This is a genomic window from Photobacterium sp. DNB22_13_2, assembly GCF_052873915.1.
Window position 1 is genome coordinate 1 of the sequence record NZ_JBNNXU010000007.1, and the last position, 57179, is coordinate 57179.

A 57179-nucleotide genomic window follows, 5' to 3' on the forward strand; every position below is an offset into this window, starting at 1 on the left:
TTCCTTCATGTTGGGTGGGCGACTTGTGCCATTCTATGGGTGATCATTAGGTTGCGAAAAGGCGCTTATACTCCAAAACGTTATGCTGGTTTAGAAGCGTTAGCGGTTTATTGGCATATGATTGATCTCATGTGGATTTTAATATTCCCACTTTTATATGTTTTAAGGTAGGTGAGTTTTGAAATGGCTAGGTAAGCTTGATTATTATTGGCTTATATTAATCTCAGTCACTTTGTTCAATACATTTTTAGGTGAGAAGTTGAGTTCTGTTCAACTGTTAAGTGTACTGGTTGCATTCACTGTAATGTATAAAGGCTTAATCGTGATAGATCATTTTATGGAGCTTAAATACGCACATAAATATTTACGGTTTTTAATGCGTCTATATGTTTGTCTCTTTCCCTCATTGATTATTGTGATTGCATTTCTATAACTCAGGTGCTTCTACCGATTTACAAATCGCATCTAAATCTTACTAAAGAGGTTGGGAAAATCAAAAGAGGTGTCTGTAATCTTACTCTCGCGGTTGATATTTGATCGCAATCTTTCATTTTGTAAATCATCACGCTGTTAACTTGTCGAGTTGTTACTCAGTGGGCTTCGTCTTGTTTTATGTGATGTATGTCGCATTTGGCATGATTTTATGGATTGCCATGCGTGGCTGTCTTGCGATCAAGATCACACCAGCAAACGTTTGCCTGTGTGTTTTTTAATCGTTCTTGTGTTGTGTGATTGTTGGCGGTTAACGTTTGTGCAGCATGCAAAGGTTTACAATTAACGACTCATTTATCAAATTTACCGAATTTACATTTTGAAACTCTCTCGGTGATTTTCGAGTTTTTATTCTATTGCTAGGGCGTATATTTGCTCGCGTTTCCATTTTCTATTTTTATTTTTAATTTTGTTGATTGCCTATATATGACTAAGAATACTATTAAGGTTGCTGCGCTAAGTGCAGCAATTGTTACCGCCCTAGCAGGATGTAACAGCAGTAGCAGTGATGAAAAAACACAACCATCACGTCCATCAATCGCTGAATGTAAAACCTACGAACCAACACAGTCAGTGATCGTTAAAGGTGATAATGAGAACCTTAACTTCCAAACGATTACTATCGGTGCAACAGGTGATATGCATGGACGTATCTTTGCGTATGACTACGCATTGGATGACGTCGATGTGAATGCGGGCTTTACCAAGATTGCCACGTTGCTGAACGAAGAGCGTGCTGCCAACGACAATTTCTTGATGATTGACCTAGGTGATACCGTTCAGGGTAACTCTGCTGAGTTGTTTAATGACCTACCAGTTCACCCTGTCGTTGAAACCATGAACTTCATGGATTACGACGTATGGGTTCCGGGTAACCACGAGTTCGATTTTGAGCGTGCTTTCCTAGAGCGTAGCCTTGAAGGCTTTAACGGTTCAGTAATTTCTTCAAACATCATTTGGGATAAAAACTCAGCCGACTGTAAAACAAACGGTGAAGAAGTTCCTTTCCTTCGTGGTTACCAGATTTTTGACTATAACGGCGCAAAAGTTGCGGTTATCGGTCTAACACCTTCTTACGTAAAGATCTGGAACGCTTCAAACCCAGAAAACTTCCGTAACCTAGACTTCAAAGAAGAATTTGAATCACTAGAAAACACCGTTGATCAAGTGATTGCACAGTACCAACCAGATGTGGTTATCGGTGCTCTTCACCATGGTCGTAGCGAATCGCACGCCCGTGGTGTGAACGAGATTGCTTCTAAGATGGCTGATAAGTTCGATGTGATCTTCATGGGGCACGAACATGCTCGCTTCATCGAGCAAATCGATCTTGGCGCACCTTTCGAAAACGGAATGGACGACATTTCTGTTTCGGGTGATAAAGCGAACCAAGTAGAAGATAAGGCGAAATCTGGCACTTATAACTGGCGTAACCGTGACTCAAAAGTGAAAGTTATCGAGCCGGGCAACTGGGGCTGGGCGTTGGCGAAAGCTGAAGTCGATCTTGTAAAAGACCAAGATGGCAACTGGAAGATCTTTGATACAACACTGTCTAACCGTACGGTTGCTGATGTTGAAGAAGATGCAGCTCTGAAGAACGAAATGCGTCACATCCATGATGAATCTGTAGAAGATGCCAACATCGAAATTGGTGTCGTTCGCGGTAACTTTACTAACACTGAAGGTGGTTTTGCTGATGAAGCGGTACTTGAAGAGCAAGTACTAAATAGCGAAGGCCAGCGCCTGTACTCTACAATCCACAGTGCAAAACTGTCAGACATGCCTTTGACTGATCTGATTAATCAGATCCAGATCATGAACGTAGAATCGAAAGGTAGTGAGGCGATTGGGGAGCAAATCAAGGTTGACGTTTCAGCGGCTGCTCTTTTCTCTGATGCATCAAACTTGTTTGATGGTGAAACCTACCGTAAGAAAGACAGCTCAAACCTGTACATGTACGACAACCAACTGGTTGCGGTAAGCATCAAAGGTAAGAAGCTGAAAGAGTATATGGAGTGGGCTTACAGCTACTTTAATACTTACAAACCTGGTGATATTACGGTGTCATTTGACCCAACAGTTGCTTCGTTTAACTACGATATCTTTGATGGTGACATTGAGTACGTGGTTGACTTGAGCAAACGTGGCCGTGAAGAAGAAGAAGATGGTACTGTGATCTTCATTGGGGACCGTATCCAAAACATCACTATCCGTGGTGTAGAGTTAGAAGATGACGGTGATTATGTATTAGCAATCAATGATTATCGCTTTGGTTCGCCAATGAAAGAAAAAGGTTGGGTGACCGATGAAGATGTCATTTGGGAATCTTCTGCTGAGCAGGTTTATGCTATTCGTGACATGCTGACGGAATATGTTGCTGATCATAAAGTGCTTGATCGCTTTGAGTTCGAAAATGTTAACTGGTACATCAAGCAGTACGGTCAGTCTGATGAGAGTGGTTTTGTTGCCCGTAAAGGTGAAATTCTTGCTTCACGTGCTGACGAGGGTACAGAGCTATGGCAGAAACTGCAAAACAAAGAAATCTGTGTGATGCGTTCCGGTCCAGGTGCTCGTGATTCTATCAATGTGTCGGTAAATGTTGGTGATGCTGACACTTGGTTCGCTAACCCGAATTACTCTGAGAGTGCGTCAATTGAGGCTCTGTATGAAGGTTGTACTTACAGCAACCAGCCTAAGCCTGAGTAATTGAAATTATCTAAATAAAATAAGGAAGGCGCTTCGGCGCCTTCTTGTTTTGGAAAATTATGATGTTAAAACGATTATTATTTCCTTTTGTGGTCTTCCTTATTTCGACGGCCATTTTGTGGTACTCGCCATCGGTGAGTGAATCATTTCGGCCGAAAGCGTACAGCAACCAGGAATTTGTCCGTGCGAGTGTGATCGACGTTTTAGCTGAGAGTACTCAGTCAGATCCTTTAGTGCCTTCAGTTAAGACAGGACGTCAACGCTTATTGGTGGAATTACGCGAAGGGGACGACAAGGGCAAGCAGGTCGAAGTCGAGAACCAACTTAGTCGCTTACATAATGTGTATGTCACCGAGGGTGATAACTTCATTTTGCTGATCCGTGAGCAAGGCGAACGTACAATTTATTGGCCTTACAACCATGACCGCTCTTCTGCGGTGTACTGGATGGTCGGGATCATTGTATTACTGACAGTGCTCTTTGCTGGATTTCAAGGCGTGAACTCGGTCATTTCTTTATACTTTACCGGTGCGCTGTTAATTGGCGTGTTGGTTCCTGCGCTGTTTGCTGGCTGGAACCCGATCATTGTCACCATCGGGTTGATGGCGGTGAAGATTGTGGTCAATTTCCTATTGGTTGCCGGCTGGAATAAGAAGTCACTGGTTTCTATGCTTGGGACACTGGCGGGTGTGGTGATGGCGGGTTTGATGGCACAGTTTTTCGGTGAGATGGCTCAGCTTAATGGGCTATATCTTGAGAAGGGTGAAGATATCCTTTATCTCGGTGGTGAGGCTCAGGTACAGGTGCGCTGGCTGCTGTTTGTCGCCATCATGATCTCGGCGCTCGGTGCCGTCATGGATGTGGCGATCTCAATGGCGTCTTCATACCATGAGCTTCGTGAAATATCGCCGGAGCAATCTGAAAAAGATCGCTTGTTGGCGACGATTCGAATCGGCCGCGATATTTTGGGTACCATGACCAATACGCTGGTATTGGCATTCGCAGGTAGCGCCCTCACCACCATCATGATGGTGTGGGGATTCCAAATGCCACTGATGCAATTTATGAACATTCCGGCGCTGTCGTTGGCGATGATCCATGGCTTAGCGGGTAGTATCGGATTAATCATGACGGTGCCACTAACAGTGTTGATTGCCAGTGCGGTGTACCAGCGAAATGCCGACAAAACTGAATCTGAAACGGCCATCACTTCAACATCGGAACCGGTTAAAGAGTAAGCTCGGTACGTCGGTATTCCGGTACTAGGCCAGAAAGCGATATTGATATTAAAGCCACGATGCGCACTTAAGGCATCGTGGCTTTTTATTGGTGCTAAGTTTATTGTGAATGGTACTAAACCATAAAGCCCAAGTTCATATTACCGAGGCCGAAGTTAGTGGATGTGGTTGGGAAGATGGTTTGTAATCCACCGTCACTGATACCAAACCAGCCCGCCAATGTAGCGGCCATTTGCTCATGGGAAAGGGTAGGGATAAGACGCCCCCTGCCGTTGTCATCCGGGCTGCCGACACTAAAATCGGGATATGCGCCATAGCAGCCGCTTAATACGCCGCCACCAATGACTAGTTGGTTACTGCCCCAGCCGTGATCGGTACCATCATTGGCATTATTGTGCATGATGCGGCCGAAGTCCGACATAGTAAAGCTAGTGACATTGGATTGCAGTGACCCAAGCGCCAGCGTGAACTCAGTTAAAGCGGTATCGAGTTGGCTATATAGCGACTGGTGGCGTGGAACCTGGTTCTTGTGGGTGTCATAGCCCCCTTGGTTGACGATAAAGACCTGCCGCCCGACACTGCCTGACGCGACAGAGGCATCAATGATTCGCTTAACTGCTGATAGCTGTGCTCCAAGCGAGCTGTTTCGGCTAATGGCCGGATCAAGTTCGGTGGAATCAATCAATGAGCGGAAGTTGTTATAAGGAGCCAAAAAGTCCCCGTGCTGTTTAAGGTATTGTTGGTGGAATGGTGAGAGATAGACCTCATCGACCATCTCGTTATATTCAGCCTCCAGTGTTCCTGAAGTGCTAAATGCGTTAACGGCTGATACTGAGCCTTGGGTATTGGTGCGAAGGTCGCTGACATTCATTCCGCTTAACCAGCTGTTGCCCCCTAGTGAGACTAGTTCAGGGATCGCGCCACCTTGGGCGAGAAGATCCATCAACAAGCCCCCCCAGCCATAAGCAGCATAAGCGTTGGAGTGCCAAGTGCTCTCCCAGGCATACTGTTGCTTGGAATGGTTGAACAAACCGGTCGGATAAGGCGCACTTGAGCCTGCTGGACCGACTAGAGTGCCGATATTAATGAGTCCTGCGGCTAAGCCATCTTGAAATAACGATTGGATCCCTGGCATGTTGGGGTGAAGGCCAATGGGGACACCGTTGTTGTCGGTTTTGCCTGTCATCAGTAGATTGGCTTTGTCTATGGCTATATTGGGGCGGCGTGCCGCATATTTGCTATAGAGGTCATCATCACCCGCCATCACCATATTGAATGAGTCATTGCCTCCTCTCAAGAAGACGCAAACCAAAGCTTTATAATCTTCAGCGGCATAGGCTTTGTTTGACAGCGAAAATGCAAGTGGCATTGTCGTCGCCCCTGTCATCAGGGCGCTGTGTTGTAAAAATCGACGTCGCGATAATTTCATCATCATTACTCCTGAATCTGGAATTCGGGTGACATGGCAGCCATCCAGAACACTTTGTACATATTGTCATGGTTGCTTTTAGGCATAGCGTCGTAAACATCCCCTAGACGTTGTTCCAGCTGTGGGGTGAGCGTGCCGTCAAACAAGGTATCAGCGAGTAAGGCGAGGAAGCTTGTTCGATCATCTGTGGTCCAAAGCCCGGTGAAGGCGGAATAATCGAGAATCAATTTGTCATCAGCCAACCCTGCCATGTCTCCGGTCAGCGTGGTGTCGTCTTTGAGCTTACGGAAAATCAGGTTGGACATATGGGGAATTTCAGCTGAGGTATATAGAGCAAACTCTGGGCCGATGAGCCCATTATCTTCCAGTGGGCCACTAGGGGTATAGCTAGCTGGGAAGAAGTTAAAGACCGAAGGGGCTGCCAGTGCACCCTGAGAGAAGCGGTGGCCTTCAGGTGAATATTGCGCATCGTAGCCGTAGCCCAATGATGTATCTCGGTGATGAGGGTAGTTGTCACCCATTTGGCTGTTAAATGCGCGGTAAAGCGCTGTCATGGTGACAATCGGCTCACGTGCTTTCGATACCGTTATTGGATTCGACTCGTACGGCTGAGGGTCGGTCAGTATGGCTTTGATAACAGCAGCAAGATCGCCTTGCGTATTATTGAATGTGCGAGCGACCCTTTCGACATAGTGCTTATCAGGATTAGAGGTAACGAGTTGCTTAATAAGGTGGGTACTGACAAACACTGCTGTTTCGCGTTTAGCAACAAGGATATCAAGCAACCTTTCTAGCTCTTCGTCTGCGGTTTCATTGCCTGGGAAGTTGCGGCCAAGTATGCGCTTGGGGTTAATGTCATGGTTACTGGCTGTAACCACCATCGGGCTGAGTAAGCCGTTGTCTTCATCCCAGCCGGTGAATAGCCTCGCCAATTCTTGGACATCGACTTCGGTATAGGCGGGAATAGGCTGATTGGTTTCTTTGTCTTTCTTGATTACGCCTTTATAGCTTACCTTCCATTCGCCCAGAGCAAATAATTGCAGTAATTCTCGGGCATAGTTTTCATCCGGAAATTGATTATTGTCGGGATCGGGCGGCAGGTTTCCTGCCATGGTCAAAAAACGTCCCATGGCGGGTGAGTAGGTCACATCACGGATCAAGTCTTTGTAATTGCCGAAGGCGTGTTCAACCAAAATATCGTAGTAGATTGCTAAGCCTTTAGCTCGATCATCACCGGATAGCCCCGCATCGTTTTGTGATACCACGACCATTTGGCTCAATGCAAAAGCGACGCGTTGGCGAAGTTGATCTTCACTGTTAAGAGCAATACCCCACCAAGCATTACTGCGATAGTTTCGGTGCTCCTGGCTGCTGCCGTTGTGATCTGCCCTGATCGACTGGATCCGTAGATACTCATCTAAATGATAAGAAGGTGCTGTAGCGATTTGCGCTTCAACCCATTGCTCGGCAGTGAGGCCAGTGGCTGTACTGATGTCGGTTTGTGTTGGACCAAACGTACCGCGCTCAAGTAAGCGAGAGGCATTGTGAAAATCTAATACTTGCGGGATGTCTAGTCGTTCAAAACGAAGGCTATAGTCAGCGGATTCTGCCCAGAGGTTATTCTCAGTTTGTGATTTGCTAGGGAGTACTGTGCCGTCTGTTTGTAATTGACCAACAAGCACCTCAGTACTGTTGTCATTGATGCATTGACCAATGTGATAAGGCCATTGTGCTTTGCGATTGTGGCTGCGCTTTGAAATTTGGCATTCAAAGGTTTCTGTAGAGGTGTTATTTTTTAATACGGTAACTTTGACAGTGTATGGAAAATAAGTGTAATTAATGGCTTTTTGAACGCTACCATTATCTATCAAATCAACGGCGTATGCATTAGATGCAATAATTTGAAAGAGCAGTACTACGATAGCCTTTTTCAAAAAACAAAGGTTTTTGAAAAACATCGTGTTGACTCCGAATATTGTTAATTAGAGATGTTGTTTAATTAATTTGTTTAAGTGTTAGCAAGTAGCTTATTTACATTAATTTCTTCTATTATTCACCTTGGTGTGTGTTTTATTTAACAAATAAATAGTAGCAAAAAAACACACCCTGTATATAAAATAGGATAATTAATTATCCTTTGAAATAATTCACTTGTTAAATTTGTGAGCTTAAGCCAAGGATGGTTTGAAATTGATATAAATATAATTTAGTTATTTGAATCAATAAGGGTAGCTTACGATTTATACTGGTGGTATTTTGACGGCCTGCTGTTTTTCTGTCATGGCAAACCCATCAAGGAGACTGTGTCGGAGAGTGTTTAAAATGTTTCATTCGATATAGCTCTTCGTCGGAGCAATTTATCGCCTCGCGTAAATTCCGTCTGTCGCTATTTGTTGCAATACCGTAGCTGTATGAAATGTTGAGTGCAGATAAGGTAGCGTCAATGCTTTTAAGGAATGCTTTGGCACGATATGGCTGGAGAATAGCAATAAACTCATCGCCCCCAAAGCGGATGATCATTTCCTTTGGCAAGGTATATTGTTTTAACCCTTGGCTAAATAACAGAAGCACACTGTCGCCAAATTTATGTCCATGTTCATCATTGAGTTGTTTGAAGTTATCGAGATCAAAAAAAATCAGGTCAAATTTTTTGAGTGAAATGCTTCCAAGCGCCTTTCTATTAAACACACCTGTCAGTTCATCAACACTCTGGCCACACTCGTATTTAGTGATGATGTGTTTTATGGCGAGGGCTAGGAAGCCAATACCAATCAGAATACATCCGTCATCAAGAAAGATAGCTATAGGAGAAGGAAGTGCATTGACGGCTTTTTTCAATGGGGCAAATTGTTCGATCATGTGATAGATATTTTCGGTACCGATAAATATCATTCCGAGAAGTGCTTTTTTTTCTTTTTTGAAAACAGGATAAGCACACACCGAGATGGAAACAATGGAAAGTAAGATCAAGTACTCGATTGCAAATTCAACCTTGGAATAGAAAAATGACTCATCAATGTTCATGATAAGTATGAGAAAAACCAACCCTGTGCAGACAACTGTCGATACGGCCTTAACCATTGAAAACCACCTTTTCCTTCATATAGTTAATATGCCTCTTAGTGCATTTATACTCCATGAGCATTGGTTTTGCTTGATGGGTGTCAAAAAAATGACAATTAGTAAAGTGTTGGAGTGAGTCGATTTATCAAGGCGTTAAAAGGGTCACTGTATGTCATCACGTTGGGGAATGTTTCTTGAAAAAGAAGTCAATGAAAGTCCTGACTTTCAATGGCTGTGATTTTCCTTTATACAGCAGGTGGATAGGTTTCGATTCAGGGCGGTACTCCGCAAGGCATTCTTGGAGTGAACCTTGTTCAATCTCGTTTTCTAGCAGTAAGGCCGGTTGCAAAATAATACCTGCATGGTGGAGGGCCGCGGTTTTGAGGACATCACCGCTGTTGCTGCTTAGCCTTGATTGTTGACGGCTGAAATAGTGCGATTCTTGCTCACGTTGCTGGGGCTGAATATCTCCGTAGTCAAACCCTAAGCAATGATGGTTGCTTAGCTCTTTGATATGTTGGGGAGCACCGAAATGCTCAAAGTAAAACGGTGAGGCACAAAACAACAGTTGGTAATTGCCCACATGTCTGGCAATAAGGCTGGAATCTTCTAACTCACCAATGCGGAAAACTAAGTCAAAGTGGTCGTGCAGCGGATCGATACGGTTATTATCGAGGATAAGTTCTACGTTGATATGGGGATGCTGCTGGAGAAATTGAGCAACAAGCGGAGCCACAACGGTATTGCCATAAGTGACCGGGGCATTGACCCTGATGGTTCCCATTGGTGTGTTGGTTAGGGTTTGTAGGTTCTCCTCGGCTTCCTTGATGTCATCAAGGATCCGCTGGCATTCGCGAAAATAGATCTCGCCTGCTTCAGTGAGTGATTGCCGGCGGGTGGTGCGGTTGAGAAGTCGAGTACCGAGATCTTGTTCTAAGGCTTTGATGTGCTTGCCGACCATGGTTGATGTGACGTTGAAGTGAGCCGCCGCTTTCGCCAAACTTCCTCGTTCTACGACATCGACAAACACCTGCATGCTTTTCAGTTTATCCATATTACAAACTATAAGTTGATAAATAGCGGAATAGATCGTTATTTATCAATCTATGGATGTCAATTAAATTGGCAATATATTGTGTTGTTACGAGTGAATAAGATGTTTGAGCAAGGGCTATTTATCACGGCAGAACTCCGTGTAAAGGATGAGGTTTCACTTGACGAGGCAAAAGCGGCGGTAGCGCAGTTTTGCCATGAAATGAACAGTGAGCAGGGCTGTTCTTTAGCGGTAGCTATGCAAGATAATAGCGATCCGCGCCGGTTTATCTTCTGGGAGCGGTATGATGATCAATCCGCTTTCGACGCGCATTTTAACGCCAAGCACACCCAAGATTTTATTGCGCTAGGCTATACCCAGCTAGAGCAGGCATTCGAAACACACTTGATGGAAGCGGAGGCAGGTCGATGAGCCACATGAAGCAGTGGGGAATTCTAGGTACCAGCTTTATTTCTGGTGTGATGGCTGAAGCTATCCGCCAAGAAGGTCAGAGCCGCATATATGCGGTTGCAGGACGCAGCCCAGAGCCTCGTAAAGCGTTGGCGGCCCAGTATGACATTCCAATGCAATATGATAACTACGATGCGCTAATTGCTGATCCCAAGGTCGATATTATTTATATCGCATTGCCTAATCATCTTCATCATGAGTATGTGATTAAAGCGGCACAAGCTGGTAAAGCGATTCTGTGTGAGAAATCCTTGTCGGTCGATATGGACAAAACCGAGGCGGCGCTAGCAGCCGTTGACCGGTATGAGGTATTTTTTGCCGAAGGGTTGATGTATTTGAACCATCCGTTTACCGCCAAAATACTTGATGTGATCAAGGCGGGTAAGATTGGTGATTTACGCTCGATTCAAGGGCAATATACAGCAGCTATTTCTCAGTTCGTGAATCCTGAAAGCAAAGGGGCATTATATAACCTGGGGTGTTACCCGGCGTCATTGCTGCACCTGATTGTGCAGCAGAGTTTCGGCAACGATGTGGTTAATAATTACACTCTATCTGCGATGGGTCGTCGGGGTCATGATGGCAATATTTGCGAGACGCAAGCTAACTTCCGGTTCGACAATGGTGTTATGGCGCAGCTACATACTGCTGAAGATTACGGCTTGCATGCAGAATTTACCGTATTGGGCTCTACTGGTAGTTTGCAGGTAACAACGAACCCTTGGTTACCTGCAACACAAAATCAACTGACTATTACTCAATACGAACAACAGCCAGAAGTGGTTGAAGTCACAGCTGACGGTGACGGTTTCTTGTACCAGGTTAGGGCGGTATTAAATGCATTGGAGGACCGTGATTCTGAGTTGGCTCGCCCAGCAGCAAGACCGGAAGATTCAAGGCAGATCATGAAATTACTAACAGACTGGGAAGACGCCGTAACTGCTTAAGGCATCTATTGCCCTGGTTGAGTAAGTTTATTTCCCAGGTGAATGCCTTTGTGTTGGGTATTTAGCCTGAGAATACAAAATCATACATTGTATGTGCGCATTTCGACAGAAATTTCACCAAGGTAATTGTACGCTGTTTGGAATTTTGTATTCATTTATCTGTGTGGTTATTCTGTGCGTCCCTTTATCAATCAATTCGACTACTTTCGTCGTCTCCCCCAATTAGCCAATACGGTGTATCCCAATAGCAAAGGGCTCAGGAAGATAAAGAAAACTGTGCGCTTTTGTCTTTGGGGTATGGTGAATGGCGATGCTGTGAAGGCTATGTCGGAGGTTTTTGCACACCCTGAACTGAAGCCTGTTCTACAGAAGAACCCAAAAATATTTGAAAAGCCTCTTAAACCGTATCTTTGTGTGAACTGGTCACGTAAAGAGAAAATTGCACGTCTGCGTGAGCATTATCTTTTTCTAAAAAACACCTTCGGTTCGCACACGCAATCTGTTCTGTCGCGACACGGTGTCACTATCTTTCAATTCACTGATAACCAAGGCGATGCTTATAAGGTACAACTCTGTCAAGGAATGAGTCGTGAAGGAGCGCTAGGGCTTTACTTGGTTGACAGCAATAACCGTAATATCTATTCGCTGACTTGCCACATTGCAACCGGTGAGAAAAAGACGTTGTATATTGGTGCATTGCAGGGGCCTAAAGAGAATATAGAAGATCGCAACCAGATCATCAAAACCTTGACGCGTTCGCTACATGGTCTGCGTACTAAAGCATTGATGGCGGAGTTGGTGTTGATTGTCGCTAATGCACTCGGCATGGAAGAGGTACGTGGGGTCTCGAATAAAGGCCATGTGTATCAGGCACTGCGTTATGTTGGCTCGAAGCGAAAAGCGGTAAGCTTTGACTACGACGACTTGTGGCAAGAGTACGGTGCAACGAAAGAGAGTGACTACTTCTATCAATTGCCATTGCAACCTCTACGCAAAGACCCATCAAGTCTGAAGAAAACCAAACGTCGCTTATATACGAAACGTTATCAATGGCTGGATGATATCAGTCTGGAGATTCAGAGTAATATCCACTCAATGATTAAAAAAAACATTTAGTCGGAAGATCAGTACCTAGCTAGTATCGTAACCGTTGAGCTTTTTGCTTTAGCAAGTGTTGTTGCCGAGAGGATATTCATTTAACGTGGTTGTTCAAAAGAATGTCAAAGGGAGCGGGCAATGACACTACGGGTTTACGGCGATATTCAATCTGGCAACTGCTATAAAGTGAAGCTGTTACTTTCATTGTTAGGGGTTGAACATGAGTGGCAGCATATCGACATTCTTGCTGGTGACTCGAAAACGCCTGAATTCCTGCACATTAATCCCAATGGAAAAATACCAACGGTAGAGTTCGGTGATGGTCGCTGTTTGGCCGAATCAAACGCGATTCTTGGCTATTTTGCGGAAGGTACTATTCTTATCCCCCAAGATACGTTTCTGAAAGCCAAGGTGATGGAGTGGCTGTTCTTCGAACAGTACAGCCATCCTAAATGGCTAGGGTACTCCCTGCGAAGCAGCAGGGAGGGGAATAGGCAAAGATGCGCAGCATCTTAATGCGGCCTATCCTGTTGCTCGATGTATTGTTTGATCACCGTTAATGGCGCACCTCCGCACGTTCCTGCGAAATAGCTACGACTCCAAAGAACGTTTTTACTAAATGCGCCAGCCACATCATTAAACTCTCTGCGTATCCTACGTGAGCTAGTTGCTTTGAGTGAATTAACTAACTTTGCGACACTTGGTGTCTTCGGTGATGTTGAAATTAACAGGTGAACGTGGTCTGACTCACCGTTGAACTCCTTCAACTCTGCATCAAATGCCAGACACAACTCTTTGAATGTAGCTTCTAAACTTTGCAGGTGTAATTCACCAAAGACCTTGCGCCTATATTTGGTGATAAACACGATATGCAAGTGCATTGAATAGCAACTGTGTCGCCCTTTGTTTACATTGCACACTGATATTGACCTTACTCACTTAAGTTCATATTATATAGGTATTATACGCAAGCACACCGATTTGTCATGTTGATACGCAAAGCCTACAAATTCAGATTAGAGCCTACTGCCGATCAGGTAGCTAGGCTTGCTGTGCTTTGCGGTCATGCTCGGTTTGTGTGGAATCAAGGCTTGCGTCACTGCTTAGACAAGCTGGATGCTGGCGAAAAGATCCCAAGCGCCTTTGAGCTTAATAAGCTAGTGACCCAGTGGAAAAAGCAAGAAGATCTAGCGTGGCTCAAGGAAGCCTACACCGATAACTTGCAGCAAAAGCTAAAAGACTTACATGGTGCGTGGATGCGTTGCTTTGATAAATCTCTGGCGGCTGAAAAACCTCGGTTTAAGAAGAAAGGCAAGAACCAAGACTCGATCCGATTCGTCAACTTCAACAAGTATTGCCTGCTTGAAGGCAATCGTGTGAAGTTGCCTAGTAAGCTAGGTTGGGTGAAGTTCCGTAAGTCTCAAGAAGTGCAAGGAGCAATTAAAAACTGCACAGTGAGCTTTAAGTCGGGGTACTGGTATATATCCTTTCAGGTTGAGCAAGAAATAGCTGAGCCAAAGCATATTTCCACATCTGCCGTGGGTGTTGATGTTGGCATATCAAAGTTTGTTGCGCTATCTGACGGTTCACACCTAAAGCCGCTTAACGCTTTTCGTAAACATGAGAAGCGTCTTGCTACGGAGCAGCGCAAGTTAGCTCGCAAGGTCAAATTCTCTGCCAATTGGCAAAAACAAAAGGCGAAAATTCAGAAGCTGCACACTCGTATCGCCAACTGCCGCAAGGACTACCTACACAAATCATCTTCCGAGATCAGCAAGAATCACGCAATGATAGCGATAGAGGATTTACGGGTATCAAATATGTCCAAGTCAGCGAAAGGTAATTCAGAGGAGCACGGCAAGAACGTCAAGGCCAAATCAGGACTCAATAAGTCAATCCTAGATCAGGGTTGGTATGAGTTTAGGCGACAACTTGAGTATAAGCAGCAATGGAATGGAGGCATCGTTATAGCTGTCCCAGCGCAATACACAAGCCAAACATGCCCTTGCTGTTGTCATGTGTCGAAAGATAACCGCCAAACTCAAGCGCACTTTGAATGTGTTGAGTGTGGTTACACCAACAACGCAGATATTGTTGGTGCATTAAATATATTAGAGCGGGGACACCGCTTGTTAGCCTGTGAAGTGAGTGGTGCAACAATGCCGCCAGCAGCAGGAACTAGTCACTAAAGCAATTTAGTGTGCACCCAGTAACAGGGAATCCCCCGCCGAAATAAGCGAAGCTAGGCGGGGGAGGATGTCAAGAGCCCTATATTGCTGTTGCAAGATTTATACAGAAATATCTTGGCTTACCTGAAGCGCGAAAAGATGAGTATTTCGCTTTGCTGGAAGGTGGCCATAAAGCCCTGCAAATGATGGATAAACAATTGTCAAAGTCACCGTATTTGGTCGGCACATCTTTAAGCATCGCTGACATTTCATTGTATGCTTACACCCATGTTGCCCATGAAGGGGGTTTTTCGTTGCAACAATATCCACATATTCAAATTTGGGTAGATAAATTAAAAGCTCATCCTCGTTATGTCGGTATGTTGTCATAATTGGTGGGTAATATAGGCCCCTGTTTTCTATTTAGTGGAATTGATGTGGGGAAGCATGGAAGTCATTCTGGCAACGACGAACGAAGAAATCATTGAAATTGCGCCTATCATGCAGCAACTTCGGCCAAGATACACATTGGAGAAGCTAAGTGATTTGCTGAACAAGCAGCGCAAAGCCGGTTATCAGCTTGTCTATGTTAAAGAAAACCACAAAATCTTGTGTGTCGCTGGTTTTGTCACGGGGCACAAGTTAGGGTGGGGAGCTTATTTGTACATTGATGACTTAGTGACTGATGAAGTTCAGCGCTCAACCGGAGCCGGTCAGTATTTAATTGAGTGGTTTAAAGACTACGCCCACATCAACCAGATAGAGCAGATCCACCTTGATTCTGGTGTACACCGCTATGGCGCGCATAAATTCTATTTAAAAGAAGATTTTGTTATTGCCAGTCATCACTTTGTCTGTCAGTGCTGATTGTTTGCTGAAAGTTGTCGACTGTGCCTGATGGTTAGGAGCCACTTTGGCACAGTCGAGAGTAAGTTGATGCATCAGTGGCAGTAACTTGGCTCGGGAGTCTCTTCCATAAGAGATGCTTGCATGATTTCTTCAATCAGCAGCAAAGAGGCGGACTTCTGATCCTCTTGGCATTTAAAATCAATCGATAGCACTTCGAGTAAGTCCTTCAATAAAAAGCTCATGTGAGATGCGTTCTTGCTATCACTCACATAAGGTTCAAGATCGAGGATCAGTTTTTCGACATCGTTGGCGATTGAGGTTGTTGCATCGTTTTTCCATTGTGCTCCCTTCACTTTGAGAACATCATTAATTGAATTGTATGTATTCATTGCTTCTGCGCCCTTGGTAAAGCTGCTAATAATAGAAATAACTACTTTGTTGAGTCGCCCCAAGTGCCTTCAAGGTACGGCCTTCAAGCTACCTGGGTATACCTTGAGGCGTGTCTATTTTTCTGACTTTATACCTCAGAGGATTCTATTCCTTACTGACTGTATGGATTTTAATCTGCGCCAACGAGAAAAACCAGTGGGTATAACCTTCTTTTGCTATTGGTATAACAATTCTTATTCAATGTTAAAAGGGAGTTTAGAAAAGAGTGATTACTTTTCATTGGCTTAGTTGTTAATCAGTAAGAGTTTTGGAGGAATATTGTCTGCTAATTTGAGTACGCTGTTAATTCACATCGAGGCAATAAAAAAACCGAGGCGAACTGCCTTGGTTTTTGTTTTGACCGTCGTGATTTCTCCGCTGATACTCAGTATGCGTAGCTTAAACTGAGGATATGCAATCGTTGATCGTCAACCTTTCCGGTGAATCCATTGGAGTAACTGACATCATGCTCGCCTAGATCACGGAACTCGTAGGCAAGGCCAACCCGGTGGCCATTTGAGCGTGTCTTCTCCGCACCGAGGCCGACAGCCCAGTTTTTGCCGACGGCAAGTTCAGGTGAAACCACCGAGCTTTTTTGTAATGTTGAGTCGTAGCGAACCCCTGCTTGGTACTCCCAATTGTCTTGGGAATAGCTGACAGCGGTTCCCACGCTGTAGACATCTTTAAGATCGCCATCTTGGTCAAAGTCAGACCAAAATTCCACACCAGTCATGGCTTTGACTGCCAACTGGTCATTAATTTGATGATGAATACCCAGATCCAACCTTGAAGGCCAGGTGACATCATTGGCAAGTGTGGTTTTTATATCGCCTGATTTGAGTTCAATATTTTCATCGGTATGGTCTACCCGGTGTTTGTAGTTGGCTGCGAGGTAGGTATTGTCGGTGAGATCATACATACCCGATAGAATGAAGCTGGCTGCGGTCGAGTTGGCTTCACCTTCAATTTTTATATCGCCAAAAGATGCATCGACAGACGTCATCAAGTGCTGTACGACGACAGCACCGCCGAGTGAGAGACGGTTGTTAACTTGGTATCCTGCAGCAAGGTGAATGTTTACCGCTTCCTGGGCCATGGTGTCATAAAGATTGAAGCCGGACAGGCCGTTGGTGTAATCCATACCCAAGCCGCCATCGGCATGCAGCGAGGCACCTAATACCCATTGTTCGTTAACTCGCTTAGCATAGGCGAGACTAGGGGCTAGGGTCTTGTTTTCACCTGAAGCATGAAGCTCTCTACCCGTTGAGCCATGACCGTTATGCTCTGAGTAGGCGTCGATATATTGTAGGCCAAGAGAAAAACTCGAATCTTTAATGGCGGTTAAACCCGCAGGGCTGGTTATTGCCGCACTGGCATCATTTCGGTTGGTTGGGTTGGCGACACCAGCTGAAGAGACACTATCAAATGTGGCAACTTCATGGAGTAAAATTCCACCGGCCATCACGCCAGAAGAAAAGAGAGAAGTTAAAAGTAAAGCTAGAGCATGTTTTTTCATAATAAAGCTCGATATAGAGAAGTGCCGTTTATTAAGTGAAATAAACGGGTTCTAAATATGAAAAATGCGGCCTAAAGGCAACGTTTAAAAGAATGATTAAATTTGGTAGTTGAACTCAATACGGTGATCACCATCTTTGAGGTCGGTGTATTCAGTCCAGTTGGCGAAATAACGTACGTTAAAGCGCGGATTAAATTGATATGAAGCGGCAAACTCATGCGCGAGGATATTGGAGTTTCCTTCACCATACGCATTATTTTTATAGGGGTCAGAGCCAGATAGGGTGGTCATCCACATTGGGTTGTAGTTCAACCAGATGTTGTCATTGATGGTGAACTTACCGTATGTACCCACTACGGCAAAGGTGCCCGGTACTGAGTAACCACTTGTCTCGGTGAATACACTATTATTGCCAAATGCTGCGCCAACTCCACCAAGTGGGAAAAATTGCACCGGGCCAAATGCCGGAAGGGCTTGGATGAAACTGTATGAGACAGAACCGGCTTCCGTGTTGAAGTCATAGTTCACATCTACCTGTCGGCCTCGACCGTTGGTTAGATCGACCCCGAAGTTACGAAAACGAATGCTATCTATACTGTCATTAGCACTATCTCGCCAGCCTAGCGTGTCACCCATAGCACCTTTCAGTTCAAGTACGTTCATGCCTGCGGTGGTCGGGCTACCGGTGTCATAGGTCTGGCCAAACTTTAGATTCAGGCCTTTATCGGTATATCCGGCTCCGACTTGGGTAAACACCGCAAGGGGATCAGACATGTCTTGTATTTCGTCATTATTATTAGCACTGGCTGTAAAGCTAACTGCAGAAATTATAGCTGCAGTAATAATATATTTTTTCATAATAATTTTCTTTTTAGAGCGGCAATGAATTAGGTGAAATTTACCATCGCGACAAATGCAGTTATGCACTGCCAGTGCATACGCCATTGCAATTACAGCTGTATTTGTAATCAATTGTGTATTTTGAGAGGTAAATAAAAAGTCATTGAATTCATACAACCAGAGTGAACTGGGTAAGGATGTACTTGATTACTTTATTGTTATGTGAGGTTTTAATCCTGTAACTTGAGCTCAGCTGGGGAGATTTTATAACTGTTGTTTATGAAAGATATAAATGGTTAGCGATGTAATACGCTTGTTATTTGAATTAGACTATTTCGGGTATTCAGGGTAAACATTCTTTCCATTATGGAGGCTTTGATGGACACCCTCCATTGTTTGATAAATAAATACAACATTGATGGTGAACTGGCCCAACAGCTTCTGGATACAGGGAAAGTAAGGAAAATTTATAAAGGGAGTTACCTGTACTATCAAGATCAGAGGGCTGGCTATATTGCCATTCCTTTAAGTGGTGTTTTCGGTATATTCCCGACAAATAAAGAGAATAACTGTCTATTCTATAATTTGATAACTCCCGGCATCATGCTTAATGAAGTCCAATATTTTCTTGGTGGTGAGAGCCATACTGATGTTAAAGCAGTGACGGATTCAGTGGTCGTTATCCTACCATTCCATGCTGTTAGCGAACTTATGGAAGTGAACACTAATTTTTCTAAAATGCTGAATGTGGCACTGGCAAAAAAACAGCGATTTTCGCATACATTGTTTCACCTCAGAGGTGAGAAGGATGCTCAATATAAAATAGAGAAAGCCCTATTAGCAATTAGTGAAGTGACAGATGGAGGCATGATTCCTATTAACATAATGGCATTGGCATCTCTTTTAAATATGTCTCGTAATACAGTTGGTAAAGAAATTAAAGGCTTGATTAAAAAAGGAATACTGCATAAAGAGGGGATTGGTTATCGCTTTTCCCAAGTGTTCTGGAAAGTTGCATAAATAGCAGGCTGTTGCTCTTTCTTTCAACAGGATTCAACAAAAAATCAGCAGCGACTTGCTACACTGACTCCTTATACTTCCGGTGAGACAAGGAATCCAGATGAAAAGCCAAAAGTTTGCAACCCGAGTCATTCATAGTGGTGAGCAAACGGTCCAGCAGACCAACCCTATTTTTCCCGCAATAACGACTGCCAGTACCTTTGTTCAGTCTAATATTGGTGAGTTCGGCGACTTCAATTACTCACGTTGTGATAACCCGACACGGAGTGCCTATGAAAGTGCGCTGGCAGAACTGGAAGGTGGTGTGTATGCCACGGCCACTGCATCGGGGATGTCGGCGACAGCATTGGCACTCGAACTTTTTCCTGCGGATTCCCATGCGATAGTGATGTTGAGTGTATACGGTGGCACCCATCGCTTGTTTGAAACCTTGCGCAGCCGAACCTCAGGCATGTCGTTTAGTTATGTCGATCTCAATGATTTGGCTGCGGTCGAAGCCTGCATGCAATCGAATACCCAGTTTATCTGGATTGAAACGCCAACTAATCCACTGCTTGAGCTGGTGGACATTGAAGCAATTTGCCAAATGGCCAAGCAGCGTGATCTGATTTCGATTGTCGACAACACCTTCTCTACTGCGTGGAATCAACAACCACTCGCGCTAGGGGCGGATATTGTGATGCTCTCTACTAGCAAATATATTGGCGGGCACTCGGATCTGATTGGCGGGGCGCTGATCACTGCCGATGAAACACTGGCACAGCAACTTGATCGCTGCAAAACCACGGTCGGGGCGATTGCCTCACCGTTTGATTCCTACTTGGCGTTGCGGGGCTTGAAAACCTTGGATATCCGGATGGAAAGGCAATGCAGCAATGCCCTCAAGGTCGCGAAGTGGCTGGAGCAACAACCGACGATTGAGCAGGTTTACTATCCTGGCCTTGAAACCCACCCTCAGCACGCGTTATGCCAAAAGCAGATGCGCACTGGCGGTGCGGTGGTATCGGTACGTTTGAAAGGCGATGAGGAGGCCGTGAAACAGTTTGTCGGCAAGCTGCAGTATTTCATGTTGGCGGAGTCACTAGGTGGGGTAGAGAGCATGATCAACCATGCAGCTACGATGTCTCATGCCGGTGTACCAGAAGCCGAGCGTGAAAAAATGGGTATCTATTATCAAACCTTGCGTTTGTCAGTGGGTATCGAGGATGCCGATGATCTGATCGCAGATTTACAGCAAGCTTTGTGTAGCTAGCGGGTACTATTGTTACTTGCGACGATTCATTTCCAGAATAATCCCTTCCAGCTGATCTAGATGGAAGGGGGATTTCTCAATGGTTAATCTCTATCTCAACATACTGCTGTGTATTTCCCTGCCTTTTGACGTTAGGGCATAGACTCGGCCTTCACTCTTTATCACCAATCCACTATTGACCAAATGGCGAAGGTGGAAATTAAACTTAGTGTGATCTTCTATTCCGACCAAGCGACAGAGATCCATGAACTTTAACTGCTGGTGAAGGCTAAGCTGTTGCATGACTGCGCGACGGATAGGGTTGGCGAGCGCAGAGAATACCTGATCGTTAGTCCGCTCTTCGATAGGCGATTTGGGCGAACGCTGGGCATGGACCCGCTTGAGTGTGACCGACAGAGCTGCAAGGTTGAATGGCTTGGTCAGGAACTCATCAGCCCCTTTTTTCATCGCATCCACTGCGACATCGACTGTGGCAAATGCCGTGGTGATGATAATGCCGATATGCGGTTGCTGGCGTCGTACCGTTGTCATGGCCTCGATACCTGTAAGTCCACTCATGACCACATCAAACAGGGCTAAATCAAAATGTTGCTCGCTGGCAAGTTCCAATGCTTTTTCGGCACTTTCACAAGCGCTGACATCGAATCCTTCGAGGGTTAACGCTTCTACTAATACTTCACGCAAGTTGTCGTCATCTTCGGCCAGTAGCAGGGATAAATTCAAAATTGCTCCTTAGGTAGCTCTATTTCAACACACAAGCCGTTACCGGTATTTTTAAATGATAATTGACCTTGGTGTTGGCTGGTGATCTGTTTGCAAATTGAAAGCCCCAAACCGGTGCCTTTCCCGGCTGGCTTGGTGGTATAAAAAGGTTTTGTTGCTGACGCGATGACATTATTACTCATGCCCGGTCCATTGTCTGTTACCCGGATCAGGACATGTTCACCTAACTGATTAGCGTTGATGGCGATAATGCCACCGTTACTACTGGCATCAATGGCATTGTTTAGTAAGTTAATAAACAACTCCTGAACTTGAGTATGATCACCTTCAAGGCAAAGCTTTTCAGGCACACTCATCGCCACCGAAAAGTGAGCCAGTCGGTGTGACATCATATCCAGCGTATCATTTACTAAGTCGGCAAGGTGGATATTGGTATAAGTTGGCTTACGCTGGTGGGCATAATTGAGTACTTCATGGCTGATGTTGGCTGCTTTCTCCATCCCGTTCCGAATTCGGTTGAGTTGGCGGTGGGCATTTTCGTTATCTTCAGGAAGTTGGCGCTCTAGCAGATCGCAGCAGACAATAGCACTACTTAACGGTGTTTTGATTTCGTGGGCAATGGCTGAAGTGAGTTCGCCGAGCTCCTTGAACTTATCGTGTTGTAGTGATTGCTGAAGCTGGGCTTTTATTTGACGGTGACGCTCTAAATCGAAGACGACTAAAGCCCGCCATAGGGTTATTGAAATTGCAATCGCGCACAGGGTGCGAACTATGGGTACCCAAATTCCGTATGATGTTAATAACAAACCAGCTGCGATCCCATAAATAATAACGGCAAAACCGGTAAGCTGGAACCAAGAGCCTGAACTTGGCTGATTATTATTAAGTTGTTGACCATAAATAAATAAACAATAGCCCGATAGCAACCCGGTACCAAAACCAAACACCCATCTTATTTGGTTTGCACTATTATATAAAAAAGTACTAGTAGGTAATGAGTGATAGTTGTTAATTAAAAATAAAGAAAATATAACAAGAGTGGCAATAATGACTCTTTTTGCATGATTCTTATAATTCCATTGTACAACGTCTAACATTTTCCAAGCAAATGCACCTAATGCAATGAAAGATATCCAAAGTTTGACAACTTTAAATGCTTCTATTTGAATGACTTTGCTTAGTGTATTTTCATTAAGTATGAGGTAAAGCTCGGACCACTCGTGCAAGCCATGGATGAAACCAAATAAGGCCAAGGTAGGGAGAGCCGTCGCTATTTGCAAACGGCTAAGCTTTAAGTTTCTGAATGTTATTGAAAATCCGATGGCAAAGAAAGCTAAGCCATATATGAGGTAGATGATAAATACAGATAAATTTTCCATTCGCTAATCTTAAGCGAGATGATGGTTTCAATCAATGATGTACCTATCAGATGGTATATCCAGTTACAAAAATGTGGGTGATAAAGAAATCTGTGAATTTTTCTTCACAGAATATTTAGGCAATGATAAATCTTTTTTATTTTTGTCTTTGTAAAAGAGAAAGTAATAAAAGTGAAATATTATAAATTTAATCTCCACACCACAAGTTTGAATATGATAATTCTTAAAAAGATATTGCCAGTAGGGCTTTGAATGAACGACCTTGCGGGCGCTGGGGATTCCTCCTTAGCCCTGCACTTAATTCGGTATCAATTTATTTCGAAAAGTCATTCGTAACCTCACAATATAATCGGAGATAAGATTGTGAAACTAATCAAAACCGCTTTGGTTTCTTCTGCACTGGTGGCAGCGTCATTTAGTGCTGCGGCAAATACAACGATCAATGGTGCAGGTGCCACGTTCCCTCACCCAATCTATGCAAAATGGGCTGAGGAATACAGTGCTGAAACCGGCGTGCAGATTAACTATCAGGCTATCGGTTCAGGCGGTGGTATCCGTCAAATCACGGCCAAAACCGTCGACTTCGGTGCAACGGATGCGCCTTTGACTATCGATCAGCTTAATGATGAAGCCATGCTTCAGTTTCCTATGGTAATGGGCGCTATTGTTCCTGTTATTAACGTACCGGGTATCGACCCGGGTGAGCTTAAGCTTACTGGTGAAGTATTGGCTGATATCTACATGGGCAAGATTAAGCAGTGGAACGACGAACAGATCGTTGCGTTAAACGAAGGTATCAACCTGCCAAGCCAAGCGATTTATGTTGTTCACCGTTCTGATGGTTCCGGTACGACGTTCAACTTCACCGATTACCTGTCTCTCGTAAGCAAGGAATGGGCTGAGAACATCGGCGCAAACTCTGATATTACTTGGCCGCGTGAAGCAACTACTATCGGTGGTAATGGTAATGCAGGTGTTGCTAACTTCGTAAGCCGTACCCGCGGTGCAATCGGTTATGTTGAGTATGCGTTCGCGAAGCAGAACAACATGGCTCACACCCAGATGGCAAGTGCAGATGGCAAGTTCCTCCAGCCTACTATGGACACCTTCCAAGCTGCTGCAGCGAACGCTGACTGGGAAAATGCACCAGGCTTTCGTTTACTTCTTAACAACCAGCCAGGTGCAGAATCTTGGCCGATGACGGCTGCCACTTTCATCCTGATGCATAAAGATCAGGTAGATGCTGAAAAAGCACAGGCTATTGTTGATTTCTTTCAGTGGAGCTACGAGAACGGTGGCGAAATGGCTGAAGGCTTGGATTACATCCCAATGCCTGAGTCTGTAGTGGAAATGGTAAACAGCGAATGGTCACAGGGCTTTACGTCTAACGGTGCGCCTTTCATCAAGTAATTTTATTCCACCAATTTTTCCGCTGTCCATTTCGGTGGGCAGCGGCTGTACTTATTATGTTAATGACTATAGTTAAGCCAAAACTGGATGGAGATTCACTCTTCAACCGAATTAGCCTGTTCAGTGCGGCAATAATATTTTTTACCTTGGTAGGCATCGTACTTTCTCTGATTGACGGTGGCTGGAAGGCGTTTTCTGAATTTGGCCCAGGCTTTGTGTTCCGCAATGTTTGGGATCCAGTAAATAGTGACTTCGGTGCGGCAGCAGCGGTTTACGGTACCTTGGTCACGTCGTTGATTGCAGTGACTATCGCGATCCCCGTCGCTATTGGTACGGCAATTTTCCTTGCTGAGCTAGCGCCACGCGGGATTGCATTACCGGTTAGCAAGGCAATCGAATTGCTCGCCGCAGTGCCGAGTATTATTTACGGTATGTGGGGGTTGTTCGTCTTTGCGCCGTGGTTCTCTGAAGGGTTTCAAATGTGGGCAACGACGCATTTGGTCGGGCTGCCACTGATTGGACCGTGGTTTGATGGGCCGCCGATAGGTATTGGCTTACTGACTGCCGGGATTATTTTATCGTTCATGATCTTGCCGATTGTGACGGCACTGACGCGCGATGCGTTGCAGTCAATTCCGAATGTATTGCGTGAAGCGGCTTATGGTGTGGGTGCGACTCCCTATGAAGTGATCACCCGGGTATTGCTGCCAAAAATTAAAAGTGCAGTGGTCAGTGCCGGTATCTTGGGGCTTGGGCGCGCGCTTGGTGAAACCATGGCCGTGGCATTTGTGATCGGTGGGGCCAATCGTATCGAAACGTCTTTGTTTATGCCGGCGAGCTCGATTTCATCTACCATCGCCCAGCAGTTCAACGAGGCGACTAACCCTATGCATATTTCATCATTGATTGGTCTAGGTCTGGTGTTGTTCGCCATTACGCTGGTGGTCATGGGAACTGCGCGTTACCTAATGAGGGCGTCGAAATGAGAAAGCTAAAAAACCTATTGTTTAAGCTATTTTGTATTGCTTCTTCTATGCTCGGGATCGTCGTTCTGGCCAGTATTTTGTACACCTTGGTGTCAAAAGGCATTTCAGGTCTGAATATGGCGGTATTTACCGAGTTGACGCCGGGGCCTGGTAGTCAAGGTGGCTTGAAAAATGCCATTTACGGTAGCTTGGTTTTGACCGCTCTGGGTATCCTTATTGCTGCGCCCTTGGGCGTATTGGCAGGAACTTGGTTGTCAGAAGCTGAGAAAGGCAACAAGTTGGCTGAAACCCTGCGTTTCTTGAATGGTATGCTGGTGAGTGCGCCTTCAATCCTTATCGGTCTGTTTGTTTACGGCCTTATTGTTGTGCCGGCGGGTTCATACTCTGGCTGGGCTGGGGCAATTGCCTTAGCAATCTTGGCATTGCCAGTCATCGTATCTTCAACCGAAGAGATGCTACGTCTAGTGCCGCCAACGCTAAAAGAAGCGGGTAGTGGTTTGGGGGTGCCAAAATGGCGTGTGATCACTCAGCTTGGCTACCGTGCTGCGGGGCCGGGTATTGTAACCGCGATCCTATTGTCGATTGCCCGTATCTCAGGTGAAACCGCGCCCCTGCTGTTTACTGCACTTAACAGTAATTTCATGACGACAGATCTTAGTAAGCCAATGGCAAACCTGCCTGTCACTATTTACCAGTATGCGATGAGCCCATTCGCCTCATGGCAGGAGCTAGCTTGGGCTGGCGCTTTGCTCATCACCGGTTTTATTTTATTGGTCAACATTACCGCGACCGCATTACCAAAATTGATTAAAGCGAGAAGAGCATGACAGCGACAGCGATTAACACCATGACAGCACCAGTTTGTGACAAGGCTGCCAGTGCGGATGTAGCGCTGAAACATCGAATGGATGTGCGTGATCTTAGCTTCTTTTATAACGGCACGGGTGAGGCGGCCCTCAAAAGCGTCAATCTACCGATTTTTAACAACCGTGTGACTGCGCTGATCGGTCCGTCGGGTTGTGGTAAATCAACCCTACTGCGTACCATGAACCGTATTTATGATCTATACGGCTTACAGCGGGCGGAAGGTGAGATCTTGCTTGATGGTGAAGACATTCTGGGTAATGTGGATCTCAATGAACTGCGCTCAAAAGTCGGCATGGTTTTTCAAAAGCCAACTCCGTTTCCGATGTCTATTTATGACAACATGAAGTTTGGCTTGAAAATGAAAGGAAGCCTAAGCAAAGAGGAAATCGATACCCGTATCGAGAAGGCTCTGCGTCGTGCCCATTTGTGGGAAGAGGTGAAAGGCAAGATGCACGCTGATGCAAGCGGTTTGTCTGGCGGCCAGCAGCAGCGATTGTGTATTGCTCGTACCATCGCACTGCAACCGGAAGTGATTCTGATGGATGAACCGACTTCGGCGCTTGACCCAATTGCAACAGCAGCGATTGAGGAGCTGATCACCGAACTTCGTGAGAAATACACTATTGTGATCGTTACCCACAACATGCAACAGGCGATGCGTATCTCCGACTACACCGGTTTCATGTATCTAGGTGAGTTGACGGAGTTTGGAAAGACAGACCAAATATTCAACGCACCGAAGGAAGACCGTACCCGTTGCTATATCTCTGGTGATTTCGGTTAAACACAAATAATAAGTCAGCCTTTAAAAGATAAGCCCCAGTCGCGACTGTTTATGCAGTGATAAAGCGACTGGGGCTTTTTATTTTCGAAATAAAACACCCATTCAAATGTGAATTAACCAATAAGCTAGGGTTAAATATCTCGTTGGTGGTTATTTGTGTTTACATTCCTCAAAAAGTCCATTTAATTCTCTTTCTTGCCCCGATTTGATTCAAATTTTAATCGCTCATCACTGTTATGGGGCAAGTGTTGTTTTTTTGCACCAGTATGTGCTCAAGGTATTTTTCTAATCTTAATAACTCAAATTATCATAATAAATTTAATTTATAAAAATCAGCAACTTAATTTTGTTTGTGTTCGGCTGGTCGTTTTGGCACCGATTTTGATTGGGTGTTTATGAATGTTTATTACAACGGAGATGTTAAGTATGACCACGAAGTCCAAACTGAATCTAGCCACGCTTGGCCTGAGTTTATCGCTACTTTCAGCTGTTGCATCGGCCGAAGAGACGATCAAGGTCGGGGTGCTTCACTCACTGTCAGGTACCATGGCGATCAGTGAAACCACGCTGAAAGATACTGTATTGATGCTGGTTGATGAGCAAAATAAAAAAGGTGGTCTGTTAGGCAAGAAACTGGAAGCCGTTGTTGTCGACCCGGCCTCTAACTGGCCGTTATTTGCTGAAAAAGCCCGTGAGCTAATCGAAAAGGAAAAAGTGGATGTAGTCTTTGGTGGTTGGACGTCGGTTTCGCGAAAATCAATGCTGCCGGTATTTGAAGAGCTCAATAGTATTTTGTTCTACCCGGTGCAGTACGAAGGTGAAGAGTCATCGAAAAACGTCTTTTATACTGGTGCCGCACCTAACCAACAGGCTATCCCTGCCGTTGAGTACTTGATGGATGAGCTGGAAGTAGAGCGTTGGGTGCTGGCGGGAACTGATTATGTTTACCCCCGTACCACCAACAAGATCCTCGAATCTTACCTAAAAGCTCAGGGTGTCGCCGATGAAGACATCATGATCAGCTACACCCCGTTTGGCCACTCTGATTGGCAGTCAATTGTGTCTGATATCAAGAAGTTTGGTTCTGCGGGTAAGAAAACCGCCGTGGTCTCCACCATTAACGGTGATGCGAACGTTCCCTTTTATAAAGAGCTAGGTGCCCAAGGTGTCTCCTCTGAAGATATCCCTGTTGTCGCGTTTTCTGTGGGTGAAGAAGAACTATCAGGTATGGATACCTCTCCGCTTGTTGGCCACTTGGCAGCATGGAACTACTTCATGAGTGTCGATACCGATCAGAATGAAGAGTTCATTGATGGTTGGCAGTCGTTCATCAAAAGTGACAAGCGTGTGACTAACGACCCAATGGAAGCTCACTACATCGGCTTTAACATGTGGGTACAGGCGGTAAATAATGCCGGTACCACCGAGCCTGAAGCGGTACAGGATGCCCTTATCGGGATTGCAGTACCAAACCTCTCAGGTGGCTACTCAACCATGCTGCCAAATCACCATATCACTAAGCCAGTGTTGATCGGCGAAATCCAAGATGATGGCCAGTTCGATGTGGTGTGGGAAACCACGGGTCTGGTAGCGGGAGATGCATGGTCTAAGTACCTACCTGAATCAGCCAAGCTATATTCCAGCTGGTCAAAGCCTTTCTCTTGCGGGGCCTTCAATACAGAAACCAAGAAGTGTTCAGGTGCTAATTAACGCATTGTTTTAGGAGATTTAGCCTCTTATTGATGGCGCTTCAGGTTTAGGCTGAAGCGCTATTTTCGGTGGGTATTTCATTTACCCGCGTTGGAAGTTGTTTATTGCCAGTAAGGACACAAGAAATGACACCTTTAATGAAGTTTGTTAAAGCGCTCATTGTTCTCTTGTTGTGTACTCCCATGGCGTTTGCTTCGGTCAGTTCGACAGATGAATTTGATCAGGTATTGATTGGGAAAAATAACAAAGATAAGGAAATCGCCATTGAGTGGCTAGTCGATAACCAGCCTGCTGAAACAGCAAAGCCTATTCTTCGGGCTTGGTTGGAAGGCAACCTATTCTATTTCAAGAACAAGAAGAGTGAAGATTATCAGCAGCTCTTTATCATCGCAGGAAAAAACGGAAAGCAAGCCGATAGCATTTGGGATTCAACGCAATTGGTTGTTTCGAGTTCGCGCGACTTTGCCAAGGTACGGGTGAATAATAAGTTGCGCAGCATTATTCGGATGCAACTGGCCTCTTTGGGGCTGACTTCGCCTGATGCGGCAATCCGTTTACAAGCAGTAGATGGGTTGCTTGGCCAAACTGATGATGAAATCATTAAAAGACTTGCTGCACAGTTGAACGTTGAGTCGGATACCAAGATACAGGAGAGGCTGCAATTAGCGCTGTCGGTCAGTACTGCGTTAGATGGCAGTGCGTCAACGGCAGTGCGAACTGGAGCTGTCAACACCTTGTCTGAATACAAACAAGCCATTGTGTTGCAAACCCTCAATAAATTGCAGCCACAATCATTGGCTCCTGAACTTTCGGCTGCTGTCGAAAGAGGCTTGGCAAAATACCACCAGAGCCAGCAGCTTTATTCCGGTGTCGAGACAGTCTTTTTCGGCCTTAGTTTAGGTTCTGTATTGGTGCTGGCCGGAATAGGTTTGGCCATTACATTTGGGGTGATGGGGGTCATTAATATGGCCCATGGTGAGCTAATCATGATTGGCGCATACACCACTTATGTGATGCAGCAGCTTTTCCCGCAACAAGTCGGCGTTGCATTGCTGCTGTCCATTCCAATGGCTTTCATCATTTCTGGGCTGGTAGGGATAGCGATTGAACGGAGTGTGATCAGGCATCTCTATGGTCGGCCACTTGAAACGTTATTGGCGACGTTCGGGATCAGTTTGATCCTCCAGCAAGCGGTACGATCGATTTTCTCTCCGCTTAACCGTTCTGTCAGTACGCCCGATTGGATGGCGGGGGCATGGGAGCTGAACCCAATGCTGTCACTGACCTATAACCGCTTATATATCATTTTATTTTGCGCCTTGGTGTTCATTTCGATGGTTATGATCTTGAAGCGCACGCCTTTGGGGCTGCAGGTGCGGGCGGTTTCCCAAAATAGGGCAATGGCTAGGGCGATGGGGATCCGCTCCGAGCGGGTTGATGCCCTGACGTTCGGGCTGGGCTCTGGTGTGGCGGGTGTCGCAGGCGTTGCGTTGTCACAGCTGACGAATGTTGGGCCAAATATGGGTCAAGCCTACATCATCGATTCATTTATGGTGGTGGTGTTTGGTGGGGTCGGAAACCTGTGGGGCACCTTGGTTGCTGGTTTAGGACTTGGGCTGTTCAACAAGTTACTGGAACCGTGGGCAGGTGCGGTATTGGCCAAGATCCTGATGCTGGTCTTTATCATCCTGTTTATCCAGAAACGTCCTCGTGGGTTATTCCCGCAACGTGGCCGTGCGGCTGAAAGCTAAGGAGCGCTTGATGCAGTCTAAATCAATTATTCTTTCGGCCTTGGGACAAGATCGGGGCGGCAAGATCATCCTCGCGTTACTGATCTCTGCCGTCATTTTAGTCCCGATGGCAAATCTGTTATTGCCAGTCGGTCACCCTCTACATATCGAAACCTTCACTATTTCTCTGATGGGGAAATACCTTAGTTACGCCATGCTTGCTCTTGCGGTCGATTTGGTGTGGGGCTATCTCGGGATCCTGAGTTTGGGCCATGGGGCGTTCTTTGCCCTAGGCGGATATGCCATGGGGATGTATTTGATGCGCCAAATTGGTGATCGGGGTGTATATGGCAATCCCGTGTTGCCTGATTTTATGGTGTTTTTGAACTGGCAGGAGTTGCCATGGTTCTGGCAGGGCTTTGATCAATTCTGGCTCGCTTGCCTGATGGTGGTGTTAGTTCCTGGTCTTCTCGCTTATGTTTTTGGTTATCTAGCTTTTCGTTCACGGGTGTCAGGAGTGTATCTGTCGATCATGACTCAGGCCCTGACTTATGCCCTGTTACTGGCGTTCTTCCGCAACGAAATGGGCTTTGGCGGGAACAACGGATTAACCGATTTTAAAGATATTCTAGGCTATAGCTTGCAACAAGATACAACCAAAGTGGCGTTGTTTGTCTGCACTGGATTGGCGCTGGCTTTGAGCTACGTGGTGTGCAGAACCATTGTCAGTAGCCGTTTGGGACGTGCCGCCTTGGCTATCCGTGATACCGAGTCGCGGACACGTTTCATGGGCTACGACGTCGATGGAATTAAACTGTGGATCTTTGTACTGTCTGCCGTTATTGCGGGGATTGCCGGTGCCTTGTATGTACCGCAAGTTGGCATTATCAATCCGGGTGAGTTTGCACCACTCAATTCGATTGAGGTTGTAGTGTGGGTCGCTCTTGGCGGTCGGGCAACGTTGTTCGGGGCCATCATCGGAGCCCTAATTATCAACTATGCCAAAAGCTGGTTTACGGTCGAATTCCCAGAAGTGTGGTTGTTTGCTCTGGGGGGCTTATTTGTGCTTTCCACCATGTATTTCCCAAAAGGGGTGATTGGATTTGTATCTGACATAACCGCTCGTGTGAGTCAGACAAGACATGGGAAGGTGTCTCAGCAGTCAGGGGGCTCCTCGCAATCAGGAAAACCCCAACAAGAGTGCGGCGTTAATGAGGTAGTGTCATGACAGTATTAGAGACGGCAAAGAAGCTCGGCACTTTTGCCCAAGAGATGACCAAACGAGATGAAACGTTTTCATTTCTTGTCCCTGATGAGCATCCCTTGATAGATACCAGGCATAACATTTTGCTCTATGTCGAGGGCGTCAATAAGAGCTTTGATGGTTTTAAAGCCATTAACGATCTCAACCTGTATATCCGCGAGGGCGAGCTGCGCTGCATTATCGGGCCGAATGGTGCCGGAAAGACCACCATGATGGACATTATCACCGGTAAGACGACACCGGATTCCGGTCAGGTGTGGCTCGGGTCAAATATCAATTTGTTGGCAATGAATGAATCGCAGATTGCCAATGCCGGCGTCGGCAGGAAGTTCCAAAAACCAACCGTGATTGAGTGCCTGACAGTTTGGCAGAACCTAGAGCTGGCGATGTCGGGAGTTCGGACGGTTTGGGCGACATTTAGAGCCAAGCTAACAGCAGAGCAGAAGGACAAGATCGAGTCTGTTTTAGTGTTAATTAACTTGGCAGATCACGCCGCCTTATTGGCCGGAAATTTGTCCCATGGCCAAAAGCAATGGTTGGAAATTGGCATGCTGCTAATGCAGAACCCCAAGCTGTTGCTGGTCGATGAGCCTGTAGCGGGGATGACCCACCAAGAGATGGATAAAACTTCGGAGTTATTGAATTCGTTGGCAGGTAAGCATTCCGTGGTTGTCGTTGAGCATGATATGGACTTTGTCCGTTCGATTGCCAGTGATGTGACAGTTCTTCACCAAGGCCATGTATTGGCAGAAGGCACGATGGACCAAGTACAAAACCATCCTGAAGTGAAACGGGTTTATCTAGGGGAATAGCATGTTAGAGATCAAGTCACTCAACCAATATTACGGTGAAAGCCACACATTGTGGGATTTGAATATGCAGATCCCCGAAGGTAAATGCACGGTGTTGATGGGCCGTAATGGTGTGGGTAAAACGACATTACTGCAGTGCATCATGGGATTGGTGGGGCCTAAGAGTGGTGATATCACATTTAATGGGCGTTCAATTCTTGCGGAGTCGGCAGAATCGCGGCCAAGGTGGGGGATCGGGTATGTGCCGCAAGGTCGCCAGATTTTTCCGATGCTGACGGTACAGGAGAACCTGGAGATTGGTTTGCCTATCCGTGCTCGTGGAGATCGTAAGGTTCCCGATTTCATTTTTGATTTGTTTCCGGTTCTAAAGGAAATGCGCCACCGCCGTGGTGGTGATTTATCGGGCGGTCAACAACAGCAGTTGGCGATAGGCCGGGCGCTGGTGGTCAATCCGAAACTATTGATTTTGGATGAGCCGACGGAAGGGATCCAACCCAATATCGTGCAAGAAATTGGCGATATCATCAGGATGCTTAACGAAAAAATGGGTCTTACCGTGTTGTTGGTTGAGCAGAAGTTGCCTTTTGCTCGCCGGGTGGGCGATCAATTTTGCATTCTCGATCGAGGACGCCATGTTGCCAGTGGGGAGATGGCTGAGCTTGATGAGGTCTTGGTTAAGGAGTACCTCACAGTATGACTGAGTATTTATCACCTGTTGCAAGCAACCCGACCGCATGTCAAATAGCTCAGCATACCCATCATGGCTGGCAGGCAGAATTGAGCCTGTCTTACCGAGATAGGGGCGACAAAACAGTACTTAAGCACCGAGAGCAAAAAGGCCCATTAACGGTACAGCAAGCGCTCTATCCCGAAGGGGAGGTTTGCCACAGTTACCTACTTCACCCGCCTGGCGGTGTCGCAGGTGGCGATACGCTTGATGTCCGTGTCGATGTTGGCGTGGGTGCCAAGGTGTTGGTGACAACTCCTGGAGCTACCAAGTTTTATCGCTCTGAGCGCCGTTTTGCCAAGCAAACCCAGCATTTGTCGGTCGCAGAAGGAGGCCGGTTAGAATGGCTTCCTCAGGAGAATATCTTTTTCCCTGATGCTCATGCCCAACTTAATACCACTATCCATCTCGAAAAGGGCGCACAGTTTGTGGGCTGGGAGCTGCACTGTTTTGGTCGTCCTGCACTAAAAGAGTGCTTTGATAGCGGTAAATTGATTGGGAAAACAGAGGTTTATGTCGAAGGACGCCGAGTGCTGACTGAAGGTTTGAACATGTCTGGTGGTGATAAGGTGCTGATTAATATGGGAATGCAGAGATTCCCCATGATGGGGACCCTGTACTTGTCCGAAATGGGGCAAGATTTCTATCAGTTGGTACAGGCCTTGCTACTAGATATTCAAAGTGAAATGGCTATACAGAGCAAGATGACGATACAGAACGAATTAGGTAGCAATAAGCTAATTGTGGCAGCAACTCGGGTCGAGGGACTCATTGTGGTCAGGGCGCTGGGGCATTGGAGTGAAGATATCCTGTATTGCTTTACTCAGATATGGCAGCAGGCACGAAGTCAGGTGACTGGCGTTCTCCCTCATCCCCCACGCATCTGGGCTACTTAGTTATCTGGTTATTTAGTGACATTGGGAGAGTGACATGGAATTGACACCAAGAGAGAAGGATAAGCTGCTCATTTTTTGTGCGGGTATGCTCGCCCAGCAACGCAAAGAAAGGGGTATTAAGCTCAATTACCCCGAGTCCATTGCCTTTATCAGCAGTGCCATTCTTGAAGGGGCGAGAGAAGGAAAGAGTGTCGCAGAGCTCATGGACTATGGCCGTACGCTGCTCTCTGTGACGGATGTGATGGAAGGGATTGCGTCGATGATCCCGGATGTTCAGGTAGAAGCTACCTTCCCGGATGGTACCAAATTGGTGACAGTGCACGAGCCAATTGTCTAGTTGCCCCGTATCTCTCAGATAAATAAGGAGAAAAAATGGCAGGGAGCAGTGCGTTTAACACCTCCGCTTTTGTCCCCGGGCAAATCGAGACCGCAAGTGGGGAAATCCAGCTCAATGCAGGAAGGACAACCCTTACCGTTGTGGTTGAAAACTTGGGTGATAGGCCGATTCAGATTGGCTCGCATTATCACTTTTTTGAAGTCAACGATGCCCTCAAATTTGACCGGCAAGCCTGCAAGGGGTTTCGCCTCAATATACCGGCAGGAACTGCCACCCGTTTCGAACCGGGCCAATCCCGGACGGTAGAGCTGGTTGATTTTTCCGGTAAGCGTGAAGTTTACGGATTCCAAGGCAAAGTGATGGGCAAGATCTAGCGCGCTCATCGCCTTCTCTAATAAATAAACAAGGAATAGTTATGGCAAACATTTCACGTCAGGCTTATGCCGAAATGTTTGGCCCAACAGTGGGTGATCGTGTGCGTCTTGCCGATACCGAGTTGTGGCTTGAAGTTGAAAAAGATTTCACTGTCTATGGGGATGAAGTGAAATTTGGCGGTGGCAAGGTGATCCGCGACGGTATGGGTCAGAGTCAGCGACCAAGTGCAGAAACACCTGATCTGGTGATCACTAATGCCATCGTGCTTGATTATTGGGGTATCGTTAAGGCTGATGTGGCGGTAAAAAATGGGCGGATTAGCGGCATCGGGAAAGCCGGGAATCCCGATATTCAACCGGGTGTTGATATCATTATTGGCCCGGGGACTGAAATCTTGGCGGGCGAAGGCGCGATTTTAACCGCAGGTGGTATCGACTCTCATATTCATTTTATTTGTCCGCAGCAAATTGAAGAAGCGTTGGCGTCTGGGGTGACCACGATGATTGGCGGTGGTACGGGCCCTGCGACGGGCACTAATGCCACCACCTGTACACCTGGGCCATGGAACATGGCACAAATGCTTCAAGCGCTTGATGGCTTTCCGATGAACTTCGGCTTGCTGGGTAAAGGCAATGCCAGTCAGCCTGAAGCGCTTCGCGAGCAGGTAGTGGCTGGGGCCGTGGGACTGAAGCTCCACGAAGACTGGGGGACTACGCCTGCATCTATTGATACGTGCTTGTCAGTTGCCGATGAGATGGATGTTCAGGTTGCCATCCATACCGACACCCTGAATGAGTCTGGCTTTGTTGAATCGACCTTGGCGGCTATTGGTGATCGGGTGATTCATACCTATCACACCGAGGGTGCTGGTGGCGGGCATGCCCCAGACATTATCCGTGCTGCTGGTGAATCGAATGTCTTGCCGTCGTCAACCAATCCTACCCGACCTTATACAGTGAACACGGTTGATGAGCATTTGGATATGTTGATGGTGTGCCATCACCTGTCTCCTGCAATTGCAGAAGATGTGGCTTTTGCCGAATCCCGTATTCGAAGGGAAACCATTGCTGCCGAAGATATCCTGCATGACCTTGGGGCCTTTTCGATGATTGCTTCGGATTCTCAGGCAATGGGACGGGTGGGTGAGGTGATCACCCGAACCTGGCAGACGGCCCATAAAATGAAAGTTCAGCGTGGTAGTTTGGCGCAAGATTCCAGCTACAGCGATAACTTTCGCCTCAAGCGCTATATTGCCAAATACACCATCAATCCAGCTATTACCCATGGCATGGCGCATGAAATTGGCTCGATTGAAGTAGGAAAGTTAGCGGATTTGGTGTTGTGGAAGCCAGCCTTCTTTGGGGTAAAGCCAAGTACTGTCGTCAAAGGCGGCATGATAGCCATGGCCCCGATGGGGGATCCTAACGCTTCTATTCCGACCCCGCAGCCGGTCCATTATCGCGCGATGTTTGGCAGTTATGGCAAAGCGGCGATGAATACTTCCATGCTGTTTATCTCTTCGGCAGCCAGTGAAGCTGGCGTTGCCGAGCAACTCCAGCTTGGCAGCCAGATTGGCATCGTCAAAAACTGCCGGACTATTAGCAAGTCAGATATGAAACTCAATGATTGGCAGCCTCATATTGAGGTGGACTCTCAAACCTATCAGGTGCGTGCCGATGGTGAGCTTTTAGTGTGTGAACCAGCAGAAGTACTTCCGATGGCTCAGCGCTACTTTTTATTTTAATTCGGTTCAAATAATAAAAAAGGAATTGTAAATGATTGAGTTGGTTGAAGTGAGTGCAGAGGCGACATCACAGCCCGATGCGTATTTAAGCCTGCCGATTGATAGCCGGATTAAAAGCCGGTTGAAGGTGGTGCTGGATGACGGCCGCGATGCGGGCCTATTTCTACCAAGGGGCCACATTCTTCGCGGTGGCGAGCAGTTGAAGAGCCGCTGCGGTCATGTTTTGGTTGAGATTAAAGCAGCCACTGAGCAAGTGTCGACAATATATTGCGACGATCGCCATTTGCTTATGCGTGTTGCCTACCATTTGGGAAACCGCCATGTCCCCCTTCAGGTTGAAGCCGGCTGGGTGCGTTACCAACATGATCATGTATTGGATGACATGGTCGTAGGGCTGGGTGCGCAAGTCACGGTTGAAAAAGCACCTATTGAGCCGGAAGGCGGTGCTTATGGTGGCCGCTCTGGCGGTCATCATCATCACCACTGAGAGAAGATTTAACGTTTTTTTGCAAAAGGATATGACAATGAAAACAACCCGTATTATCTCAACGTTGGCAACGCTTAGCCTGGTTTTGCCTGTTTCTGTACAGGCGCACCCCGGGCATGAACACTCCTCTTTTTTTAGCGGGTTGGTACATCCAATTACCGGTGTCGATCACCTTATTATGTTGCTCGCTTTTGGCGCACTTGCTTTCTTCGCGGTCAAGAAAACCGCGACACAATTGAGCTTATTGGCCGCTGCGCTAGTCGCCATGGTGGCCGGAGTGGTTGCTGGGCTTAATTTGGGGGCTGTAAGTGGTATTGAGGGAGCCATTGCCGCCTCACTATTGGTTGTCAGTGCTGCACTTTGGCAAGTGTTTTCTGGTAGCCAAACAGTAACTCGAATAGCGGTAGCACTGTGTGTGGCCCTTATCTTCTGTCATGGCTATGCACATGGTGTCGAGGCCACAGGTAATGTATCGATGTTTGCTGTTGCGATGGCCATATCGGCATCGGCATTGATGTTGTTGGGTCATCGGTTAGCGGCATGTGCGTCAAGCCGTTGGGTTTCTGCTGGGGTTGCTTCTGCCAGCCTTGTTTATTGGATGGTGGCTTAATATGGCGGCCGAGGAGCTGAGAATAAAGGAAGTCGAACGAGGTGATGGCTCCATTGCTACCTACCGTTTGTTTCAGTTAATAAGCCCCTCGCTGCCAATTGGTGGGTTTACCTATTCGCAAGGGTTGGAGTGGGCTGTCGAGGTGGGGTGGGTAAAAAATAGGGTATCCATGGTCCTATGGTTGGAAAACATATTGCGCTATAGCGTGGCAACTCTTGAGCTTCCCCTTATTGATAGGTTCTACCACGCGATTGAAGCTCGGGATATACCGAGCATCGAAGCATTGAGTAACCTACTTTGTTCAAGCAGGGAAACCAAGGAACTGCGAGCCGAGGAAATCCAACGAGGGAAAGCACTGAATGTGTTGCTGAAGCAGTTGGATATTCCTGTGGATGATTACCTTGGCTGCAATGCAGATCCTAATCAGTTAGTAGGGCTTTGTGTTGCGGGCTACTTGTGGGGGATCAGCCCTGAAGCCATGAAGCAGGGGTACCTCTGGAGCTGGGCTGAAAACTTGGTGATGGCGGGGGTGAAATTGGTACCGCTGGGACAAACCGATGGACAGCGGGCCTTGATGGCATTGACCCAGCAGTTTCCTGAGATGGTTTCTATCTCGACACAGATCGATGAGGTGATGATCGGCAGTTTTACACCGATTGTGTCGCTAGCCAGCAGTCTACATGAAACACAATATACCCGTTTGTTCCGTTCATAAGCCTGATGTGCTTTGTGGGCAATAAGATAATAAGGAATGTTATGGAAACATATAAGCAGCCACTTCGTATTGGGATTGGTGGTCCGGTTGGTTCCGGTAAAACCGCATTACTTGAGGTTTTGTGTAAAGCGATACGCGATAAGCTGAATATCGCGGTGGTTACGAATGATATATATACCCAGGAAGATGCCAAGATCCTGACAAGGGCCGAGGCCCTTGATCCTGATCGAATCATTGGCGTAGAAACCGGTGGGTGCCCCCATACCGCAATTCGTGAAGATGCCTCGATGAATTTGGCCGCCGTCGAAGAGTTGGCAAAGCTTCACCGTAATCTTGATGTGGTGTTTGTTGAAAGCGGTGGTGATAACCTCAGTGCAACCTTCAGCCCTGAGCTTGCCGATCTTACCATTTATGTGATTGATGTCGCCGAAGGTGAAAAGATCCCCCGTAAAGGTGGGCCGGGTATCACCCGATCAGATCTGCTGGTGATCAACAAGATTGACCTTGCGCCTTATGTCGGAGCATCACTTGAGGTGATGGAGCAAGACACCAAGCGAATGCGTCCTAATCGCCCTTATGTCTTTACCAACCTTAAAGAGTCCCAAGGGCTTGAAACAATCATCGACTTTATTATTACCGAAGGGATGCTAACGCTAAAAGGTGAGTAAGCAGAAACTTACAGGTAACTGTTGCCAAAGTATCACTAAAAGCGCCCAAGCTGGGCGCTTTTAGTGATTATTCAATATTGGGTTTAAGGGTTTTCGTTGCGGAAAATACGGCCTGAATTGTCATCTTCGATGATTGAATCCAGTCCAAAGTTATCACTTACCTTAACCACTGGTGCGAATCCTTCGCCCCAAAGCTGCATTTCTTCGAAATACTTGCCGTTAGATTTGGATACATACACGCCATCAGTGGTTACGGCGATCAGGTCAGCCGTGCCGCTGCCGTTTATGTCAGCGAGGTACACTTGGCTATTGGCTGGCGTCCACTCGCCAGCTCGGAACGAGTTGCCCCACATTTCATCAGGGGAGAAAGCACTTGAGGTGTAGCTGTTGTCATGGTCAAAGGTGTCATCGCCAAAGAAGGTGTTAAAGTCACGGATTGCCGAGCCGTCACTACCGTCAATATTGCCACGGTAAATGTGGTAGTGGCTGGAAACGAGGTGCATCGTGCGTATATTCACAACAAGCATGCAGTATGTCCAACAGTCTCTCAAAGTATGATTGACTGCACTTGTCGTACAAAAGTTTCTGGCATATGCCAGAAATCGGGTGTATAAATAGCATATGCCAATTACAGGAGACCTCATGCCAAGACCAAAAAAACCAAGAAACGTTTGTGGTCGTCCCGCTAATAGTTGCTTTAAACCCAACCGGATACCAATGAGTCAGCTTGAGCAAGTTCAACTTGCCAATGATGAGTTTGAAGCGTTACGACTTGTTGACCTATTGAAAATGCAACAACAAGAAGCGGCTATCAAGATGGGCGTCTCCCGGCAGACCCTAGGCAATGTTCTGAAATCAGCCCGTTTTAAAGTGATGGACTGTCTTACTCAGGGCAAGGCTCTCATCATGCACACTGAGGAAGAAAAAGGAGTAACAAATCATGATCACTGCAATTCCGATGAATGAAGATCGTATCGCTAATCATTTTTCCAAGGCTGTTAATTTTCTATTCATCAATGAACAAGGAGAGGAAGTCAGCCGCCATGCCAACCCATTACACAGTACCCATTGTACTGGTAAAAAGGATTTGCTGGATTTGTTGATTCAGCAACGTGCTGAACGCATTGTAGTACGTAATATAGGTAAACAGATGCTGGGCAAACTCCTTGCGCATAGGCTTGCTGTTTTTCAAACCGACTCAGGTCGTCGAAACACAATAGAGCTTGCCAATCCAGAGGCTACAGGGCTGATTATTCTAACTGAATCCGGACAGGGGCGTTCTTCTCTCAATTATGAGGCAAAGCAAAAAGAGGACGGTTGCCGACACCATAAAAAAGCCATTTCGAAGCAGGGCCATTGTTGTCAGCAGCGGACTAATGATCAGGGGACGCAGGAAAGGCATCACCATAAAGGCTGTCACAATACCCATAACCGGGAGCATGACCGATGTGGACATGGTAAGTCGAGGGGGCGCCATTGTTGCCGCAACACTTCTGTTTAGTCTATTGCAGCTTTAGCTCAGGTAGCTGACCAAGACGCATAAGGTAAAAGGTGGTTGCCATACCATTCGTATCAGATAGCTGAGTTTCAACAGCACAAATAATAATTTGGATCCAGAGAAAATCCGGGAGCCTAATTAACATCAGTCCTATTTTAAAATGGATCCATCATGTTTTCATTTGTAATGACAGATCCCTCAGAGACGATATCCCATGAAGGTATCTCTCCAATTAAAAAAGAGTGAAACATGAATAGTTCAGAAAAAAAATTTTTACAAAATGAGATTAAGAAATGCGACTTATTCAAGTCAACGATTCTCTTGGGGCAAGTGAATAAACCCAAAAGCCATCAACACTGTATGTTATGTGGCACACAATCAATTTTTGGTTTAGAAATTAATTTTTATAATGATCAAGAGGGTATCGTTTGGGCAAAGGCTAAAGGAAGTATTCATCAGCAAGGTTATCAAGGCATTTTACATGGAGGTTTTATTGCGGCGTTACTTGATGCAGGTATGTGCAATGCGATTTTTAATCAAGGTGTTGAAGCTGTAACAGGTGATATAAATATCCGCTACCTTGCAGAGATCCCACTTACTTCGAATATTATTATTCGAGGTAAAATAAACTCTTCCTGCTTAACTCTCTATAAAGTTGAAGCAGATATTTATGTTGAACAACAACTCATGGCAAAAAGCACTGCGCGTTTTATGAAACGCTAAGAGGGAGTTTATTGAATCACTAAAATAACCCTCAATTATTATATTTACAGTGAAGTCAGTTATTATGGATAACCATATATATTATAAATTTGGCAACTAATTAAAGTTCTTATCAATCCAGTTTGTGTATATTAAAGAAATTACTAGATTAAGGCATCATTATGGCAGATATAAAGCAGTTATTCACCAATAATCTCTCTTGGTCGCAGAGCATTAAGGAAGAAACGCCAGAATTCTTTTCTCATCTGACAGAAACACAATACCCGGAATATCTTTGGATTGGCTGTTCTGATAGCCGAGTTCCGGCAGAGCGCCTAACAGGGTTGGATTCAGGAGAACTGTTTGTTCACCGCAATGTTGCCAACCAGGTCGTCCACACCGACTTAAACTGTCTCTCTGTGGTTCAATATGCCGTTGATGTTCTGAAGGTCAAACATATTATTATATGTGGTCATTACGGCTGCGGAGGGATATCAGCAACCATTGATAATCCGCCATTGGGGCTGATTAATAATTGGCTATTGCATATCCGTGACTTGTATTTAAAACATCATAGTGACCTAGGCACATTATCCCGAGAAGAACTGGATAATAAAATGTGTGAAATCAATGTTGCCACGCAAGTCTATAACCTTGGCAATACCACCATCATGCAGCAGGCCTGGGAGCGCGGTCAGGATATCACCATTCATGGCTGGATCTACGGGGTCGACAATGGCGTTTTGCGGGATCTCTGTGTCACCGCAACCAGTCGGGACTCTCTTGAAGCCAACTACCAAGCCGCCATGTCAGCACTGCTATCACCGACAGAACCCACCCTTCGGTGACTTTGCGCGACGATATTGTTCAGATATTCAATTTGAAGGGCTTTGATGAGATTAAAGATTAGACCATTTTGCCATAGCTCTATATTGATACTAAGCACTAGCGCGTTGAAATGATCGGCTTATCCACTAACAGGAGATCATATGCTGTACTTTTCCGATCAAGAACTCGATGCCCTATTACTTGAGGACGCCTACCGGGGCGATCTCACAACCCGTACTCTCGGTATTGGAAAACACAAAGGTAAAATGGTGTTTAAGAGAAAACAGGCCGGGCGGGTTGCCGGAGTTGAGATCGCCAAGGCCCTGCTAACCAAACTTGGACTACAGACCGTTGTCCATGCTGAAGATGGAACAGATGTAACAGGCCATTTTAAACCAGATTAATTATCACACTCTGTGATCTGAATACGATTCAAACTGTACATAAAGTGATGTTGCCTACATAAATAATCTATTGAAATTACATGCTTTTAAGCGATTTTCCCTTGCAGTATATTGGCTGCCTTCTGTTATATGAATAGTGCAGTGAGGTTCAAATGACATTCTCAATTCAACGTTTTAGTGCATCGGTTACAGCCTGTGTGTTTGGACAGCCTTTTTCTACTGGAGCGGTGATTGCTGAGCCTCAGGTTGTGCAAGAGAAAGGATCCGGTTCTGGCATTCAACCAGAGGCAGGCTCACTGGCCCCCTGTCAGTATGTTTCCATTACCGAAACTGATGATGGTATCCATATTCGCTATGCACTGGCAGAAGGTGATGCGATTTATGGGCTGGGCCAAAATATGGGCAAACTAAATAAACGTGGCCAGCTGTTTAAAACCTGGTGCAGCGATGAATTTCGCCATTTGCCGGATAAAGCATCTCTATATGGAGCCCATCCTTTTTTGATGATAAAAGGTAAAAACAATTTTGCCCTGTTTATTGATTATCCCGGCGAAATGACACTTGATCTCGGCTTTTTCGATGCTCATCAGCTCTCTGTTCATATACCAACGAATAATGTGCGGATCTTTGAATTTACTGCAGCGAGTGCTAGGCAGCAGGTACGTGATTTTCGCAGTTTAATCGGTCAGCCTTATATTCCTCCGCGCTGGGCGTTTGGTTACCAGCAGTGTCGCTGGTCATACTATGACAAATATGACGTTGATGAGGTGGTGGAGAAATTTCGTCATCTTGATATTCCCTGTGACTCGGTTTATCTCGATATTGATTATATGGAAGAGTTTAAAGACTTCACTCTGGATCAGCATCGCTTTCCGGATTTTTCCAACTGGGTGGCAGAACTTAGGCTGCAAGGTATTCGGTTGATCCCGATCATCGATGCTGGGGTAAAGGTGGCAGAGAACTACAGTGTTTACCTGGAAGGACGTGAGAAGGATTATTTCTGCAAAACAGAAACCGGCGAAGAGTTTCAGGCGGCAGTATGGCCTGGCTTATGCGCTTTTCCTGATTTTTTCCAGCCGGAAGTACGCCAGTGGTGGGGAAAGCAATATCAGTTTCTTACCGAACAGGGTATTGACGGTTTCTGGAATGATATGAATGAGCCGGCGCTGTTTTATTCCCCGCAAGGGCTGGAACAGGCCATTGCACATGCCGAACAATGCAAAGGCAAAAACATCGGTGTGCATGAATTTTTTGCACTCAAAGGGGCGTTTGATAATCTTTCGAATCGTCGTGAAGATTATCAGGCTATCTGGCACCAATTGGAAGATGGCAGCCGTGTCAATCATGAGCAGGTTCATAACCTGTATGGTCAGAAAATGACCCAGGCCGCCGCCGAAGGCTTTAAGCAGCTTGACCGGGATAAGCGCTTTTTAATGTTTTCTCGTGCTTCTGCCGTTGGTGGGCATCGCTATGGAGGGATCTGGCTGGGGGACAACCATAGCTGGTGGGAACACTTAAAGCTCAATGTCACCATGATGCCGGGGGTAAATATGTGCGGCTATCTCTATTCTGGGGCTGACGTTGGCGGGTTTGCCGGTAATGCAACGGGTGAACTTCTGTGTCGATGGATACAATTTGCGGTTTTCACCCCCTTATTGCGTAACCATGCTTGTATGGGGTCACGTAACCAGGAGCCTTATGCCTTTGATGAGCGTGCGCTGAATATCATGCGGCAGCATATTAAGCTGCGATACCGATTGATCCCTTACCTCTACTCGGAGTTTATGCAGGCAGTTCAAAATAACGAGAATCTGTTTTGGCCGTTGCCACTGGAATACGTTGATCCGGCTGCGCAAAATGTCGAAGATCAGCTGCTGGTCGGACGTTCTTTAATGTGCGCACCGGTGCTCGAATCAAATGCCTCCGGCCGCTATGTTTATCTGCCGGAAAACATGTTGCTGTGGAAGGTTAGGCTGCATGACGAATTTGACCTAAAGATCATGCCGCAAGGCCATCATTATCTGCCTCTGGAACTGGCCGAAATGGCAGTCTTTCTTCGTCCGGACTCAGTCTTGCCTTTGGTAGATTCTGCCCACCATGTTGAAGCGCAAGATCTCAGTTCATTGGAGTGTCTTGTCTATTTGCACAGCAGTGCTGAATATCTTTTATACCATGATGATGGTGTTACTCATAACTGGCAGCAAGGTAAGCAGGCAAGCCTGAAAATTAAGGTCTTTTATGATGCGGAGAAAGAGATCCAACTAGACGTCAAAGCAGAGGGAGATCTACCGTACCAACAGCTCAAATTGACTATTGTTGATCAGTCTGAGCTATCGGTTGTACACCATATATCAATATACGGAGGTTATCGAAGCCGTATTAGCTGACGTCGATAGCAATCTTACCGCGTGTACGGTCTGATTGGCTTTGCTGGTGTATTTCAGCAATCTTTTCTAATGGGAAGCGGTGCTCGATAAATGGACGAAGTTGCTCAGATTCGACGACTGAAACCATTATGCCTTCTGGCTTAAGCAGAGACCAAGACGATTGCTGTATATCTTCACCCATAGTATCAAGTACTACGTCTACTGGTGCGATTTGTTCGCCTAATGGTACTTTTGCGTAGTCAATTGCTTCATCTGCTTTTATGGCGATGAAATCAGCATAACTGCCATCACGCGCAATGTTGATCAAACCAAACTCAATGAAGAGCAAGTTAAAGTGTTAAACCGTATGCTTGATGGCGACTTTGAACAGGGGATCAATACGACCCAGTACCATAAAGTCGCGAAGGTGAGTAAACCAACAGCCACCCGTCATTTAGCGGCCTTAGTTGAACTGGGCTGCTTGGTTAAGTAAGCACTTTGGAAGCGCTGTTATGCTTATTTTTGTGATATCCCTCCCAGAAAGTGATGGTGATATATGAGCTTAATGTAGTATCGGTTTGTATGCTAAAAAGGAATTTACATGCACACGGTTTGCCCTTCTTGTCACCATCATGTGTATTTGAACCAGATCCATCGGACATGGCTGGAAAAAATCACAAATAGACATGCTTTCAAATACTTATGTCCCAACTGTTCGGCGACGGTATTTTCCAGCCGATTAAGGCATGAGTTATGGATTCATCAAAAAGGTAGAAAAGAGCACGACTTGACTTGAGGGTTAACAAACATCGTTAACTTGCCAACAGGGATCAGCTTGTTATCAATCGGCAAGACGGCATCGGAATCAATCCACATCTCATGCTGCAGAATATCGTCAGAGCCGTCCAAGTTGAAGTAGGCTGGCTGGGTGATTTTCAATGGGCTACGTGTAGCTGGCACGTCATAGTCGGTAGGAAATCTCCAGGCGGCGAGTGATTTCCAGCATGTAAGCGACAGAAATGACAATGTCACATGGATAGCCACCTTCTTGTCGTCCGATTCTGAAGGACGTAACACGCTTCTGCCCCATTATGTGTTAGACTAAATACTCAATCAAATACTATTAATAAAAATGATAATACAAATACTAATGTGAGCCTGATAAGCACATTTCTTGATGAAATCTACTTATGCTCTTTCTCCATACTTTGGGAACTCTACTATAAACGTATTCCTACTATTTTCTCTGGGAATGAGCTCCAGTGTTGCACGGTGTAGTGCTGTAATGTCTTTGCAAATTGACATCCCTAAACCTGCACCGTCGCCATGTTCAGAATGACCCCGATAAAACTGTTCGAAGATTCTTTCACGAGTTTCTTTCGGGATTTCTGGGCCAGTATCGGAAATTAAGACTTTGATTGTATTATTGTTCTCAGTGACGCTGACTTGTATGTCACTGTGCTCGCCGGAGTAACGAATCGCATTATCGACGAGGTTACGAAATAACACCTCTAACAACATTCGATCACCGGATATAGCGATGTTGGAAGATGATAAACTGATGTCTTGCTTATGCTTCAATGCTAACGGTGCCAAATCAGCAACAACGGTTTGCAACAAAGGGGTTAGCTCAACGGTGTCGAATACACGTTCTGATAAGCTATCTACTTTAGCTAAAGTCAGTAGCTGATGGATAAGGCGGTCAGTGCGTTCAATGCCTTGCAAAATGTTGTGTAAATCTCCTCTCAGTTGCTCCGGATCATTACTTTCAAGTGCATTTTCTACGTTAAGACGAAGGATTGTTAGTGGGGTTTTTAGTTCATGCGCTGCAGCACGTGTAAAGCGTTTCTCTCTTTGCCAGGCTAACTCTAGTTCAGAGAGGAGAGAGTTGAGCGAATCGACAAGTGGTGCGAGTTCAACGGTGTTGTCTTTTACATGAATGCGATCTAATCGGTGTACGTTTCTTTGTGTGATGGCGGTGCGCAGGTCGTTAATCGGTCGGAAATGTTTATCGATCAACCAAAACAGCAAAAGCAACAAAGTTGGTAGTATCAGCAATTGTTCTATTGATGTGGATAGGGCAATTTCGTGGATGATCTCTTTACGTATCTTGTATTTTTCTGCAACCACGACGTATTCATTATCATGTTTTGTTTGTGGTAGTGAAATCTGAAATGTACGCCATTGTGTACCGTCTTTTACGATATCAGCGTAGCCGTTATTATCAAAGGACGTAGAGAGTGCGTGCAAGGTTTGATCTGAGCTCCAGAGCAGTGTGTTGTCTCGATAGAATTGAAAAACCAAGTTTTGTTCATAAGGGTGGCCGAACGTTGTGACATTGTCATCGTCAGACTTTGACATTGACTCAATGTTTTCCATCCACTCATTAAATAATTCTCGATGGTTAGCGAGAGTCCTCTCTTCCGTTGAAATTGAGAGCGTCAGCAACATTAATTTTGCGGATTGTCCAAGCCTAGCGTCATAAACTTCTTCGACCTCGTGCTTCGCAGATTGGAAACTGAAATAAAGTGAGATGAGTAAGAGAACACTTACCAACACGCCTACTGATAGAGTTAACTGACGTTTGATCGAGTACGACTTCTTATCTTTCAAGAATGTACCCCACACCGCGAATATTTTTAATGACCACTTTGGGCGCTTTTTTACGCAAATTGTGAATATGAACTTCGATAGCGTTGTCGCTTGAACCTTCATCCCAGCCGTGTAGTGATTGTTGCAATTGCTCCTTACTTTGCACGCGTCCGGCGTTCGTCATCAAGCTGGTGAGGATTTTAAATTCATTGCGTGTGAGTTTAAGCGGCGCGTCATCGTAGCGAATGCTTTGTTCCGATAAGGATAAAGATAACTGCCCAACTTGAATGATTTCTTCTGCACTACCGGATTGACGGCGAATCAACACACGCAAGCGAGCGAGCAACTCTTCGAGTGCAAACGGTTTTCCGAGGTAATCATCTGCGCCGCCATCAAGGCCTTGAACGCGATCGCGAATGTCGTCTCGTGCGGTAAGTATCATCACTGGGAGCTTAAATCCGCCTTTGCGAATATTACGTAGAACTTCCAATCCATCGATATCGGGTAGAGTGAGATCCAAAATTACGGCAGTGAACGCTTCTGTTTTGAGTGCGCTAGTCACGCCAGAGCCTTTTTCCACCCAATCCACGGTGTACCCATGGCGACTTAATGAAGTCACCATGGATTGACCGAGTAGTTTATCATCTTCTACGAGTAATAAGCGCATGGTTTATTTCAATCTCCCAAGAGTCGCTTCAATTTCCAGCTTTCGACCTTTATCAGCTAAAGGTCGTTCAGGGCGAGGTGACGCCTGAATTGCGCGAGTCAAATACACTTTCGCTTCCTTGTCTCGACCTTCTTCTGCAAGGAAGTCTCCATAAAAATAGTTCGGATCGATGCCTTTTGGATTGATCTCTAACGCTTTTTTCAACATTTCTTCGGCTTTATCGTCATCACCAAAGCCAATTGGCCACCCCGGAACTTTGTAATACAGAGAACCCAAACTGGTGTATGCAGAGCCATCAAGCGTTTGCGGTGACGTTGCAATTACCCCTTCGAGTAAAGATTTGGCTTCTTTGGCGAGTGACAATGCACCTAAGCCACCTTGAGCACCAGCCAGCGATGCTTTATTGATTGCCAGCCAAACAGTGAGTTCGGGATTGCCGGGTTCTCTGTCGAGATAAATACTGGTTTTGGCAATCGCGCGATGGAAGCATTGTTCCTTTTCGTCACCGTCAGGCGTGCTGTACTGACATTCCGCCCATTTCTTTTGAACCTGTTGCAGTGGAGCATTACCTGCCAACGCAGCGGTCGAAGCTAACGTTGAACAAATCGTCAAAGCGCAAAGTAGTTGTTTGGTATTCATCGTCCATGTCCTCTTCAGTGACTGACTCGGTTTACGTACTGGTGAATGGTTTCTTGTTGCTTACGAATCGCAGAAGAAACCACACTTGGAAGCAATTGATTGATGCGAGCAAAAAGCTTTTCTGGCCAACCAATCCATTTCGCGGAAATTTCTTTTTCCAACATGGTGACAACGTGATCGGCTACAACTTGCGGCGAGTCCGTTTTGTTACCCAGTTGTCGATTCATTTCATTGACGGCATCGCTATTGAGTGAGGTTTCTGTCGCTCTTGGTGCTAAATACAGCGCACGGATTCCGGTTGCGAACAGCTCTCTGTCGAGCGATTCGGTAAAACGGTGTAACCCCGCTTTTGCCGCGCAATAGGAGGTATAGCCTGGGTAGCCAATTGAGCCGAATGTGGAACCAATATTGAGAATCACCCCAGGCTGTTTTAACCACGTTAACGCCGATTGGCACAGCAGCATCGGCGCAACGAGATTGAGTTGTATTTCGTCTGCAATCTGTGTTGGTCGCTTGTGGCTTAACAACGAGAAATCGTTGCTGCCCGCATTGTTAATTAGTGCGTCCACTTTTTGATGTTGGCGCGCTCGATCTTTAATCGCAGTTAGTCCTTCTGATGAGGTGATGTCTGCAACGACTAGGTTATGGCGTTCTGGATTAGACAGTTCACGCTGTAGTGTTTGCAAGCTCTCTTCGTTTCGCCCAACAAGAATGAGGCTGGCACCGCGTTTTGCTAACTCTTGCGCGATGGCTTGCCCAATTCCGCCTGTTGCGCCTGTCAGGAGAATGGTGCTGTTGTTAATGATCATGCTTCACCTCACGCCGCTTGTTGGGTTGAGAAAGAAGGCAAAGAACGCAGCATTTGTCCGTACAATGCGAACACCATTTTTGCGGAGTCGATGATGACTTGTTGATCTTCCACTTTGGTGATTTTGTTCATCAGTGATTCAAAAAATTGCAGATGATCTTGGTCTAACACGCTGTGTGAAACTAGGTAAGTCATTGCCGAAGGCGGTAGGCTTAGCGTTGACTGGATTTTTTCAGCCATTTGGCCACCAATGCCGACGCTGGTGCCTTCTAATACCCACACCATGCCAAACAGCGCGAGTGGGTTGTGGCGGTCAATGTTGTGGTAAAGGTAGGAAACCATCAGTTCAATCGGTGCACCTACTTGACCTACATCTTTGTTATTGCGCACTGCTTCGGCATCGCCGCCGCACGCTTTGATGTCATTTAAAATCCATTCTTGATGGCCTTTCTCTTCCTCGATGTACTCGGCAATGGCATCTCGTACCCATTCGTATTCGCCAGATAGTCGGCCTCCACACGCCATCAGCAAGGGAACAGTGTGCTTAACGTGATGGTAAGCTTGGGTTAGAAAGGCGATATACATATCTTTGGAAATGTTGCCTTGTTGAACGTCTGCGATGACTGGCGCAGTTAACATTGCTTGTTGAGCAGCGGTAGTGCTTTGTTTGAGTTGTTCGAAAAATAAAGTCATAACCTTCTCCTTAAGAAGCCGTTAACTAAGATGCAGTTTGGAAAGACGTAATGTGTTGCTGGAAGGGTAAATCGATGCGTTGGATCTTTTGCGCTTGCAGCGTTAATTCAGGCGTTGTGCTCGCTAATAACTGAGCCACATCATGTTCGATTTGATTTCGTTTGAGCTTGCCGTTATCCGTGTACCAACCAGAGATGGCTCGTGGGTTGTCCAGCAGCAATAAGGTTCGGATTTGAGCGTAATCGGGTAGGGTTCGGTTTAATGCATGAACCTTTGCTTCGACGTCTTCGCTATTGGCAATGACAGCACATAATGTTTGTTGGCTTTCGCCTGTAACGATCAGTGGCGTCATCGGAAAATACGCCAACGCTTCTGATTCAATCCACTCCGGTGAGACATTTCTGCCATACGCGCTTACGATAAGGTTCTTCTTACGTCCCGAGAGAGTGACAAAGCCTTGTGCGTCAATTTGGGCTAAGTCGCCAGTCGCTAACCATTCTTGAGTAAACGGCTCATTCAAATAACCAAGAGCAACGTTGCCTTTGACTAGCAGTTCACCATCTTCCGCGATACGAATCTGAGCGTGGGGAAGCGGTTTGCCACACGTTCCTGCTTTAAATGCGGCTGGTGTATTCAAACAAACGACGGAACCACATTCAGACAAGCCATAACCTTCAAACGCAGGGATGTTCAGCGCATGCGCGGCGTGAATCAGTTGCGACGACACTCTTGCGCCGCCAACGGCGACAAATTTTAGAGAATCCACAAGAGAGGGCTGCTGTTTCGCGATGTGAATGAACGCAAGCAATAAAGCTGGTGTTAGCACTAAGCTTTCTGGTTTGATGGTCACTAATGCTTGTGCAAACAAACGCGGTTCGAATTGGCTTGAACCGAGTAGGCCGGTTTGCTCTCCGGGTAAAATATATGACGTCACGCCCAACATGAGTGGTACATAAACACCGGTTATGTTTTCGAGAAGCGTCGATAACGGAAGCAGCACTAAGTGCGAGTGCGCCGCGCTGTTTACTGCATCGGCGAGCGATTTCGCCACCAAACACAAATGATCATTGCTTAAACACACACCTTTAGGCTGACCAGTCGAGCCAGACGTAAATGTGATTTTTCCGGTTTCTGGTAGATAAGCTGCCTGTGTATCTTCATCTCCCAACTGGTTACGACGCAGCAAAGGTAAATTTGTAATGGAAAACGGATGGTCTTGCTGGTTAAAGATTTGCTTAGGATGTGAAGCCAACCATACTTGCCAGTCGCCGACTAAAGCATCGACGCCTGATTGCTCTAACGTATGTTCAACTTGTGCATCAGAGAAAAAAGTCGGAATAGGTACGACGACTATGTCTGCCGCTATCGCCGCCAAATCAACAATGGCCCAATCGATGCTGTTTTCTGCGCGTAGCGCGAGTGCATTGATGTTCTGTGCAATAAGCTCGGCGCAAACGAGTTCGATCTTGTTTAACAATTCAGAGTAAGTCAGTTCAACCGTTTGATTCGCTTCGTAGCCGACAAGTGCTACTCGATCTGGTGTCGTTTTTGCCCATTTTGTAATGGCATTGAGGAGAATATTCATACATCACCTATATTCTGGCGTTGTGTTTAACCAAGTTGTTCTGGCTGTGTTTGCGGTTTAACGACGTTTACTTTTCTATCTAGGCTTGTTTGCGTTTTCTGTCCTGGACTAATCGAAGACGCTCTAGTCCTTTTTGCAAATTGCCAGCTAACACACGCGGTTGATGTTCGTAGTACGACCCCCAAGTGGACTCGGCATCGGGGACTTTGTTTTGATCGGCCTGCGCGATGATATGAGGCTCCAATCCTAGGCGTGCCATCATGGCGTGAAGTGGGTCTGTCGCGGTGAAGATGCACCATTCAAAACCGAGGTTGACCAGCATTTCTGCGATGAGGTAGAAGTGCAGAGATGACATGCCCTTAGCGAAAGATGCCAAGTGACCGAATTCCACTAAGTTCGAACGTTTTACGTCGCAGTTAAATACGTTAGAAACCAGCTTTTGGGCGTCGTCTTCTAGATACTGTTCAAGGAACAAGGGCTCATCTTCGGCGATGCGAAAGCCGCATACGGAAACAATTTGGCCGCCTTCAATGAGGGTTAAATACGCCGGCATAAATTGTTTCAGATCGGCAAAGAATGCTTCTTGATAACGCTTAGAAACATGCTCGATAACTTGGCTCCAAAACGGATGCATTGGATAAACGATGTCTAAAGTAAAGCCATCTGCAGAAGTTTGTGCGTGGTGTTTCATAAGCGCTTCCTTTGTTTGAGTAGTTATCAACAAAATAAAACGCGAAACTTAAGAAACTCTTAAGGAATGAGTGTTTGTAAATAAATTATTCTGTAAAGACCACTAAGTAATCTGCACCATCAATATTGGACACCAAGTTAAGCAACTTTCGATACTTTTAGTTGTGTGATTCATAGAGATGGTTTCAATTTTCTTAGCTGAAGATCAAGCTTGTAATTCTGCTCTTGAAACTGCTCTTTCTCGATCTGGTAGTGCTGAGATACCTCTTCAGACAAAGGAGTTTGATCAGATATCTCAGTAACCCTGTCTATCGGGGTTAGTCCATTTAACGAACTGTGGGGGCGTTCCCAGTTGTAGTAGTGTTGCCATTCAGCTAGTAACAGATCCAGCTCTTCCAGCCCCACGGAGACATCTATGGTCGGATAGAACTCACTTTTATCTGTTTTCTGAGAGCGTTCCACTTTGCCATTCAAGTTAGGTGAGCCAGGTTTATTTGGGCGAAACTTGATTCCATAAATCATGAGTTTTTTCTGGACTTTCTCAGCAAAGAATTCACGCCCTCTGTCCGTCTGAATACGCTGGATAGGAAATGGCATCTCTTCCACGACACAATCAATAAAATCGACTGTATTTGCTGCTGTACGCCGAGAGTAGCACCTCAGAACCCGATAGCGAGAGCAGTCATCAATAGCTGTGTACTGATAAATTCCAGGCGCTATTTTACAGGTGTCCATCTGGACTCTATCACCAGGAACTGGGCGCTCATATCTTTGGAAATCTTTTTTGCGTCGGTAAGTTACGATGGGTTTGACTGATGCTTCAGATAAAACTTTATGGAGTGTCGCGGTGCTTAGGTGTATTTGGTGAAGTCGGATTAATTCCGTTTGTAAACGCCGCGCCCCTAAATTGCGTTTCTCACGCATCGTAAGGATCAATGCTCTTAGCTCATCAGTGACTTTAGTATCTGGAGATGAATGAGGGCGTCTGCTCTGGCTTTCCAGACCAGCTATTCCACACTTCTTATATCGCTTAGCCCACTTGCGTAATGTTGGTCTGGAAATACCACAGCGTCGACATACGAGACCTGCGTCACCACATTCCTCATACATTTTTACCCACTGTAGTCTTTGTTGGATTTCTCTGTCCATAGACACCCAGTATAGTTGAAAGGATGTCTATGAATCACACATTTTAGTTATCCATAACTTACTAATTTAGCAAAGCCTCTGAAACGCTTTTGTCCAAAAGTGTGTTAGCACGCTTTTAGACAGGAGTTTGTGATTGTAGCTTACTCCAAAGTACTCATTGTGAGTTACCAGATGATTTCTATTTATCATCATTCTTAATGACAGTTATAAAAAAGGGATCTGAGTATTACCTCAGAACCCCAATAACTTAATAACAACTAGCGACCAGCTGCTATTGCCTTGTACTAACTAGCTCATTAACACAATGACTTCACTCACCGTTAAGCCAACAAATGAACCGAGCATTGAGCCAATCAACGCCATGATGACGGCAACGGGGACCAGGTTTTTGTCGTAGGCGGCGGCGACGACAGCGGCGGATGGTGCACTACCGATGTTGGCGATAGAGGCCAACCCTATCAGATGTAGGTTCATTTTCATCATACGGCCAATAATGAGCATGAGAACGCCGTGAATAGCGAGGATCATAAAGCCTGACATGATGTACATCGGCGCTTGGCTAATCGCACTTAGGTTTACCTCGGCCCCGATCAAAGCTACGACGACATAAAGCATTACCCCGGAAACTTCATTGGCTCCGGCCATTTTGCCAAGTGCCGTTGGCGCTGCAAGAATACCAAGCAGTGAGGAGATGATAATTGCCCAGATCATTGGGTTCAAGAGGCCCATAGAGGCAATTGCACGACCAAAGTGGTGGCTTATTGAAGAAACGACCAAAGCTATCCCTAGCATTAACAGAATTGCCTGAAGATCGGGCTTTTCTTTCTTTTCCAGTGAGCCCAGTTTCGACAGGATTTCATCCAAGCCATTGTCATTTGCTTTTAGTACGCCGTTGAAGCGCTCCTTCATGGGCTTTAATGCCACAATCATGATCAGCCAAACGGTATAACAAAGTGCGCCCATCAATAGGGTATAGGCCATGGCGGAGTCGGTGACGGACAGTGCTTCTTTTACGGCGACGAAGTTTTGTGTACCGCCGGTCCAGCCAGCAGACATCACACCGAAGGTAAGCGGGGTCTCATCGCTTAGGAAGCCCCCCATCAAGCTATGGACAATAATAAAGCCGGCCATGATAGTCGCCGTTGAGGCGAGGAAAAGAATAATGAGTCGAGCACCAAGTTTACGAATGACGCTTAGATTAAAGCTGAGTGACATGAGGAACAACATGGCGGGAATGGCATTATCTCGAACGGTGGTGCGGGCGGCTTTCACCTCTGGGGTCATTTCCCACATGCCGAATGTGTAGAGGGCCATTGAGCCAAACATGACCAGTACGATACTGGGGAACCATTTGAATAACTGGCTGGGGTATCGTTGTTCTAGCCAGACGAGTAAACCGCATAAGCCGAACATCACGGCTATAAAATCAAATCCTTCTGTGATCATAATCTTCCTTTGATATAGAGTGTTGAATTAATAGGGCATAATTGGTATTTGTAAGACAAAATTTAATTTATTTATATCATTGTTAATTGAATAGGGAAATATAGAAATGAAGATTGAAACCCGCTGGGTTCACGGAAAGTGTTTTGTTAGTACTGTTGAGCAAGGTCATGCGGTGATTACCGATGCCCCAGAACAATTTGGTGGGACCGACAGCGCACAAACTCCGATGGAGTTGATGCTAAGTGCAGCGGCAAGCTGTGCCTCAATAGATGTCACCAGCATTATGGCTAAACAGCGTCAGCCACTCGATAGTTGTCGTGTTGTTGTCAGTGCTGAACAGGCACCTACGCCACCTAAAGTGTTCACTAAACTGCACTTTGAATTTGAAATTGCTGGTTCTGAAATAACAGAAAAAGCGATTGAAAAGGCGATTGAGATGACGTTTGAAACCCATTGTTCAGTGTCTATTATGATTGCCCGATCTGGTGCCGAGCTGAGCTGGGAATACAAGGTGTCATAAACACCGCATAACGACGACGCTATAGATAATCAAGATTAAATGCATAAACAATAGTTGCGGCCGCAACTATTGTTGTATAGTCTTAACCCTGTTCTCCAAACGAACAAGGGTCACTGTTATGAACATTCAAAATACTAAGCAAGACAACCAAGCTAATCGTCGTCGCTCTACGCTAATTTTGATCCACCGTAGTGCTGGTGCCATTGCTTTGCTTTTGATTACCACATTTTTCACAAGCAGTCTGGTTGTTGACTTGGTTGGCAATCATGCTCAGATAGCCATGGTTAAACAAGGGATCCTTTATTGTGTCGGCTTTCTGATCTTGGCAATGATGGTAACGGGGTTATCCGGCAAAAAGTTGTATCCGGGAAAAGCTAAAGGGGTACTGGCGACCAAACAGTTGCGAATGAAGCTCGCTGCTGCAAACGGGTTGTTAATCTTGTTACCGGCTGCGGTTGTGTTGGCACAGTGGTCAGCAGCAGGTCAATTTGATGTGTGGTTCTGGCGTTTGCAGGGGCTTGAATTAATCGCCGGTGCTACAAATGCAACATTGCTGGGTTTGAATATCCGTGATGGTGTGAGATTGGCGAAAAAGAGACGAGTTTAACCGCTGAACTCTATCTTTTTTTCCGCAAGACTGATAGTGTCGCATCCCTTGCGACAACAGGGTGGGGTGAATGAATGTCTTACTGGTGTTGTCAGTGTTAATTAAGCCTGTGAAATAGTCTTTCAACGTACAGGCGATGACAGGATATTTCCCGTGAGCAAAAACGCGTTTTCAACTTTGAATCTAAAACCTGAGCTGGTCTCTAACCTAGAAACGATGGGTTATGAATCAATGACGCCTATCCAGAGCCAAAGTCTGCCACATATCTTGGCAGGCAAGGATGTAATTGCTCAGGGTAAAACAGGTTCGGGTAAAACAGCCGCTTTTGGTCTGGGCTTGCTTGATCACCTTAATGTTAAGCGCTTCCGCATCCAGTCACTGGTATTGTGTCCAACGCGTGAGTTGGCTGATCAGGTTGCAAAGGAAATCCGTAAACTGGCACGTTCTATCCATAATATCAAGGTACTGACCTTGTGTGGTGGTATGCCGTTTGGTCCGCAAATCGGTTCGCTAGAGCACGGTGCCCATATTATTGTTGGTACACCTGGCCGTGTGGAAGAGCACCTGCGTAAAGGTTTCTTGTCTCTTGACGACCTGAACCTGTTGGTACTTGATGAAGCCGACCGCATGCTGGAAATGGGTTTCCAAGATGCCTTGGATGCCGTTGTCGATGCAGCGCCGGCTGATCGCCAGACTTTGCTATTTAGTGCAACGTATCCGAAGCAGATTGAATCAATCGCTCGCGAAATTATGCATAAGCCTGTGATGGTGAAGGTAGAGTCTACCCATGATGAAAACACCATCGATCAGCACTTCTACCATGTAGATTCGAACGAAGATCGTCTGACGGCGGTTCGTCTACTGTTGTCTCTGCATAAGCCTGAATCGAGCGTTGTGTTCTGTAATACCAAGCGTGAAGCACAAGAAGTGTCTGATGAGCTTGAGTATTACGGTTTCAGTTCGATGGCACTGCACGGCGATTTGGAGCAGCGCGAGCGTGACCAAACGTTGGTGCGCTTTGCTAACAAGAGTACCTCTGTACTGGTAGCAACGGATGTTGCGGCGCGTGGTTTGGATATCGAAGCGTTGGATTGTGTGATTAATTATCACCTTGCCCGTGATACTGAAGTGCACGTTCACCGTATTGGCCGTACCGGCCGTGCGGGTAGCAAGGGTGTTGCTTGTTCTTTCATCAGTGATAAAGAGCACT

At 46.0% G+C, this 57179-nt stretch carries 60 protein-coding genes and 2 pseudogenes (1 of these 62 running past the window's edge); 40 read left to right on the forward strand and 22 right to left on the reverse strand.

The genetic code is table 11. From position 1 onward, the window contains the following. The 4 genes from ACVA58_RS12140 to ACVA58_RS12155 form a co-directional block, all read left to right on the forward strand. The coding region (locus tag ACVA58_RS12140) for a cytochrome c oxidase subunit 3 (protein ID WP_446510972.1) at positions 1 to 171 on the forward strand (171 nt) is incomplete at its 5' end. Positions 172 to 178: 7 nt separating this feature from the next. Next, positions 179 to 433: a cytochrome C oxidase subunit IV family protein gene (locus ACVA58_RS12145; RefSeq protein WP_446510709.1), complete on the forward strand. Its 255-nt coding sequence runs from the start codon at positions 179 to 181 to the stop codon at positions 431 to 433. Positions 434 to 918: 485 nt separating this feature from the next. Beyond that, on the forward strand, positions 919 to 3198 hold the full coding sequence (locus tag ACVA58_RS12150; RefSeq protein ID WP_446510710.1) for a bifunctional metallophosphatase/5'-nucleotidase: 2280 nt from the start codon (positions 919 to 921) through the stop codon (positions 3196 to 3198). Positions 3199 to 3257: 59 nt separating this feature from the next. Continuing rightward, positions 3258 to 4436, forward strand: coding sequence for a YibE/F family protein (locus ACVA58_RS12155; protein WP_446510711.1), 1179 nt, complete (start codon positions 3258 to 3260; stop codon positions 4434 to 4436). 115 nt (positions 4437 to 4551) lie between these two features. Here ACVA58_RS12155 and ACVA58_RS12160 read toward each other — a convergent pair whose 3' ends face one another. From ACVA58_RS12160 to ACVA58_RS12175, 4 genes are all read right to left on the reverse strand, one after another. Further along, the gene (locus tag ACVA58_RS12160) at positions 4552 to 5871 is read right to left on the reverse strand and encodes a DUF1501 domain-containing protein (protein WP_446510712.1); all 1320 of its coding nucleotides are present in this window, start codon (positions 5869 to 5871) and stop codon (positions 4552 to 4554) included. Then, the gene (locus ACVA58_RS12165; protein WP_446510713.1) at positions 5871 to 7823 is read right to left on the reverse strand and encodes a DUF1800 family protein; all 1953 of its coding nucleotides are present in this window, start codon (positions 7821 to 7823) and stop codon (positions 5871 to 5873) included. Before ACVA58_RS12165 ends, ACVA58_RS12160 begins: the two co-directional genes overlap by 1 nt. A 334-nt stretch (positions 7824 to 8157) precedes the next feature. Next, the gene (locus ACVA58_RS12170; protein ID WP_446510714.1) at positions 8158 to 8946 is read right to left on the reverse strand and encodes a GGDEF domain-containing protein; all 789 of its coding nucleotides are present in this window, start codon (positions 8944 to 8946) and stop codon (positions 8158 to 8160) included. A gap of 157 nt (positions 8947 to 9103) precedes the next feature. Continuing rightward, complete coding sequence (locus tag ACVA58_RS12175; RefSeq protein ID WP_446510715.1) at positions 9104 to 9982, reverse strand: LysR substrate-binding domain-containing protein; 879 nt, start codon at positions 9980 to 9982, stop codon at positions 9104 to 9106. A gap of 102 nt (positions 9983 to 10084) precedes the next feature. On the opposite strand from ACVA58_RS12175, the gene ACVA58_RS12180 reads away from it, so the two are divergent. The 4 genes and pseudogenes from ACVA58_RS12180 to ACVA58_RS12195 form a co-directional block, all read left to right on the forward strand. Further along, positions 10085 to 10393 carry a putative quinol monooxygenase gene (locus ACVA58_RS12180; RefSeq protein ID WP_446510973.1) on the forward strand — a complete coding sequence of 103 codons (309 nt, stop codon included), beginning with the start codon at positions 10085 to 10087 and terminating at the stop codon, positions 10391 to 10393. After that, a complete protein-coding gene (locus tag ACVA58_RS12185) occupies positions 10390 to 11379 on the forward strand; it encodes a Gfo/Idh/MocA family protein (protein WP_446510716.1) in 990 nt (329 codons plus the stop codon). The genes ACVA58_RS12180 and ACVA58_RS12185 overlap by 4 nt, the downstream gene beginning before the upstream one ends. Before the next feature lie 234 nt (positions 11380 to 11613). Next, the gene (locus ACVA58_RS12190; protein WP_446510974.1) at positions 11614 to 12495 is read left to right on the forward strand and encodes a VirK/YbjX family protein; all 882 of its coding nucleotides are present in this window, start codon (positions 11614 to 11616) and stop codon (positions 12493 to 12495) included. Between the two features lie 120 nt (positions 12496 to 12615). After that, positions 12616 to 12936 (forward strand): annotated as a pseudogene (locus ACVA58_RS12195) (glutathione S-transferase N-terminal domain-containing protein); the annotation flags it as partial. Between the two features lie 53 nt (positions 12937 to 12989). On the opposite strand, the gene tnpA reads toward ACVA58_RS12195, so the two are convergent. Further along, positions 12990 to 13403, reverse strand: coding sequence for an IS200/IS605 family transposase (gene tnpA / locus ACVA58_RS12200; RefSeq protein ID WP_446510975.1), 414 nt, complete (start codon positions 13401 to 13403; stop codon positions 12990 to 12992). A gap of 60 nt (positions 13404 to 13463) precedes the next feature. On the opposite strand from tnpA, the gene ACVA58_RS12205 reads away from it, so the two are divergent. From ACVA58_RS12205 to ACVA58_RS12215, 3 genes are all read left to right on the forward strand, one after another. Continuing rightward, positions 13464 to 14666 (forward strand): RNA-guided endonuclease InsQ/TnpB family protein, encoded by a 1203-nt coding sequence (locus tag ACVA58_RS12205; RefSeq protein WP_446510717.1) that lies wholly within the window; start codon positions 13464 to 13466, stop codon positions 14664 to 14666. A 101-nt stretch (positions 14667 to 14767) separates the two neighbouring features. Further along, positions 14768 to 15037 carry a glutathione binding-like protein gene (locus ACVA58_RS12210; protein ID WP_446510976.1) on the forward strand — a complete coding sequence of 90 codons (270 nt, stop codon included), beginning with the start codon at positions 14768 to 14770 and terminating at the stop codon, positions 15035 to 15037. A gap of 55 nt (positions 15038 to 15092) precedes the next feature. Further along, positions 15093 to 15512, forward strand: a complete 420-nt coding sequence (locus ACVA58_RS12215) for a GNAT family N-acetyltransferase (protein WP_446510718.1) — start codon at positions 15093 to 15095, stop codon at positions 15510 to 15512. A gap of 74 nt (positions 15513 to 15586) precedes the next feature. Here ACVA58_RS12215 and ACVA58_RS12220 read toward each other — a convergent pair whose 3' ends face one another. The 3 genes from ACVA58_RS12220 to ACVA58_RS12230 form a co-directional block, all read right to left on the reverse strand. Next, positions 15587 to 15883: a hypothetical protein gene (locus ACVA58_RS12220; RefSeq protein WP_446510719.1), complete on the reverse strand. Its 297-nt coding sequence runs from the start codon at positions 15881 to 15883 to the stop codon at positions 15587 to 15589. A 425-nt stretch (positions 15884 to 16308) separates the two neighbouring features. Continuing rightward, the gene (locus ACVA58_RS12225; protein ID WP_446510720.1) at positions 16309 to 17439 is read right to left on the reverse strand and encodes an OmpP1/FadL family transporter; all 1131 of its coding nucleotides are present in this window, start codon (positions 17437 to 17439) and stop codon (positions 16309 to 16311) included. Between the two features lie 96 nt (positions 17440 to 17535). Continuing rightward, entirely contained in the window at positions 17536 to 18303 is a 768-nt protein-coding gene (locus ACVA58_RS12230) for a hypothetical protein (protein WP_446510977.1), read from the reverse strand. 354 nt (positions 18304 to 18657) lie between these two features. Here ACVA58_RS12230 and ACVA58_RS12235 point away from each other — a divergent pair, with 354 nt between their 5' ends. Both ACVA58_RS12235 and ACVA58_RS12240 read left to right on the forward strand, forming a co-directional pair. Beyond that, positions 18658 to 19299: a Crp/Fnr family transcriptional regulator gene (locus ACVA58_RS12235; protein ID WP_446510721.1), complete on the forward strand. Its 642-nt coding sequence runs from the start codon at positions 18658 to 18660 to the stop codon at positions 19297 to 19299. 100 nt (positions 19300 to 19399) lie between these two features. Further along, positions 19400 to 20551: a trans-sulfuration enzyme family protein gene (locus ACVA58_RS12240; protein WP_446510722.1), complete on the forward strand. Its 1152-nt coding sequence runs from the start codon at positions 19400 to 19402 to the stop codon at positions 20549 to 20551. 90 nt (positions 20552 to 20641) lie between these two features. Here ACVA58_RS12240 and ACVA58_RS12245 read toward each other — a convergent pair whose 3' ends face one another. Both ACVA58_RS12245 and ACVA58_RS12250 read right to left on the reverse strand, forming a co-directional pair. Then, the gene (locus tag ACVA58_RS12245; protein WP_446510723.1) at positions 20642 to 21274 is read right to left on the reverse strand and encodes a response regulator; all 633 of its coding nucleotides are present in this window, start codon (positions 21272 to 21274) and stop codon (positions 20642 to 20644) included. Continuing rightward, positions 21271 to 22653 carry a sensor histidine kinase gene (locus ACVA58_RS12250; RefSeq protein ID WP_446510724.1) on the reverse strand — a complete coding sequence of 461 codons (1383 nt, stop codon included), beginning with the start codon at positions 22651 to 22653 and terminating at the stop codon, positions 21271 to 21273. The genes ACVA58_RS12245 and ACVA58_RS12250 overlap by 4 nt, the downstream gene beginning before the upstream one ends. A gap of 363 nt (positions 22654 to 23016) precedes the next feature. Here ACVA58_RS12250 and pstS point away from each other — a divergent pair, with 363 nt between their 5' ends. The 17 genes from pstS to ureG all read left to right on the forward strand — a co-directional run bounded on the left by pstS (position 23017) and on the right by ureG (position 38775). Further along, a complete protein-coding gene (pstS, locus tag ACVA58_RS12255) occupies positions 23017 to 24063 on the forward strand; it encodes a phosphate ABC transporter substrate-binding protein PstS (protein WP_446510725.1) in 1047 nt (348 codons plus the stop codon). Between the two features lie 62 nt (positions 24064 to 24125). Further along, positions 24126 to 25049: a phosphate ABC transporter permease subunit PstC gene (gene pstC, locus ACVA58_RS12260; RefSeq protein WP_446510978.1), complete on the forward strand. Its 924-nt coding sequence runs from the start codon at positions 24126 to 24128 to the stop codon at positions 25047 to 25049. Then, positions 25046 to 25876: a phosphate ABC transporter permease PstA gene (pstA, locus tag ACVA58_RS12265; RefSeq protein WP_446510726.1), complete on the forward strand. Its 831-nt coding sequence runs from the start codon at positions 25046 to 25048 to the stop codon at positions 25874 to 25876. The genes pstC and pstA overlap by 4 nt, the downstream gene beginning before the upstream one ends. 20 nt (positions 25877 to 25896) lie before the next feature. Further along, a complete protein-coding gene (gene pstB / locus ACVA58_RS12270; protein ID WP_446510979.1) occupies positions 25897 to 26700 on the forward strand; it encodes a phosphate ABC transporter ATP-binding protein PstB in 804 nt (267 codons plus the stop codon). A gap of 426 nt (positions 26701 to 27126) precedes the next feature. After that, complete coding sequence (urtA, locus tag ACVA58_RS12275) at positions 27127 to 28410, forward strand: urea ABC transporter substrate-binding protein (protein WP_446510727.1); 1284 nt, start codon at positions 27127 to 27129, stop codon at positions 28408 to 28410. 125 nt (positions 28411 to 28535) lie between these two features. Continuing rightward, positions 28536 to 30161, forward strand: coding sequence for an urea ABC transporter permease subunit UrtB (gene urtB, locus ACVA58_RS12280; RefSeq protein ID WP_446510728.1), 1626 nt, complete (start codon positions 28536 to 28538; stop codon positions 30159 to 30161). Between the two features lie 10 nt (positions 30162 to 30171). After that, positions 30172 to 31368, forward strand: coding sequence for an urea ABC transporter permease subunit UrtC (urtC, locus tag ACVA58_RS12285; RefSeq protein ID WP_446510729.1), 1197 nt, complete (start codon positions 30172 to 30174; stop codon positions 31366 to 31368). Then, complete coding sequence (urtD, locus tag ACVA58_RS12290) at positions 31365 to 32216, forward strand: urea ABC transporter ATP-binding protein UrtD (protein WP_446510730.1); 852 nt, start codon at positions 31365 to 31367, stop codon at positions 32214 to 32216. The genes urtC and urtD overlap by 4 nt, the downstream gene beginning before the upstream one ends. 1 nt (position 32217) lies before the next feature. Next, positions 32218 to 32913, forward strand: a complete 696-nt coding sequence (gene urtE, locus ACVA58_RS12295; RefSeq protein ID WP_446510731.1) for an urea ABC transporter ATP-binding subunit UrtE — start codon at positions 32218 to 32220, stop codon at positions 32911 to 32913. Then, positions 32910 to 33839: an urease accessory protein UreD gene (locus ACVA58_RS12300; protein ID WP_446510732.1), complete on the forward strand. Its 930-nt coding sequence runs from the start codon at positions 32910 to 32912 to the stop codon at positions 33837 to 33839. The genes urtE and ACVA58_RS12300 overlap by 4 nt, the downstream gene beginning before the upstream one ends. 34 nt (positions 33840 to 33873) lie before the next feature. After that, positions 33874 to 34176, forward strand: coding sequence for an urease subunit gamma (gene ureA, locus ACVA58_RS12305; RefSeq protein ID WP_446510733.1), 303 nt, complete (start codon positions 33874 to 33876; stop codon positions 34174 to 34176). Between the two features lie 35 nt (positions 34177 to 34211). Continuing rightward, complete coding sequence (locus ACVA58_RS12310) at positions 34212 to 34550, forward strand: urease subunit beta (protein WP_446510734.1); 339 nt, start codon at positions 34212 to 34214, stop codon at positions 34548 to 34550. A gap of 41 nt (positions 34551 to 34591) precedes the next feature. Further along, on the forward strand, positions 34592 to 36295 hold the full coding sequence (gene ureC / locus ACVA58_RS12315; RefSeq protein ID WP_446510735.1) for an urease subunit alpha: 1704 nt from the start codon (positions 34592 to 34594) through the stop codon (positions 36293 to 36295). Positions 36296 to 36326: 31 nt separating this feature from the next. Beyond that, positions 36327 to 36782, forward strand: coding sequence for an urease accessory protein UreE (gene ureE, locus ACVA58_RS12320; RefSeq protein WP_446510736.1), 456 nt, complete (start codon positions 36327 to 36329; stop codon positions 36780 to 36782). A 37-nt stretch (positions 36783 to 36819) separates the two neighbouring features. Continuing rightward, positions 36820 to 37392, forward strand: a complete 573-nt coding sequence (locus ACVA58_RS12325; protein ID WP_446510737.1) for a HupE/UreJ family protein — start codon at positions 36820 to 36822, stop codon at positions 37390 to 37392. 1 nt (position 37393) lies between these two features. Next, the gene (locus tag ACVA58_RS12330) at positions 37394 to 38107 is read left to right on the forward strand and encodes an urease accessory protein UreF (RefSeq protein ID WP_446510738.1); all 714 of its coding nucleotides are present in this window, start codon (positions 37394 to 37396) and stop codon (positions 38105 to 38107) included. A 41-nt stretch (positions 38108 to 38148) separates the two neighbouring features. Next, positions 38149 to 38775 (forward strand): urease accessory protein UreG, encoded by a 627-nt coding sequence (ureG, locus tag ACVA58_RS12335; protein ID WP_446510739.1) that lies wholly within the window; start codon positions 38149 to 38151, stop codon positions 38773 to 38775. Between the two features lie 83 nt (positions 38776 to 38858). Here ureG and ACVA58_RS12340 read toward each other — a convergent pair whose 3' ends face one another. Continuing rightward, positions 38859 to 39302, reverse strand: coding sequence for a hypothetical protein (locus ACVA58_RS12340; protein WP_446510740.1), 444 nt, complete (start codon positions 39300 to 39302; stop codon positions 38859 to 38861). A gap of 115 nt (positions 39303 to 39417) precedes the next feature. Between ACVA58_RS12340 and ACVA58_RS12345 the strand changes: the two genes are divergently transcribed. From ACVA58_RS12345 to ACVA58_RS12370, 6 genes are all read left to right on the forward strand, one after another. Further along, entirely contained in the window at positions 39418 to 39741 is a 324-nt protein-coding gene (locus ACVA58_RS12345; protein WP_446510741.1) for a DUF134 domain-containing protein, read from the forward strand. Then, positions 39716 to 40276, forward strand: a complete 561-nt coding sequence (locus ACVA58_RS12350) for a NifB/NifX family molybdenum-iron cluster-binding protein (RefSeq protein ID WP_446510742.1) — start codon at positions 39716 to 39718, stop codon at positions 40274 to 40276. The genes ACVA58_RS12345 and ACVA58_RS12350 overlap by 26 nt, the downstream gene beginning before the upstream one ends. A 246-nt stretch (positions 40277 to 40522) precedes the next feature. After that, on the forward strand, positions 40523 to 40996 hold the full coding sequence (locus ACVA58_RS12355; RefSeq protein WP_446510743.1) for a PaaI family thioesterase: 474 nt from the start codon (positions 40523 to 40525) through the stop codon (positions 40994 to 40996). A 161-nt stretch (positions 40997 to 41157) separates the two neighbouring features. Continuing rightward, positions 41158 to 41823, forward strand: coding sequence for a carbonate dehydratase (gene can / locus ACVA58_RS12360; RefSeq protein WP_446510744.1), 666 nt, complete (start codon positions 41158 to 41160; stop codon positions 41821 to 41823). 141 nt (positions 41824 to 41964) lie between these two features. Next, positions 41965 to 42207 carry a hypothetical protein gene (locus tag ACVA58_RS12365; protein WP_446510745.1) on the forward strand — a complete coding sequence of 81 codons (243 nt, stop codon included), beginning with the start codon at positions 41965 to 41967 and terminating at the stop codon, positions 42205 to 42207. A 152-nt stretch (positions 42208 to 42359) separates the two neighbouring features. After that, positions 42360 to 44594 carry a TIM-barrel domain-containing protein gene (locus ACVA58_RS12370; protein ID WP_446510746.1) on the forward strand — a complete coding sequence of 745 codons (2235 nt, stop codon included), beginning with the start codon at positions 42360 to 42362 and terminating at the stop codon, positions 44592 to 44594. Here the strand turns inward: ACVA58_RS12370 and ACVA58_RS12375 are convergent. Continuing rightward, complete coding sequence (locus ACVA58_RS12375) at positions 44587 to 44775, reverse strand: zinc-binding dehydrogenase (RefSeq protein WP_446510980.1); 189 nt, start codon at positions 44773 to 44775, stop codon at positions 44587 to 44589. The genes ACVA58_RS12370 and ACVA58_RS12375 overlap by 8 nt on opposite strands. Positions 44776 to 44874: 99 nt before the next feature. Here ACVA58_RS12375 and ACVA58_RS12380 point away from each other — a divergent pair. Beyond that, positions 44875 to 45066, forward strand: a pseudogene (locus ACVA58_RS12380) (DUF4172 domain-containing protein); the annotation flags it as partial. A gap of 269 nt (positions 45067 to 45335) precedes the next feature. Here ACVA58_RS12380 and ACVA58_RS12385 read toward each other — a convergent pair. From ACVA58_RS12385 to ACVA58_RS12430, 10 genes are all read right to left on the reverse strand, one after another. Then, positions 45336 to 45650, reverse strand: coding sequence for a hypothetical protein (locus ACVA58_RS12385; RefSeq protein WP_446510747.1), 315 nt, complete (start codon positions 45648 to 45650; stop codon positions 45336 to 45338). A gap of 111 nt (positions 45651 to 45761) precedes the next feature. Further along, positions 45762 to 47186: a sensor histidine kinase gene (locus ACVA58_RS12390; protein WP_446510748.1), complete on the reverse strand. Its 1425-nt coding sequence runs from the start codon at positions 47184 to 47186 to the stop codon at positions 45762 to 45764. After that, positions 47176 to 47832, reverse strand: a complete 657-nt coding sequence (locus tag ACVA58_RS12395) for a response regulator (protein WP_005393404.1) — start codon at positions 47830 to 47832, stop codon at positions 47176 to 47178. Before ACVA58_RS12395 ends, ACVA58_RS12390 begins: the two co-directional genes overlap by 11 nt. A 3-nt stretch (positions 47833 to 47835) precedes the next feature. Next, positions 47836 to 48471 (reverse strand): tetratricopeptide repeat protein, encoded by a 636-nt coding sequence (locus ACVA58_RS12400; RefSeq protein WP_446510749.1) that lies wholly within the window; start codon positions 48469 to 48471, stop codon positions 47836 to 47838. 14 nt (positions 48472 to 48485) lie between these two features. Then, positions 48486 to 49280 (reverse strand): SDR family oxidoreductase, encoded by a 795-nt coding sequence (locus ACVA58_RS12405; RefSeq protein ID WP_006741598.1) that lies wholly within the window; start codon positions 49278 to 49280, stop codon positions 48486 to 48488. A gap of 8 nt (positions 49281 to 49288) precedes the next feature. After that, on the reverse strand, positions 49289 to 49972 hold the full coding sequence (locus tag ACVA58_RS12410; RefSeq protein WP_065646781.1) for a TenA family transcriptional regulator: 684 nt from the start codon (positions 49970 to 49972) through the stop codon (positions 49289 to 49291). A gap of 25 nt (positions 49973 to 49997) precedes the next feature. Further along, on the reverse strand, positions 49998 to 51557 hold the full coding sequence (locus ACVA58_RS12415; RefSeq protein ID WP_446510750.1) for an AMP-binding protein: 1560 nt from the start codon (positions 51555 to 51557) through the stop codon (positions 49998 to 50000). Positions 51558 to 51636: 79 nt separating this feature from the next. Beyond that, entirely contained in the window at positions 51637 to 52248 is a 612-nt protein-coding gene (locus ACVA58_RS12420) for a thermostable hemolysin (RefSeq protein WP_446510751.1), read from the reverse strand. A gap of 170 nt (positions 52249 to 52418) precedes the next feature. After that, on the reverse strand, positions 52419 to 53396 hold the full coding sequence (locus tag ACVA58_RS12425; protein WP_446510752.1) for an IS481 family transposase: 978 nt from the start codon (positions 53394 to 53396) through the stop codon (positions 52419 to 52421). A 288-nt stretch (positions 53397 to 53684) separates the two neighbouring features. Further along, positions 53685 to 54842, reverse strand: coding sequence for a DUF819 family protein (locus ACVA58_RS12430; protein WP_446510753.1), 1158 nt, complete (start codon positions 54840 to 54842; stop codon positions 53685 to 53687). 106 nt (positions 54843 to 54948) lie between these two features. Here ACVA58_RS12430 and ACVA58_RS12435 point away from each other — a divergent pair, with 106 nt between their 5' ends. The 3 genes from ACVA58_RS12435 to dbpA all read left to right on the forward strand — a co-directional run. Next, positions 54949 to 55362, forward strand: coding sequence for an OsmC family protein (locus tag ACVA58_RS12435; RefSeq protein WP_446510754.1), 414 nt, complete (start codon positions 54949 to 54951; stop codon positions 55360 to 55362). Between the two features lie 118 nt (positions 55363 to 55480). Then, complete coding sequence (locus ACVA58_RS12440; RefSeq protein WP_446510755.1) at positions 55481 to 55969, forward strand: hypothetical protein; 489 nt, start codon at positions 55481 to 55483, stop codon at positions 55967 to 55969. A 153-nt stretch (positions 55970 to 56122) separates the two neighbouring features. Then, positions 56123 to 57179 carry the 5' portion of an ATP-dependent RNA helicase DbpA gene (gene dbpA, locus ACVA58_RS12445; RefSeq protein WP_446510756.1) on the forward strand. The gene runs 332 nt beyond the window's last position, so 1057 of the gene's 1389 nt are visible here — the first part of the coding sequence; its start codon is at positions 56123 to 56125; its stop codon lies off the right edge, out of view.

Excerpts from the sequence above, each read along its gene's own strand:
- ACVA58_RS12150 (WP_446510710.1), top strand. The coding sequence starts at position 919 with ATGACTAAGAATACTATTAAGGTTGCTGCGCTAAGTGCAGCAATTGTT.
- ACVA58_RS12155 (WP_446510711.1), top strand. The coding sequence starts at position 3,258 with ATGATGTTAAAACGATTATTATTTCCTTTTGTGGTCTTCCTTATTTCG.
- ACVA58_RS12160 (WP_446510712.1), bottom strand. The coding sequence starts at position 5,871 with ATGATGATGAAATTATCGCGACGTCGATTTTTACAACACAGCGCCCTG.
- ACVA58_RS12165 (WP_446510713.1), bottom strand. The coding sequence starts at position 7,823 with ATGTTTTTCAAAAACCTTTGTTTTTTGAAAAAGGCTATCGTAGTACTG.
- ACVA58_RS12170 (WP_446510714.1), bottom strand. The coding sequence starts at position 8,946 with ATGGTTAAGGCCGTATCGACAGTTGTCTGCACAGGGTTGGTTTTTCTC.
- ACVA58_RS12175 (WP_446510715.1), bottom strand. The coding sequence starts at position 9,982 with ATGGATAAACTGAAAAGCATGCAGGTGTTTGTCGATGTCGTAGAACGA.
- ACVA58_RS12180 (WP_446510973.1), top strand. The coding sequence starts at position 10,085 with ATGTTTGAGCAAGGGCTATTTATCACGGCAGAACTCCGTGTAAAGGAT.
- ACVA58_RS12185 (WP_446510716.1), top strand. The coding sequence starts at position 10,390 with ATGAGCCACATGAAGCAGTGGGGAATTCTAGGTACCAGCTTTATTTCT.
- ACVA58_RS12205 (WP_446510717.1), top strand. The coding sequence starts at position 13,464 with ATGTTGATACGCAAAGCCTACAAATTCAGATTAGAGCCTACTGCCGAT.
- ACVA58_RS12215 (WP_446510718.1), top strand. The coding sequence starts at position 15,093 with ATGGAAGTCATTCTGGCAACGACGAACGAAGAAATCATTGAAATTGCG.
- ACVA58_RS12220 (WP_446510719.1), bottom strand. The coding sequence starts at position 15,883 with ATGAATACATACAATTCAATTAATGATGTTCTCAAAGTGAAGGGAGCA.
- ACVA58_RS12225 (WP_446510720.1), bottom strand. The coding sequence starts at position 17,439 with ATGAAAAAACATGCTCTAGCTTTACTTTTAACTTCTCTCTTTTCTTCT.
- ACVA58_RS12235 (WP_446510721.1), top strand. The coding sequence starts at position 18,658 with ATGGACACCCTCCATTGTTTGATAAATAAATACAACATTGATGGTGAA.
- ACVA58_RS12240 (WP_446510722.1), top strand. The coding sequence starts at position 19,400 with ATGAAAAGCCAAAAGTTTGCAACCCGAGTCATTCATAGTGGTGAGCAA.
- ACVA58_RS12250 (WP_446510724.1), bottom strand. The coding sequence starts at position 22,653 with ATGGAAAATTTATCTGTATTTATCATCTACCTCATATATGGCTTAGCT.
- pstC (WP_446510978.1), top strand. The coding sequence starts at position 24,126 with ATGACTATAGTTAAGCCAAAACTGGATGGAGATTCACTCTTCAACCGA.
- pstA (WP_446510726.1), top strand. The coding sequence starts at position 25,046 with ATGAGAAAGCTAAAAAACCTATTGTTTAAGCTATTTTGTATTGCTTCT.
- pstB (WP_446510979.1), top strand. The coding sequence starts at position 25,897 with ATGACAGCACCAGTTTGTGACAAGGCTGCCAGTGCGGATGTAGCGCTG.
- urtA (WP_446510727.1), top strand. The coding sequence starts at position 27,127 with ATGACCACGAAGTCCAAACTGAATCTAGCCACGCTTGGCCTGAGTTTA.
- urtB (WP_446510728.1), top strand. The coding sequence starts at position 28,536 with ATGACACCTTTAATGAAGTTTGTTAAAGCGCTCATTGTTCTCTTGTTG.
- urtC (WP_446510729.1), top strand. The coding sequence starts at position 30,172 with ATGCAGTCTAAATCAATTATTCTTTCGGCCTTGGGACAAGATCGGGGC.
- urtD (WP_446510730.1), top strand. The coding sequence starts at position 31,365 with ATGACAGTATTAGAGACGGCAAAGAAGCTCGGCACTTTTGCCCAAGAG.
- urtE (WP_446510731.1), top strand. The coding sequence starts at position 32,218 with ATGTTAGAGATCAAGTCACTCAACCAATATTACGGTGAAAGCCACACA.
- ACVA58_RS12300 (WP_446510732.1), top strand. The coding sequence starts at position 32,910 with ATGACTGAGTATTTATCACCTGTTGCAAGCAACCCGACCGCATGTCAA.
- ureA (WP_446510733.1), top strand. The coding sequence starts at position 33,874 with ATGGAATTGACACCAAGAGAGAAGGATAAGCTGCTCATTTTTTGTGCG.
- ACVA58_RS12310 (WP_446510734.1), top strand. The coding sequence starts at position 34,212 with ATGGCAGGGAGCAGTGCGTTTAACACCTCCGCTTTTGTCCCCGGGCAA.
- ureC (WP_446510735.1), top strand. The coding sequence starts at position 34,592 with ATGGCAAACATTTCACGTCAGGCTTATGCCGAAATGTTTGGCCCAACA.
- ureE (WP_446510736.1), top strand. The coding sequence starts at position 36,327 with ATGATTGAGTTGGTTGAAGTGAGTGCAGAGGCGACATCACAGCCCGAT.
- ACVA58_RS12325 (WP_446510737.1), top strand. The coding sequence starts at position 36,820 with ATGAAAACAACCCGTATTATCTCAACGTTGGCAACGCTTAGCCTGGTT.
- ACVA58_RS12330 (WP_446510738.1), top strand. The coding sequence starts at position 37,394 with ATGGCGGCCGAGGAGCTGAGAATAAAGGAAGTCGAACGAGGTGATGGC.
- ureG (WP_446510739.1), top strand. The coding sequence starts at position 38,149 with ATGGAAACATATAAGCAGCCACTTCGTATTGGGATTGGTGGTCCGGTT.
- ACVA58_RS12340 (WP_446510740.1), bottom strand. The coding sequence starts at position 39,302 with ATGCTTGTTGTGAATATACGCACGATGCACCTCGTTTCCAGCCACTAC.
- ACVA58_RS12345 (WP_446510741.1), top strand. The coding sequence starts at position 39,418 with ATGCCAAGACCAAAAAAACCAAGAAACGTTTGTGGTCGTCCCGCTAAT.
- ACVA58_RS12350 (WP_446510742.1), top strand. The coding sequence starts at position 39,716 with ATGATCACTGCAATTCCGATGAATGAAGATCGTATCGCTAATCATTTT.
- ACVA58_RS12355 (WP_446510743.1), top strand. The coding sequence starts at position 40,523 with ATGAATAGTTCAGAAAAAAAATTTTTACAAAATGAGATTAAGAAATGC.
- can (WP_446510744.1), top strand. The coding sequence starts at position 41,158 with ATGGCAGATATAAAGCAGTTATTCACCAATAATCTCTCTTGGTCGCAG.
- ACVA58_RS12365 (WP_446510745.1), top strand. The coding sequence starts at position 41,965 with ATGCTGTACTTTTCCGATCAAGAACTCGATGCCCTATTACTTGAGGAC.
- ACVA58_RS12370 (WP_446510746.1), top strand. The coding sequence starts at position 42,360 with ATGACATTCTCAATTCAACGTTTTAGTGCATCGGTTACAGCCTGTGTG.
- ACVA58_RS12375 (WP_446510980.1), bottom strand. The coding sequence starts at position 44,775 with ATGGGTGAAGATATACAGCAATCGTCTTGGTCTCTGCTTAAGCCAGAA.
- ACVA58_RS12395 (WP_005393404.1), bottom strand. The coding sequence starts at position 47,832 with ATGCGCTTATTACTCGTAGAAGATGATAAACTACTCGGTCAATCCATG.
- ACVA58_RS12400 (WP_446510749.1), bottom strand. The coding sequence starts at position 48,471 with ATGAATACCAAACAACTACTTTGCGCTTTGACGATTTGTTCAACGTTA.
- ACVA58_RS12405 (WP_006741598.1), bottom strand. The coding sequence starts at position 49,280 with ATGATCATTAACAACAGCACCATTCTCCTGACAGGCGCAACAGGCGGA.
- ACVA58_RS12410 (WP_065646781.1), bottom strand. The coding sequence starts at position 49,972 with ATGACTTTATTTTTCGAACAACTCAAACAAAGCACTACCGCTGCTCAA.
- ACVA58_RS12415 (WP_446510750.1), bottom strand. The coding sequence starts at position 51,557 with ATGAATATTCTCCTCAATGCCATTACAAAATGGGCAAAAACGACACCA.
- ACVA58_RS12420 (WP_446510751.1), bottom strand. The coding sequence starts at position 52,248 with ATGAAACACCACGCACAAACTTCTGCAGATGGCTTTACTTTAGACATC.
- ACVA58_RS12425 (WP_446510752.1), bottom strand. The coding sequence starts at position 53,396 with ATGGACAGAGAAATCCAACAAAGACTACAGTGGGTAAAAATGTATGAG.
- ACVA58_RS12430 (WP_446510753.1), bottom strand. The coding sequence starts at position 54,842 with ATGATCACAGAAGGATTTGATTTTATAGCCGTGATGTTCGGCTTATGC.
- ACVA58_RS12435 (WP_446510754.1), top strand. The coding sequence starts at position 54,949 with ATGAAGATTGAAACCCGCTGGGTTCACGGAAAGTGTTTTGTTAGTACT.
- ACVA58_RS12440 (WP_446510755.1), top strand. The coding sequence starts at position 55,481 with ATGAACATTCAAAATACTAAGCAAGACAACCAAGCTAATCGTCGTCGC.